The 56,145-nt window shown below is 71.7% G+C and carries 60 protein-coding genes (1 of these 60 only partly in view); 44 read left to right on the plus strand and 16 right to left on the minus strand.

Annotation, left to right across the window (positions count from 1 at the left end; genetic code table 11):
- Positions 1-895, minus strand: an 895-nt coding sequence (gene paaA / locus VFO26_RS13140) for a 1,2-phenylacetyl-CoA epoxidase subunit PaaA (RefSeq protein WP_325115471.1), incomplete at its 3' end; no start/stop codon positions are given.
- Positions 896-929: 34 nt separating this feature from the next.
- Between paaA and VFO26_RS13145 the strand changes: the two genes are divergently transcribed.
- Together VFO26_RS13145 and VFO26_RS13150 are read left to right on the plus strand one after the other, a co-directional pair.
- Positions 930-1,511 (plus strand): TetR/AcrR family transcriptional regulator, encoded by a 582-nt coding sequence (locus VFO26_RS13145; protein WP_325115473.1) that lies wholly within the window; start codon positions 930-932, stop codon positions 1,509-1,511.
- An 11-nt stretch (positions 1,512-1,522) separates the two neighbouring features.
- Complete coding sequence (locus tag VFO26_RS13150; protein ID WP_325115474.1) at positions 1,523-2,401, plus strand: diacylglycerol/lipid kinase family protein; 879 nt, start codon at positions 1,523-1,525, stop codon at positions 2,399-2,401.
- A 49-nt stretch (positions 2,402-2,450) separates the two neighbouring features.
- Here VFO26_RS13150 and VFO26_RS13155 read toward each other — a convergent pair whose 3' ends face one another.
- A complete protein-coding gene (locus VFO26_RS13155; protein ID WP_325115475.1) occupies positions 2,451-3,209 on the minus strand; it encodes a FadR/GntR family transcriptional regulator in 759 nt (252 codons plus the stop codon).
- Between the two features lie 129 nt (positions 3,210-3,338).
- Here VFO26_RS13155 and VFO26_RS13160 point away from each other — a divergent pair, with 129 nt between their 5' ends.
- From VFO26_RS13160 to VFO26_RS13205, 10 genes are all read left to right on the plus strand, one after another.
- Positions 3,339-4,391 carry a thiamine pyrophosphate-dependent enzyme gene (locus tag VFO26_RS13160; RefSeq protein WP_325115476.1) on the plus strand — a complete coding sequence of 351 codons (1,053 nt, stop codon included), beginning with the start codon at positions 3,339-3,341 and terminating at the stop codon, positions 4,389-4,391.
- Positions 4,388-5,383, plus strand: coding sequence for an alpha-ketoacid dehydrogenase subunit beta (locus VFO26_RS13165; RefSeq protein WP_325115477.1), 996 nt, complete (start codon positions 4,388-4,390; stop codon positions 5,381-5,383). Before VFO26_RS13160 ends, VFO26_RS13165 begins: the two co-directional genes overlap by 4 nt.
- A 54-nt stretch (positions 5,384-5,437) precedes the next feature.
- Positions 5,438-6,547, plus strand: a complete 1,110-nt coding sequence (locus VFO26_RS13170) for a dihydrolipoamide acetyltransferase family protein (protein WP_325115478.1) — start codon at positions 5,438-5,440, stop codon at positions 6,545-6,547.
- Positions 6,548-6,584: 37 nt separating this feature from the next.
- Positions 6,585-7,106 (plus strand): CHRD domain-containing protein, encoded by a 522-nt coding sequence (locus VFO26_RS13175; protein WP_325115479.1) that lies wholly within the window; start codon positions 6,585-6,587, stop codon positions 7,104-7,106.
- Between the two features lie 64 nt (positions 7,107-7,170).
- Positions 7,171-7,587 carry a hypothetical protein gene (locus VFO26_RS13180; protein WP_325115480.1) on the plus strand — a complete coding sequence of 139 codons (417 nt, stop codon included), beginning with the start codon at positions 7,171-7,173 and terminating at the stop codon, positions 7,585-7,587.
- Positions 7,584-8,930 carry an alkaline phosphatase family protein gene (locus VFO26_RS13185; RefSeq protein ID WP_325115481.1) on the plus strand — a complete coding sequence of 449 codons (1,347 nt, stop codon included), beginning with the start codon at positions 7,584-7,586 and terminating at the stop codon, positions 8,928-8,930. The genes VFO26_RS13180 and VFO26_RS13185 overlap by 4 nt, the downstream gene beginning before the upstream one ends.
- On the plus strand, positions 8,927-9,571 hold the full coding sequence (locus VFO26_RS13190; protein WP_325115482.1) for a protein-L-isoaspartate(D-aspartate) O-methyltransferase: 645 nt from the start codon (positions 8,927-8,929) through the stop codon (positions 9,569-9,571). Before VFO26_RS13185 ends, VFO26_RS13190 begins: the two co-directional genes overlap by 4 nt.
- Before the next feature lie 54 nt (positions 9,572-9,625).
- Positions 9,626-10,078, plus strand: a complete 453-nt coding sequence (locus VFO26_RS13195; RefSeq protein ID WP_325115483.1) for a GtrA family protein — start codon at positions 9,626-9,628, stop codon at positions 10,076-10,078.
- A 7-nt stretch (positions 10,079-10,085) separates the two neighbouring features.
- The gene (locus tag VFO26_RS13200) at positions 10,086-11,849 is read left to right on the plus strand and encodes a hypothetical protein (protein WP_325115484.1); all 1,764 of its coding nucleotides are present in this window, start codon (positions 10,086-10,088) and stop codon (positions 11,847-11,849) included.
- Positions 11,849-13,087 carry a glycosyltransferase 87 family protein gene (locus VFO26_RS13205; protein WP_325115485.1) on the plus strand — a complete coding sequence of 413 codons (1,239 nt, stop codon included), beginning with the start codon at positions 11,849-11,851 and terminating at the stop codon, positions 13,085-13,087. Before VFO26_RS13200 ends, VFO26_RS13205 begins: the two co-directional genes overlap by 1 nt.
- Here VFO26_RS13205 and VFO26_RS13210 read toward each other — a convergent pair.
- Positions 13,017-13,805, minus strand: coding sequence for a TIGR00282 family metallophosphoesterase (locus VFO26_RS13210; RefSeq protein WP_325115486.1), 789 nt, complete (start codon positions 13,803-13,805; stop codon positions 13,017-13,019). The two genes, VFO26_RS13205 and VFO26_RS13210, sit on opposite strands and share 71 nt — an antisense overlap.
- Positions 13,806-13,817: 12 nt before the next feature.
- Positions 13,818-14,519: a hypothetical protein gene (locus tag VFO26_RS13215; RefSeq protein ID WP_325115487.1), complete on the minus strand. Its 702-nt coding sequence runs from the start codon at positions 14,517-14,519 to the stop codon at positions 13,818-13,820.
- 158 nt (positions 14,520-14,677) lie between these two features.
- Between VFO26_RS13215 and VFO26_RS13220 the strand changes: the two genes are divergently transcribed.
- From VFO26_RS13220 to mqnC, 17 genes are all read left to right on the plus strand, one after another.
- Entirely contained in the window at positions 14,678-15,862 is a 1,185-nt protein-coding gene (locus VFO26_RS13220; RefSeq protein WP_325115488.1) for an AI-2E family transporter, read from the plus strand.
- Between the two features lie 83 nt (positions 15,863-15,945).
- Positions 15,946-16,899, plus strand: a complete 954-nt coding sequence (hemB, locus tag VFO26_RS13225) for a porphobilinogen synthase (protein ID WP_325115489.1) — start codon at positions 15,946-15,948, stop codon at positions 16,897-16,899.
- Positions 16,890-18,155, plus strand: coding sequence for a glutamate-1-semialdehyde 2,1-aminomutase (gene hemL, locus VFO26_RS13230; protein ID WP_325115490.1), 1,266 nt, complete (start codon positions 16,890-16,892; stop codon positions 18,153-18,155). Before hemB ends, hemL begins: the two co-directional genes overlap by 10 nt.
- Before the next feature lie 79 nt (positions 18,156-18,234).
- Positions 18,235-18,777 carry a hypothetical protein gene (locus VFO26_RS13235; protein ID WP_325115491.1) on the plus strand — a complete coding sequence of 181 codons (543 nt, stop codon included), beginning with the start codon at positions 18,235-18,237 and terminating at the stop codon, positions 18,775-18,777.
- Positions 18,778-18,787: 10 nt separating this feature from the next.
- Complete coding sequence (locus VFO26_RS13240) at positions 18,788-18,955, plus strand: hypothetical protein (RefSeq protein ID WP_325115492.1); 168 nt, start codon at positions 18,788-18,790, stop codon at positions 18,953-18,955.
- Between the two features lie 55 nt (positions 18,956-19,010).
- Positions 19,011-19,595, plus strand: coding sequence for a class I SAM-dependent methyltransferase (locus tag VFO26_RS13245; protein ID WP_325115493.1), 585 nt, complete (start codon positions 19,011-19,013; stop codon positions 19,593-19,595).
- A gap of 67 nt (positions 19,596-19,662) precedes the next feature.
- On the plus strand, positions 19,663-21,189 hold the full coding sequence (locus VFO26_RS13250; protein ID WP_325115494.1) for a menaquinone biosynthesis decarboxylase: 1,527 nt from the start codon (positions 19,663-19,665) through the stop codon (positions 21,187-21,189).
- Positions 21,190-21,250: 61 nt separating this feature from the next.
- Positions 21,251-22,162 carry a hypothetical protein gene (locus tag VFO26_RS13255; protein WP_325115495.1) on the plus strand — a complete coding sequence of 304 codons (912 nt, stop codon included), beginning with the start codon at positions 21,251-21,253 and terminating at the stop codon, positions 22,160-22,162.
- A 7-nt stretch (positions 22,163-22,169) separates the two neighbouring features.
- Entirely contained in the window at positions 22,170-22,955 is a 786-nt protein-coding gene (locus VFO26_RS13260) for a cytochrome b (protein ID WP_325115496.1), read from the plus strand.
- A gap of 2 nt (positions 22,956-22,957) precedes the next feature.
- Positions 22,958-23,779, plus strand: a complete 822-nt coding sequence (locus VFO26_RS13265) for a c-type cytochrome (RefSeq protein ID WP_325115497.1) — start codon at positions 22,958-22,960, stop codon at positions 23,777-23,779.
- A gap of 48 nt (positions 23,780-23,827) precedes the next feature.
- Entirely contained in the window at positions 23,828-24,415 is a 588-nt protein-coding gene (locus VFO26_RS13270) for a UbiX family flavin prenyltransferase (RefSeq protein WP_325115498.1), read from the plus strand.
- A gap of 52 nt (positions 24,416-24,467) precedes the next feature.
- The gene (ubiE, locus tag VFO26_RS13275) at positions 24,468-25,151 is read left to right on the plus strand and encodes a bifunctional demethylmenaquinone methyltransferase/2-methoxy-6-polyprenyl-1,4-benzoquinol methylase UbiE (RefSeq protein ID WP_325115500.1); all 684 of its coding nucleotides are present in this window, start codon (positions 24,468-24,470) and stop codon (positions 25,149-25,151) included.
- Positions 25,148-26,047, plus strand: coding sequence for a polyprenyl synthetase family protein (locus tag VFO26_RS13280; RefSeq protein WP_325115501.1), 900 nt, complete (start codon positions 25,148-25,150; stop codon positions 26,045-26,047). Before ubiE ends, VFO26_RS13280 begins: the two co-directional genes overlap by 4 nt.
- 2 nt (positions 26,048-26,049) lie before the next feature.
- Positions 26,050-27,156 carry an aminofutalosine synthase MqnE gene (gene mqnE, locus VFO26_RS13285; RefSeq protein ID WP_325115502.1) on the plus strand — a complete coding sequence of 369 codons (1,107 nt, stop codon included), beginning with the start codon at positions 26,050-26,052 and terminating at the stop codon, positions 27,154-27,156.
- On the plus strand, positions 27,153-27,566 hold the full coding sequence (locus VFO26_RS13290) for a VOC family protein (RefSeq protein ID WP_325115593.1): 414 nt from the start codon (positions 27,153-27,155) through the stop codon (positions 27,564-27,566). Before mqnE ends, VFO26_RS13290 begins: the two co-directional genes overlap by 4 nt.
- A complete protein-coding gene (locus VFO26_RS13295; protein WP_325115503.1) occupies positions 27,554-28,336 on the plus strand; it encodes a menaquinone biosynthesis protein in 783 nt (260 codons plus the stop codon). The genes VFO26_RS13290 and VFO26_RS13295 overlap by 13 nt, the downstream gene beginning before the upstream one ends.
- Positions 28,333-29,436, plus strand: coding sequence for a cyclic dehypoxanthinyl futalosine synthase (mqnC, locus tag VFO26_RS13300; RefSeq protein WP_325115504.1), 1,104 nt, complete (start codon positions 28,333-28,335; stop codon positions 29,434-29,436). The genes VFO26_RS13295 and mqnC overlap by 4 nt, the downstream gene beginning before the upstream one ends.
- Here mqnC and VFO26_RS13305 read toward each other — a convergent pair.
- A complete protein-coding gene (locus VFO26_RS13305) occupies positions 29,433-30,113 on the minus strand; it encodes a DUF998 domain-containing protein (protein WP_325115505.1) in 681 nt (226 codons plus the stop codon). The two genes, mqnC and VFO26_RS13305, sit on opposite strands and share 4 nt — an antisense overlap.
- Positions 30,114-30,222: 109 nt before the next feature.
- Here VFO26_RS13305 and VFO26_RS13310 point away from each other — a divergent pair, with 109 nt between their 5' ends.
- The 5 genes from VFO26_RS13310 (at position 30,223) to VFO26_RS13330 (ending at position 36,527) form a co-directional block, all read left to right on the plus strand.
- Positions 30,223-31,956 (plus strand): phosphodiester glycosidase family protein, encoded by a 1,734-nt coding sequence (locus VFO26_RS13310; protein ID WP_325115506.1) that lies wholly within the window; start codon positions 30,223-30,225, stop codon positions 31,954-31,956.
- A 29-nt stretch (positions 31,957-31,985) separates the two neighbouring features.
- Complete coding sequence (locus VFO26_RS13315; RefSeq protein WP_325115507.1) at positions 31,986-32,681, plus strand: DedA family protein; 696 nt, start codon at positions 31,986-31,988, stop codon at positions 32,679-32,681.
- 88 nt (positions 32,682-32,769) lie between these two features.
- Positions 32,770-33,846 (plus strand): DegT/DnrJ/EryC1/StrS family aminotransferase, encoded by a 1,077-nt coding sequence (locus VFO26_RS13320; RefSeq protein WP_325115508.1) that lies wholly within the window; start codon positions 32,770-32,772, stop codon positions 33,844-33,846.
- Between the two features lie 69 nt (positions 33,847-33,915).
- A complete protein-coding gene (locus tag VFO26_RS13325) occupies positions 33,916-35,742 on the plus strand; it encodes a nucleoside-diphosphate sugar epimerase/dehydratase (RefSeq protein ID WP_325115509.1) in 1,827 nt (608 codons plus the stop codon).
- A gap of 14 nt (positions 35,743-35,756) precedes the next feature.
- Positions 35,757-36,527 (plus strand): metallophosphoesterase, encoded by a 771-nt coding sequence (locus VFO26_RS13330; protein WP_325115510.1) that lies wholly within the window; start codon positions 35,757-35,759, stop codon positions 36,525-36,527.
- A 137-nt stretch (positions 36,528-36,664) separates the two neighbouring features.
- On the opposite strand, the gene VFO26_RS13335 is transcribed toward VFO26_RS13330, so the two are convergent.
- Positions 36,665-37,678: a DUF354 domain-containing protein gene (locus VFO26_RS13335; RefSeq protein ID WP_325115511.1), complete on the minus strand. Its 1,014-nt coding sequence runs from the start codon at positions 37,676-37,678 to the stop codon at positions 36,665-36,667.
- 110 nt (positions 37,679-37,788) lie between these two features.
- Between VFO26_RS13335 and VFO26_RS13340 the strand changes: the two genes are divergently transcribed.
- Positions 37,789-38,733, plus strand: a complete 945-nt coding sequence (locus VFO26_RS13340) for a LysR family transcriptional regulator (protein ID WP_325115512.1) — start codon at positions 37,789-37,791, stop codon at positions 38,731-38,733.
- Between the two features lie 23 nt (positions 38,734-38,756).
- On the plus strand, positions 38,757-39,770 hold the full coding sequence (locus tag VFO26_RS13345) for an iron-containing alcohol dehydrogenase (protein WP_325115513.1): 1,014 nt from the start codon (positions 38,757-38,759) through the stop codon (positions 39,768-39,770).
- Here VFO26_RS13345 and VFO26_RS13350 read toward each other — a convergent pair whose 3' ends face one another.
- The 7 genes from VFO26_RS13350 to VFO26_RS13380 form a co-directional block, all read right to left on the minus strand.
- Complete coding sequence (locus VFO26_RS13350; protein WP_325115514.1) at positions 39,771-40,502, minus strand: ABC transporter permease; 732 nt, start codon at positions 40,500-40,502, stop codon at positions 39,771-39,773. It lies immediately after the preceding gene.
- A complete protein-coding gene (locus VFO26_RS13355; RefSeq protein ID WP_325115515.1) occupies positions 40,499-41,986 on the minus strand; it encodes an ATP-binding cassette domain-containing protein in 1,488 nt (495 codons plus the stop codon). Before VFO26_RS13355 ends, VFO26_RS13350 begins: the two co-directional genes overlap by 4 nt.
- A complete protein-coding gene (locus VFO26_RS13360) occupies positions 41,987-42,850 on the minus strand; it encodes a SagB/ThcOx family dehydrogenase (RefSeq protein WP_325115516.1) in 864 nt (287 codons plus the stop codon).
- Positions 42,847-44,184: a YcaO-like family protein gene (locus tag VFO26_RS13365; protein WP_325115518.1), complete on the minus strand. Its 1,338-nt coding sequence runs from the start codon at positions 44,182-44,184 to the stop codon at positions 42,847-42,849. The genes VFO26_RS13360 and VFO26_RS13365 overlap by 4 nt, the downstream gene beginning before the upstream one ends.
- A complete protein-coding gene (locus tag VFO26_RS13370) occupies positions 44,181-45,068 on the minus strand; it encodes a TOMM precursor leader peptide-binding protein (RefSeq protein WP_325115519.1) in 888 nt (295 codons plus the stop codon). Before VFO26_RS13370 ends, VFO26_RS13365 begins: the two co-directional genes overlap by 4 nt.
- Before the next feature lie 83 nt (positions 45,069-45,151).
- Positions 45,152-45,310, minus strand: a complete 159-nt coding sequence (locus VFO26_RS13375) for a hypothetical protein (RefSeq protein WP_325115520.1) — start codon at positions 45,308-45,310, stop codon at positions 45,152-45,154.
- A 399-nt stretch (positions 45,311-45,709) separates the two neighbouring features.
- Positions 45,710-46,099 carry a CBS domain-containing protein gene (locus VFO26_RS13380; protein WP_325115521.1) on the minus strand — a complete coding sequence of 130 codons (390 nt, stop codon included), beginning with the start codon at positions 46,097-46,099 and terminating at the stop codon, positions 45,710-45,712.
- Between the two features lie 84 nt (positions 46,100-46,183).
- Between VFO26_RS13380 and VFO26_RS13385 the strand changes: the two genes are divergently transcribed.
- The 5 genes from VFO26_RS13385 to VFO26_RS13405 all read left to right on the plus strand — a co-directional run bounded on the left by VFO26_RS13385 (position 46,184) and on the right by VFO26_RS13405 (position 50,811).
- On the plus strand, positions 46,184-47,389 hold the full coding sequence (locus VFO26_RS13385; RefSeq protein WP_325115522.1) for an FAD-dependent oxidoreductase: 1,206 nt from the start codon (positions 46,184-46,186) through the stop codon (positions 47,387-47,389).
- Positions 47,386-48,285, plus strand: a complete 900-nt coding sequence (locus VFO26_RS13390) for a fumarate hydratase (RefSeq protein WP_325115523.1) — start codon at positions 47,386-47,388, stop codon at positions 48,283-48,285. The genes VFO26_RS13385 and VFO26_RS13390 overlap by 4 nt, the downstream gene beginning before the upstream one ends.
- Before the next feature lie 219 nt (positions 48,286-48,504).
- Entirely contained in the window at positions 48,505-49,095 is a 591-nt protein-coding gene (locus VFO26_RS13395) for a FumA C-terminus/TtdB family hydratase beta subunit (RefSeq protein ID WP_325115524.1), read from the plus strand.
- Positions 49,079-49,885, plus strand: coding sequence for a phosphosulfolactate synthase (locus VFO26_RS13400; RefSeq protein ID WP_325115525.1), 807 nt, complete (start codon positions 49,079-49,081; stop codon positions 49,883-49,885). Before VFO26_RS13395 ends, VFO26_RS13400 begins: the two co-directional genes overlap by 17 nt.
- A gap of 26 nt (positions 49,886-49,911) precedes the next feature.
- The gene (locus VFO26_RS13405; RefSeq protein ID WP_325115526.1) at positions 49,912-50,811 is read left to right on the plus strand and encodes a sulfite exporter TauE/SafE family protein; all 900 of its coding nucleotides are present in this window, start codon (positions 49,912-49,914) and stop codon (positions 50,809-50,811) included.
- Here VFO26_RS13405 and VFO26_RS13410 read toward each other — a convergent pair.
- Together VFO26_RS13410 and VFO26_RS13415 are read right to left on the minus strand one after the other, a co-directional pair.
- Positions 50,808-51,305 carry a GNAT family N-acetyltransferase gene (locus VFO26_RS13410; protein ID WP_325115527.1) on the minus strand — a complete coding sequence of 166 codons (498 nt, stop codon included), beginning with the start codon at positions 51,303-51,305 and terminating at the stop codon, positions 50,808-50,810. The genes VFO26_RS13405 and VFO26_RS13410 overlap by 4 nt on opposite strands.
- Before the next feature lie 33 nt (positions 51,306-51,338).
- Positions 51,339-51,836: a DUF4395 family protein gene (locus VFO26_RS13415; RefSeq protein ID WP_325115528.1), complete on the minus strand. Its 498-nt coding sequence runs from the start codon at positions 51,834-51,836 to the stop codon at positions 51,339-51,341.
- Between the two features lie 34 nt (positions 51,837-51,870).
- Here VFO26_RS13415 and VFO26_RS13420 point away from each other — a divergent pair, with 34 nt between their 5' ends.
- Positions 51,871-52,830 carry a sulfotransferase gene (locus VFO26_RS13420; protein WP_325115529.1) on the plus strand — a complete coding sequence of 320 codons (960 nt, stop codon included), beginning with the start codon at positions 51,871-51,873 and terminating at the stop codon, positions 52,828-52,830.
- Positions 52,831-53,019: 189 nt separating this feature from the next.
- Here VFO26_RS13420 and VFO26_RS13425 read toward each other — a convergent pair whose 3' ends face one another.
- Complete coding sequence (locus VFO26_RS13425; protein ID WP_325115530.1) at positions 53,020-54,303, minus strand: PQQ-binding-like beta-propeller repeat protein; 1,284 nt, start codon at positions 54,301-54,303, stop codon at positions 53,020-53,022.
- A 166-nt stretch (positions 54,304-54,469) separates the two neighbouring features.
- Here VFO26_RS13425 and VFO26_RS13430 point away from each other — a divergent pair, with 166 nt between their 5' ends.
- Positions 54,470-55,408, plus strand: coding sequence for a FlgD immunoglobulin-like domain containing protein (locus VFO26_RS13430; RefSeq protein WP_325115531.1), 939 nt, complete (start codon positions 54,470-54,472; stop codon positions 55,406-55,408).
- A protein-coding gene (locus tag VFO26_RS13435; RefSeq protein WP_325115532.1) for an O-antigen ligase family protein crosses the window boundary here: on the plus strand, positions 55,405-56,145 show its start. It continues 774 nt past the right edge of the window; only the first 741 of its 1,515 coding nucleotides appear in the window; its start codon is at positions 55,405-55,407; its stop codon lies off the right edge, out of view. The genes VFO26_RS13430 and VFO26_RS13435 overlap by 4 nt, the downstream gene beginning before the upstream one ends.

Here is a 56,145-nt window from a genome sequence, read left to right on the forward strand (position 1 = left end):
TCATCGCGAGCACGACGTCGCGCACCCAGGCGGTCTCGTCGCGCGACATGCGCCGGAACTCGAGCCGCTCGGCCGTTTTCGGCCCGTGGCCGGTGACCACGTGCTTGAGCTCGTCCCAGTCCGGCTCCGTGTAGGCCCAGACGCCGGTCTCCTCGTCCTTCCCCAGCTTCGGGTCGGGCACCGTCAGCCCGAGCTCCCAGATCTGCGGGACGTAGCCGTCGAGGAACTGCTGCCGCGCCTCCTCGTTGCCCTGCGACTTGATCCGCCAGACCAGCATCGGGTCGTCCTCAGCCGGGATCGGGTTCCCGTGGAAGTGCATGAGCGGCCCCCACCAGCGGTCGAGCGCCTCCTGCACGAGCTCGCGCTGCTCGTCGGTGCCGTTCATCATCGTCAGGACGACGTCGCGCCCGTGGAGGATGTGAAACGACTCCTCCCAGCAGATCTTCTTCATGATCCGCGCGTACGGAGCGTACGAGCACTTGAGGAGCGCCTTCTGCGAGATGATCGCGGCTGCGTCCACGAGCCACGCGATCACGCCGACGTCGCCCCAGGTCTTCGTCGTGTAGTGGAAGACGTTGTGGAACTTGGCGCGACCGGCGACAAGGTCCTCGAGGCACTGCTCGCGCGGCTTCCCGAGGTCCTCGACGACGCGGTAGATGAGCTGCGCGTGGCCGACCTCGTCCTGCACCTTCGCGGTGAGGGCGAGCTTCCGCTGCAGCGTCGGCGCGCGCAGGATCCAGTCCCGCTCCGGAAGGACGCCCATCAGCTCCGAGTTCGCGTGCATCTCGACGAACTTCGTCAGGCGCTTGCGGTACTCGTCCGGCATCCAGTCGCCGGTCTCCACGAGGCCGCCGGAGGAGACGTGCGCCAGGAACTGCTCGGTGCGGGCGTCCACACCCACGATGCTACCGAACGGTAGCATCGTCCGAATGGCCACCAGGCGCGAGGAGCTGGTCTCCGTCGCCGCGCGGCTGTTCGCGGAGCGCGGCTATCACGGCACGTCCATGGCCGACCTGGCCGAGGCGATGGGCGTCCAGAAAGGCTCGCTCTACTCGCTCACCGGCTCCAAGCAGGAGCTCCTCGTCCTCGTCACGCGGGAAGGAGCGGTGGCCTTCCACGGGGCGCTCGACGCGGTTCCCGAGGACGACGAGGCACCCCTCGAGCGGATCCGCCGGGCGCTGCGCGGGCACCTGGCGGTCGTCGCGGCCCAGGTCGACGCGGCGACCGTGTTCACCCGCGAGTGGCGGTTCCTCGAGGAGCCCGAGCGGACGGCGTTCCGTGCCGAGCGCCGTCGCTACGAGGAGCGCTGGGGCGACCTCCTGCGCGAAGCCGCCGAGCGCGGCGCGCTGCGCTCCGACCTCGACGTGCCGGCGGCTGTCCTGCTCGTCCTCTCCGCGGCGAACTGGGCGTACACCTGGATCCGCCCCGGGGCCGACACGGACGCGCTCGCCGACCGCTTCTTCGTGATCCTGCTCGACGGCGTGCGGGGGTACGCGACGCGCCCCGCATAGGCTGTCGGCTCGTGGGCGCGCTGCTCATCGTCAACCCACAGGCCAGCGGAGTCTCGGAGGAGCTCGTGGCGCGGGTCGTCGGGGAGCTGCCCGACGACCTCGAGGTCGTCCGCACGGGCGGGCCGGGCGAGGCGACCACGATCGCGCGCGAGCGCGAGCCGTCGGTCGAGGCGATCTACGTGCTCTCCGGCGACGGGACGTACAACGAGGTGCTGAACGGAGTGGCGGGCACGATCCCGCTCGGGTTCCTGCCCGGAGGAGGGACGAGCGTGCTGCCGCGCGCCCTCGGGCTCGGGCGCGATCCCGTCGTCGCGGCGCGCGTGGCGGCGCGAGGTGCCACCCGCCGGATCGGGCTCGGGCGCGTGAACGGTCGCCGCTTCTCGTTCAACGCCGGCATCGGATTCGACGCCGAGCTCGTTCGCCGCATCGACGCGAAGGGCCGACGTGCCGACGGGCGCCGCCCGGGAGACCTCGCCTTCGTACGGACGGCAATCGGCCTCGTCACGGCGCGGCGCGGGTCCTTCCCGGACGCACTCGAGATCGAAGGCGCCGGCCGGGCCGCGTTCGCGCTCGTCGCGAACTGCGACCCCTACACGTACGCGGGCCGGGTCCCGGTGCGGGTCGCCAGCGGAGCGTCGTTCGACCTCGGGCTCGACCTCGTGGCTCCCACCTCGCTGCGGGCGCGGAACCTGCCTCGGCTCCTCCTGGAGATGTCCCGCGGCGCCCGGCCACGACCCGGTCTGACCGTTCTCCACGACGTCGAGCGGATCGTCATCCGCTGCGACGCGCCGATGCCACTCCAGGTCGACGGCGAGGACCTGGGTGACGTGGAGCATGCGGCGTTCGAGACCGAGCCCCACGCGGTCACGGCTCTGGTTCCCGGTCGGTAGCGACCAGCATCCGGGCCCTCGCGCAGCCCGACATGCGGCGACTGCGTCGTCAGGTGTTGCGGCGGGCCCGAGGGCCGAAGAGGTCCGACCAGCGTCTGCCGATCCCCTTCGCGAACTGTGTCTCGAGCATGCGGAAGTGCTCGTCGAGCACCTTCTCCAGCGCATCCTCGTCACGCTGCCGCATGGCGGCGATCTGGCGGCGGTGCACGTCGAGCGTCTGGCGGTCGTAGGCCACGCCTCCGGAATAGGCGTCCCTGATCGGGGCCAGCCCGCGGCCGACCCCGCGCATCGCGGCCCGGATCGTCTCGTTGCGGCAGCTCCTGACGAGCGCGCGGTGGAACATAGCGTCGGCCCGCATCACGCTCGGCCGCTCGCCGAGATGGCGCTCGAGCAGATCGACCGTCCGCTCGAGCTCGACGAGGTCGGCGGCGGACGCGGCGCGCATCGCCTCGTGGACGACCGCCCGCTCGAGCACGCGGCGCGCCCGCAGGACGTCGACCGCCGCGGCCTCCTCGAGCTTCACGGCGGTGAAGATCGCGACGGAGGGGACGAGGTCTGTCGCGACGAAGATGCCGCCGGACTTCCCCCGGCGCACCTGGACGAGCCCTGACAGCTCGAGCACCCGCAACGCCTGACGCAGGGTCGGCTTCGAGATGCCGAGCTGCTCGGCGAGCGTGCCCTCGTTCGGTAGGCGGTCGCCCGTGCGCAATCCGGCCCGCTCGATCGCCTCGGTGAGATGCTCGATCGCGGCCTCGAACGTCCGCGTCGCGCGGACCGGCTCCACGTCGAAGGGGCTCGGAGGCGGCATGGGCGGCAGTCTCGCAGGGTTCGCGTGGATGCGGGTGGTGGGCGCCGCCGGAATCTGACGCCGCCCGACGCCCCGCCCGCGCCGCGGCGGATTTGCGCCAAAAGGGAAACGTTGTTTCACTTCCGGGTGATGAGTGTCGTGGAGCAGGGCCTGCGGCGGGTGATCGGAGTGGACGGCGAGCCCGATCGAAGGCTTCACGCGCTCGACGACGACGCCCTGCTCGCGCTCCACCGCTCGCTCGTCCTGCTCCGCACGTACGACGAGCGCTCGGTCGTCTACCACAGCCAGGGCAGGATCGGCACGTACGCCATCTTCCGGGGGCACGAGGCGATCCAGGCGGGTCTCGTCCACGCGCTCGAGCGGCGCGACTGGATCTTCCCAAGCTACCGCGACTCGGCGATCGGCCTCCTTCGCGGCCTCCCGGCCGCGACCATCCTGCAGTGGTGGCGCGGCCACCCGTCGGGGTGGTGGAACCCGGCGGACGTGAACGTCGCCTCCATCTGCGTCCCGATCGCCACGCAGGTCCCTCACGCCGCGGGTCTCGCCTGGGGTCTCGCGCTCAAGGGGTCGGACGCGGTGGCCGCGGTCCTCTTCGGCGACGGGGCGACCTCCGAGGGCGCGTTCCACGAAGGGGCGAACCTGGCAGGGGTCGTACGCGCGCCGCTCGTCCTCGTCTGCAACAACAACCAGTGGGCGATCTCGACGCCGCTGAGCGCGCAGACCGCGGCCGCGCGGCTCGCGGACAAGGCGATCGGCTACGGGATGCCGGGGACCCGCGTGGACGGGCACGACGTCCTCGCCGTCTTCGAGGCGGTGCGAGAAGGGGTCGCGCGGGCCCGTGCGGGTGACGGCCCCACCTTCGTCGAGGCGGTGACCTACCGGTCGGCGCCGCACGCCACGGCCGACGACCCGAGCATCTACATCGATCCGGATCGCGTCGCCGCCGAGCAGGAGCGGGACTGCATCACGCTCTTCGAGGCCTACCTGACCCGTCTGGGACTGCTCGACGAGGAACGGGCCGGTGCGGTCCGCGCAGAGGCGCTCGCGACGATGCGCGCCGGGATCCAGCAGGCCGAGGACGAGCCGGCGGGCGACCCGGAGCTCATCTTCTCCCACGCCTTCGCCGAACCGCCGCCCTCCCACGCGCGGGACCTCGACGAGCTCCGGCGGGTACACGGGTGAGTGCCACTGCCGTGGCCACGCGCGAGCTCCTCCTGGTCGAGGCGGTCAACGACGCCCTCCACGTCGAGCTGGCCCGGGACGACTCGGTGCTCGTGCTGGGCGAGGACGTGGGCCGCCTCGGCGGCGTGTTCCGGGCGACCGCCGGCCTGCGCGACCGCTTCGGCCCCGACCGCTGCATCGACACGCCGCTCTCCGAGGCGGGCATCCTCGGCGCCGCCGTGGGCCTCTGCATGGCAGGCTGGCGACCGGTCGTGGAGATGCAGTACGACGCCTTCTCGTACCCGTGCCTCGACCAGCTGATCACGCACGTCGGGCGCTACCGCTGGCGGACCGGGGGGAAGATGGGATTCCCGATCGTCGTCCGCATGCCCTACGGCGGCGGCGTGCGGGCGCCCGAGCTGCACGACGACTCGCCCGAGACGTACTACGTGCACACCCCCGGCGTGAAGGTGGCCGTGCCGTCCACCCCGGCCGACGCGAAGGGCCTCCTCGCGGCCGCGATCCGCGACCCGGACCCGGTCGTCGTGCTCGAGCCCAAGCTCGTCTACCGCACCGCCCGCGGCGCGGTGCCGCAGGGGGAGCACCTCTCCCAGCTCGGTCGGGCGCGCGTGGCGCGCGCAGGCACCGACGTGACGCTCGTCGCCTGGGGCGCGATGGTCCCTGTCTGCGAGCGGGCCGCCGAGGCGCTCGCCGGCGCGGTCTCGGCCGAGGTGCTGGACCTCCGCACCCTCAAGCCGCTGGACGAGGAGTCGTTGCTCGCGTCGGTGCGCCGAACGGGGCGCTGCGTCGTGGTCCAGGAGGCTCCCCGCACCTGCGGCTTCGCCTCCGAGGTCGCGGCGTTGCTCGCCGAGCAGGCGATCCTCGACCTCCACGGCCCCGTGCTCCGGGTCACCGGCTACGACGTGCCGTACCCGTACTGGCAGCTCGAGGACTGGTACATGCCGTCGGTCGAGCGCGTCACGGACGCAGTGCGCCGCGTGCTGGCATTCTGACGAGTCGGGCCGCCCGGCGGCCGCCGCCGGCAGGGCTGAGTATCCTGCGCCGCCGTGGCCTACGAGTTCAAGCTGCCCGACCTGGGCGAGGGCCTCACCGAGGCGGAGATCGCGCGCTGGCTGGTCTCCGAGGGTGACCACGTCGACGAGGATCAGCCGTTCGTCGAGGTGCAGACGGACAAGACGACCGTCGAGATCCCGTCGCCCCGCGCCGGGACGGTGCTGAAGATCCTCGTCGAGGAGGGCGAGATCGCGCCGGTCGGGGCGGTGCTCGTGGTGATCGGCGACGCGGGCGAGCAGCTGCTGCGTGCCGTCGAGCCGGGCGAGCGGCGCGCGGGGAGCGAAGGCGGCGCAGAGCCGCTCGTCGCAGTGGTTCCCACCGACCCCACGGCTGCTGTGAGGGCCACGCCCGCCGTCCGTCAGCTCGCCAAGCAGCTCGGCGTCGAGCTGGTCGGGCTGCCGGGCAGCGGCCCCGGGGGCCGGATCGTGGAGGCGGACGTTCGCGCGGCGGCCGGCGAGTCGGCCGGCCGGCGTGTGCCGGTGCGCGGCATCCGTCGCGCGATCGTGGAGCAGGTCACGCGCACGCACCGGGAGGTTCCCGCCGTCACGTTCGTCGAGGAGTGCGACTTCTCGGGTGTCGACCTCGCGCGCCTCGTTCCGCTCGCGATCCACGCGGCCGCAGGCGCGCTCGCCCGGTTCCCCGAGCTCAACGCACGGCTGGAAGGTGACGAGATCGTGCTCCTGGAACGCGTCGACGTGGGCGTCGCGGTCCAGACGGAGGACGGCCTCGTCGTCCCGGTCGTCCGCTCCTGCGAGCGTCTCACCGTGGACGAGATCGCCTCGGAGGCGGCACGCCTCGCCGACGGCGCGCGCGCAGGGACGCTCGCCGCCCACGAGCTCCGCGACTCGACGTTTACCGTCACCAGCGCCGGGAAGCTGGGCGGGCTCTTCGTGACGCCGCTCGTCAACCATCCAGAGGTCGCCATCCTCGGGCTGCACCGCGTCTCCGAGCGCCCGGTCGTCCGCGACGGTCAGGTTGTCGTCCGGACCGTCGGCAACGTCTCGGTGAGCTTCGACCACAGGGTCGTGGACGGCGTACGCGCGGCCGCATTCTGCCTCGACGTGATCGACAAGCTGCAATCCGCAGGCCGCGTCGGCGCGTAGTACCGGACGAATCCGTCGTCTCACGAAGGGGAGAACGATGAGAGGGAGGCTGCTCCTCGGTCTGTTCGTGCTCGGCCTCGTCGGCGTGACCGTCGCCGCCGCGGGCATCAACCGGAACTGGAGCGTGCACGCGAACGGATCACAGGAGGTTCCTGCACGCGACACGCAAGGCCAGGGCCAGGCGATCTTCCACCTCTCGAAGGACGGAAGCTCGCTCGACTACAAGCTGATCGCGTCGAACATCGAGAACGTGTTCATGGCGCACATCCACCAGCAGGCCCCGGGCGTGAACGGCCCGATCGTGGTCTGGCTGTACCCGTCGACCGCCGTTGCGCCAGGCCCGTTCGGCGCGGGCCGCACAGACGGCGTCCTCGCCACCGGGACGATCACGGCGGCCAACCTCGTCGGGCCGCTGGCCGGGCATCCGCTGTCCGACCTGGTCGAGGCGATGAGCACCGGCAACGCCTACGTCAACCTCCACACGAACGACGGTGTCGATGGCGTCGACACGGGCGCAGGGGACTTCCCGGGCGGAGAGATCCGGGCGGACATCAGGTAGCACGGGCTGAAGGGGCCCCTCGGCGGAGTACGGGGCGGCTACCGCCGCCCCGTACAATCCGGCCGTGGGCGACTGGTACGAGATCGGGATCACGGTCGGGCTGGGCGTCGCCGCCGGCCTGCTCCTCGCCGGCCTGCTCGCCGGCTGGCGGTACGGGCTCCTCACCTCGGTCGCAGGGGCGCTCGCCGTGGGCGTGCTGGCGGGGCTCCTCGTCAAGGGCTGGATCGGGCTCCCGGGCGCGCTCGTCGGTGCGCTCGTGGGCGCCGTCTCCGCGTCGGTGATCGCCCGCGGGGCGCTTCGCCGCGGCGCGACGCCCGGCGGCACGGCCTTCCTCGTGGGGAGCGCCTCGATCGCGGTGGCGCTGCTCGCGTTGATCCCCCTCGTCGGCTACGTGCTCGCCGTGGCCCTGCCCGTCCTCGCGGCCCGCCGGGCGCGGCAAGAGCCGGACCGGCACGCCGGGCTCCGCACGCTCGCCAAGTGACGCCGCGCAAGCTCGTCCTCGTCGTCATCGACGGCCTCACGCCGACCATGCTCGAGGGCTCGCTCGGCGACTCCTCGACCCCGACCCTGACCGCCCTCGCCGACCGGGGGACGCTCGGCCGCGCGACCACGACGTTCCCGTCCCTCACGCCGGTCTGCCTCTCCTCGATCGCCACCGGAGCCCACCCCGACGTCCACGAGATCCCCCACCTCGTGTGGTGGCACCGCGGCGAGCGCCGGCTCGTCGAGTACGGCTCGTCGTTCGGGGCGGCGCGAGCCGCCGGGTTGGGACGGACCCTCCGTGACACGCTCGTCGGCATGAACTCCGAGCACCTCGGGAAGGATGCCGTGACGGTGTTCGAGGCGCTCGCGGACGCGGGCGTGCGCACGGCGGCGGTCAACTTCACCGCGTACAGGGGGAGGACCCGGCACCGGCCGACCGTTCCGTTCCTCGTCCCGGTGCTCGGCCCGGAGCGATTCTTCTTCTACAACCTCTTCCAGAGCGAGCGCACGGGCGCGCCGCTCTCGTTCCGCAACCGCGCGGCGGGATCGATCGACGCATACGCGGCCGCGGTCGGGCGCTGGCTCGTGACGCGCGACGGATTCGACTTCCTCCTCTTCTACCTCTCCGACTACGACTACGCCTCGCACGCCGAGGGCCCGGACGCCTCCTCGGCGGTGCTCGCGCGCTGCGACGCCGCCGTCGGAGACCTCGTGCGGGCAGCGGGAGGGCTCGACGCGTTCCTCGAGCGCTACGCGGTGATCGTGCTCTCGGACCATGGCCAGACCCTGGTCACGGAGATCGCACGGCTCGGCGACCGCTTCCGGCACGAGCCGGAGACCCTCGTCGCGGCGTCGAACCGCGCCGCGCACGTCTACCGGCTCGGCCCGAGCGCGCCGAGGGCGCGGGCGCTGGCCGAGCGCCTGGACGGCGAGCCGTCGGCGGGCGTGGTGCTGTTCCGCGAGGAGGGTGCGACCGTAGCTCGCCGGGAAGGCGTCGAGCTCCGCCTCGAGGACGCGTCCGCGGGCACGCGTTCGAGCGGCGACGCTGCGATCCTCGACCAGCCGGACGCGATCACACGCGCCACTGCGGCGCTCCGCTGCCCGAACGCGGGAGACGTCGTCGTCTCGGCCTCCGAGGGCTGGGAGTTCGAGGATCTCGGTGGGCGACACCACCTCGGCGGGGGCTCGCACGGCTCGCTCGTCGCGGGCGACTCGCTCGTTCCCGTGATGACCGTCGGCTTGCAGGGCGCCGTGCTCGGCAGCGTCGTCGACGTCGCCCCCGCCGTGCTCGCGCACTTCGGTGTCCAGGCTCCCACGTACGCGGTACGAACCGCTGCATGAGCGGGATCCCGGTCGGCGAGCTGGAGCGGCGCCGGGCCCGGATGGTCGAGCACCAGCTCCGCCGGCGCGGGATCTCCGACGAGGGCGTGCTCGCGGCGATGGGCCGCGTCCCACGCGAGGAGTTCGTCCCCCCGGAGCTCGCCGACGTCGCGTACGAGGACGCGGCTCTGCCCATCGGCGAGAGCCAGACGATTTCCCAGCCGTTCATCGTGGCAGCGATGTGCGAGCTGCTCGAGCTCGACGGCACCGAGCACGTCCTCGACGTGGGCACCGGGTCGGGGTACGCCGCAGCCGTGCTCGACGAGCTGGCCCGGAGCGTCCTCTCGCTGGAGCGTATCCCGGTGCTCGCCGAGCGCGCCCGGCTCGCTCTCGACCGCACGGGTCACGACGGGGTCGAGGTGCGCATCGCCGACGGGAGCCTCGGCGCACCCGACCGGGCACCGTTCGACGCGATCTCTGTGGCGGCCGCGACCGATCACGTCCCGCCGGCCCTCTACGAGCAGCTCACGGAGGGCGGGCGGATGGTGCTGCCCCGGGGCGGGCGCGGCGGCCAGCGGCTCGTGCGGGTCGTGCGGACCCCGGAGGGGCCGGAGGAGACTGCCTCGCTCGCCTGCCGCTTCGTCCCGCTCGTCGAGGGCTGAGAGGCCGCTCGGGGGCCTTCCGCGCCGGAGCGACCGCTACGCTCGCCCGGCGTGATGGACGACGGAACGGTCACGACGGGGCGCGACCTGCCTCGCGGGAGGGTCGATGCCGCCCTCCGACGCAGGGCGAACTGGGAGCAGCTCGTCAAGTTCTGCGTCGTCGGGGCGACCGGCTACGTCGTCAACCTCGCGGTCTACACCCTCCTCCTCGAGATCGTCGGCCTCCACTACGTGCCCGCCGCCGTCGGCTCGTTCCTCGTCGCCGTCACGAACAACTACACGTGGAACCGCGTCTGGACATTCCGAGGTCAGCGCGGGCACGTCGTCTTCCAGGGGCTCCGGTTCCTCGTCGTCTCGACGAGCGCGCTCGCCGCGAACCTCCTCGTGCTCTACCTGCTCGTCCAGGCCGGGCTCGGCGAGGTCGTGGCGCAGGCGCTCGCGATCATGCTCGTCACGCCGGTCAACTTCATCGGCAACAAGCTGTGGTCGTTCCGCCACCGCGGCTGAGCCGCCGGTGCCGGGCCCGACACGAGCTCCGATTCGCGCCGCTGCGCTCGCCGCGACCCTGGTCGCTCTCGTCGCCGGCGGGACGGCGGTGGCTCGGGCGGCGAGCACGCCCGACGGCGCCCGGCCGATCGAGACCCCGCTCGCGCCGGACGACGCGAGACCCGGGCTGACCGAGAAGGGAGCGGTGGGCGCCGTCCTCGCGTATCCGAAGGTCGCGCGCTGGCTCGAGCGCTACCCGGCCGATCCGGTGACCGACGGGTCGTTCGACCGAAAGACGCGGACGTGGACGGTGCACGTCTGGTCGGGCGAGGCGGGCGAGGTGGCGAGGGGAGTCGTTGCAGACGCCGACGGCAGGGTCACCGAGGCATGGACGGGGCCTCAGGTCGCCTGGAGGATGGCCCGCGGCCGTCCTGGAGCATTCGGCGGGAAGCTCCTCACGTCATGGGAGGTCTGGCTCGCGCTCTCCGCGGTGTTCCTGGTCGGGCTGATCGACCTGCGTCGGCCGCTGACCGTGCGCACGCTCGACCTGCTGGCGCTGCTCTCGTTCGGCGTCTCGCTCGTCTTCTTCAACCGCGGCGAGGTGTTCCAGAGCGCCGCGCTCGCAGTCCCCCCGCTCGTGTACCTGCTCGCGCGAACGGCGTGGATCGGCTTCCGGCCCGGCGCCAGGCCCGTGCCGCTGCGCTCCCGCTGGCCCGTGTGGGTCCTCGCTGCCGTGACCCTCTTCCTCGTCGGCTTCCGCGTGGGCTTGAACATCGACCACGGCAGGACCGTGATCGACGTCGGCTACGCCGGGGTGATCGGCGCCGACCGGGTCCTCGACGGCCGCGCGCCCTACGGGGCGATGCCCGTCACGGACGGCCTCACCGTCTGCGGGCCTGCGGGAGCGGACGGGGAGGCCCGGGAGCGGATCCAGTCGAACGGTCGCTGCGAGTCGGCGAACCCGCGCGGCGACACGTACGGCCCGGTCGCCTATCTCGCCTACGTGCCGGCCGTGCTCGCGCTCGGCTGGAGCGGCCGCTGGGACGAGCTTCCGGCCGCCCACGCGACCTCGATCGCGTTCGACCTGCTGGCGCTCGCGGCGCTCGCGCTGATCGGCCGGCGTCTCGGCGGCCCGCGTCTCGCGGCGACCCTGGCCTTCGGCTGGGCGGCCTACCCGTTCACCGCCTATGCCCTCATGTCGAACACGAACGACGCGATCATGCCCGCGCTGCTCCTCCTGGGCTTCTGGCTCGCATCCTCCCCGGTCGCCCGCGGAGCCGCCACCGCGCTGGCGTCCTTCACGAAGTTCGCGTCACTGATCCTCGCGCCGCTGTGGCTGACCTACCGCACCGGCCTGCGTCCCGGGCAGCTGGCGCGCTACGCCGCCGGATTCGGTGTCGCGACGCTCGCGGCGTTCTCGGTGCTCCTGCTCGAGCCGTCCCTCGTCGATGCCGTCCGCACCTTCTGGGACCGGACGCTGGGCTTCCAGCTCGGGCGCGACTCGCCCTTCTCGATCTGGGGCTGGGGCCAGTACCACGCGCGCGGGATCCCGGACCTGGCCTCGCTCCAGACGGTCGTCCAGGTCTGCGTGATCGCGCTCGCGGGGGTCGCGTCCGTGCTGCCCCGGGTGAAAGGGCCGGTCGAGCTCGCCGCTCTCACAGCCGCGCTCCTGCTCGCCTTCGAGCTCTCGCTCACGCACTGGTCGTACCTCTACCTTCCGTGGGTGCTCCCGTTCGTGCTCCTCGCCCTGACGCTGCCGCGCGCCCGGCCGGCCGAGGCCCCGGCCCCGTAGTGACGCTCCGGCCCCCGCGGGACGCTCTTCTCGCGAGCGCCGTCTTCGTCGCGGCGGCGGCGGCCGTCACCGTCGCCTGGCAGCTGCTCGGGCACGCGATCACCGATGTCCCGCTGTATCGAACCTACGGCGAGCGGATCGCGAGCGGGCTCGTCCCGTACCGCGACTTCGCGTTCGAATACCCCCCGGGGGCCCTGCCGGCTCTCGTCCTTCCCGCGCTCGTGACCGACTCGCTCACGGCGTATCGCGTCGCGTTCGCCGCGGAGATGGCGGTGCTGGGGGCGCTGGGCGTCCTCCTTCTCGCCGAGGGCCTGCGCGGGCTCGGACGGACGGGAACCGACCGCCGGGTCGTGCTCGCCACGGTCGCGCTCCTTCCGTTGCTGCTCGGGGGCGTGATCCTCACCCGGTTCGACCTTCTCCCCGCCGCGCTCGTGGCCCTGGCGCTGGCGCTGCTCCTCGCGGGCCGGCTGCGAGCGGGCGCGCTGATCGTCGGGCTGGGGATCGCAGTCAAGCTCTATCCCGCGCTTCTCGTCCCGCTGCTCGCAATCACCGCCTGGCGGAAGGGGGGACGTCGAGAGCTGGGGATCGTGGTCGGGCTCGCGGCCCTACCCGCGCTGCTGGCCTACCTGCCCTTCACCGTCCTCGCACCGGACGGGGTGCTCGACTCCATCGGCCGCCAGCTCGGACGTCCGCTCCAGATCGAGAGCCTCGGCTCCGGCGTGCTCCTGGCGCTCCACCATGCGTTCGGGCTCTCGCTCGGGTGGGCATCCGGGAGCGGCTCGCAGAACCTCACGGGCACCGGGCCCGACGTCGTCGCCGTCCTCCTGGCGATCGGCCAGGTCGTCGCCGTGGCGCTCGTCTGGGCCTCGTTCGCCCGCGGCCCGGCGACCCCGGAGCGCCTCGCCCGCCATGCGGCGGCCGCCGTGGTCGCGTTCGTCGCCCTCAGCAAGGTGCTGTCGCCGCAGTTCCTCGTGTGGCTCGTGCTCCTGGTCCCGCTCGTGGGCGGCCCACGGAGCCGTGCCGCGCTCTGGCTCGCGGTCCTCGCGTGCGCGCTGACCGCCGCCTGGTTCCCGGTGCGCTACTGGGAGCTCGTCCGCGAGTTCGACCCGCTCGCCTCCTGGCTCGTCCTCGCGCGCGGGATGACGCTCCTGGCGCTCCTCGCCGTCCTCACGTGGCCGGCCACGGAACGCGCACGAGCTCGATCGCGCTCGCCCGCCCCGTCGCCGGGTCGCACGTGACGACGGCGCCCTCGAGGCGCACCCCGCCGGATGCGGTCTCGAAGCGGACGGGCATGCCGGTCCGCATCCGGCGGATCGCGAGCTTCGTCTCGACGCCGATCACCGAGTCGTGCGGGCCGGTCATCCCGACGTCCGTCAGGGCCGCGGTTCCGCCCGGGAGGACGCGGGCGTCGGCGGTCTGGACGTGGGTGTGGGTCCCCAGCACCGCCGTCACACGCCCGTCGAGCCAGGACGCGAGGGCGACCTTCTCGCTCGTCGCCTCGGCGTGGACGTCGACGACGATCACCGGGGTCACGGCGCGGGCCTCGTCGACGAGGTCGTCGACCACCTCCCACATGCTGTGGGCGGGATCGAGGAACAGCGACCCGAGCAGGTTGAGCACCGCGACGGGGGCGCCGTCCCGCGCCTCGACGAACGCCAGGCCTCTCCCGGGAGCGGCGGACTGGAAGTTGGCCGGGCGGACGACGGCCGCCGACGAGGCCAGGTAGGGGCCGATCTCCTCGCGCCGCCACGCGTGGTTTCCGAGCGTGATCGCGTCGGCGCCAGCCGCCATCAGGCGCTCGGCGAGGCGTGGAGTGATCCCGACGCCGTTCGCCACGTTTTCGCCGTTGACGACGCAGGCGTCGATGTCCAGACGATCCTTCAGCGCGGGGAGCAGCCCCTCCACCGCGTCGCGGCCGGGGCGCCCGACGACGTCGCCGACGAAGAGGATCCGCAAGGTGACGGCCGCCTAGGGGAGGGAGCCGGGTGAGGGGTAGACGGAGACCGAGACGTTGTTGCCTTCGTCGGAGGCGTGCGCCGCGAGCGCCTGCTCCTCCACCGCCGCGACGTCGACGGCGGTGCCGAGCTTCGACGACGCGGCGAGCACCGGTGTCCCGACCGCGATGGACGGGTCGGGGCGGACGTTCATCACCGAGACCATCACGGAAGGAGACTCCGACGGTCGCAGGTCGACCCGGCTGCCGACGCGCTTCCCGCCCACGACGAGGTCGCTGACGGCGATCACCGAGCCCTTCACGGGCGCGTAGACGTCCGTGCCCGGCGGTGTCCCCACGTCGAGCACGTTCGTGCCGGCCGGCCCGCCCTCGAGCTGGTACCAGCGCGGGGACTCGCGGCTCGAGCCGGCGATCCGCCGCCAGAGGCGCTCCAGCAGGCCGGCATTGGCCTGGCGCCCGACGGGCTGGAGCGAGAGCGAGCCGTCGTTCGCGCCGTGGAAGCCGATCGCAGTGAGCGACGCGGCCGCGACCGGGAGCTGGAGGCGGAGGTTCCCGATCACCGCGAGCACCTGCGGCCTCGGCCGCACCGCCGCGGCGTCCGCCGAGGCGACCGGCTCGACTGCGAGCGGCGTCGGCGTGCCCGACGAGCCGCTCGAGCCGAAGGCCGTGACGAGGAGCGTCACGACCCCGAGGACACCGAGGACCGAGATCAGCACGACGCGGCGCGCGCGCCGTTGTGCGCGCCGCCTGCGTTCACGGAGACGAGCCGCTTGCCGGGAGCGCGGCGAGGCCATCGCCGCCACGGTAGCGCACGGGGAAGCCGAGTTCGCGTCCCGGTGTCGGCGCCTGTCGGCGGCAGGGCTACGATCGCTGCGTGACGGAGCCTGCGACGATCCGGATCCCCCGCTGGATCCAGCTCGTCGGCCTGCCAGTGCTGCTCCTCCTCGCGTTTCTTCTCGCGCGGACGCTCGGTCACGTCCTGTTCCTGTTCCTGACCGCCGCGGTGATCGCCTTCACGCTCAACCCGCTCGTCCGCGACCTCACGCGGTTGCGTCTCCCGCGCGGGCTCGCAGTGGCGGTCGTCTCGGTCGTCTTCGCCACGGCGTTCGTCGCCCTTCTCGTCGCGCTCGGCACCGTCGTGTTCTCCGAGACGCGCTCCGCCGCGGACCGGATCGACGTCTATCTCACCGAGGACAGCCCAGCCACCGGTCAGACCGGCGCGGAGGTCGACGTCGACCGGCTCCAGCGCTGGCTCGACGACCACGGCCTGGAAGGGATCAAGATCGAGGAGCAGCTCAACGACCTCACCGACTCGATCGGCGCCGGCGACATCTCCGGGTACGCCCAGGACGCGATCTCGTTCGCCCAGGACGCCGCGCTCTCGGTCATCCTCCTGCTCTTCTCGGTCGTGCTCGTCGTGGTGATCTCGATCTACATGCTCCTCGACATGCCGCGGCTCGAGTCGTCGATCGACCGCCGCTTCCCGCCGCACGGGGGCCTGCCGCTCACGCAACGGATCGAGCGGGCGCTCTGGGGCTACGTGAAGGGTCAGGCGATCCTCTCGGTCGTGATCGGCACGAGCGCGGGGGTCGGGATGTGGATCCTCGGCACGACCGGGCTCGTGGAGGGAGCCGAGCGGTACGCCCTCCTGTTCGGGCTCTGGACCGCGTTCATCGAGGTGATCCCGTACATCGGCCCGTGGCTCTCCGCGGTTCCGCCCGCGATCTACGCGCTCGTCGTCGACCCGGTCGGCTTCCTCTGGGTCGCGGCCCTGTTCGTCTTCATCTACCAGGTGGAGGGTCACGTCGTGGTGCCGAACGTCATGGCCAGCGCTCTCCGGCTCCACCCGTTGCTGGTGATCTTCGGGCTGCTCGCCGGCGGTGCGCTCTACGGCATTCCCGGCGTGCTCGTGTCGCTGCCGACGATGGCGGCGGGTCGCGCGATCTGGGAGTTCTTCGGTGAGCGCATCGACCTCGAGTCGTGGGAGGATGCGGCGGAGGGCCCGATTGCCGTCGACGTCGAGCTCGAGCCGCCGAGGCAGGCTTCGGGCTCGCCGTGAGGCCGGTGGTGCCAGGCACGAAGCCATGGCCAAACGGGACGTGTCTTCGTGCCTGGCACGATCGCTGACGTACGCTTCGCGCCGTGAGCTTTCCCACCACGCGCCTTCGCCGGCTGCGGCGCACCGACACGCTCCGCGCGCTGGTGCGCGAGACCTCGCTCTCGCTCGACGACGTCGTGATGCCGCTCTTCGCGTGCCCGGGCGAGGGGGTCGTGCGTCCCGTGGAGGGGCTTCCGGGAATCGCACAGCGGTCGGTCGACGAGCTCGTGCGCGAGGCCGGCGAGCTGGCCCGGGCCGGAGTGCTCGCCGTGCTGCTCTTCGGCATCCCCGAGGTCAAGGACGCCGACGGGTCCGGCGCGTGGGACGACGACGGGATCGTCCAGCGCGCCCTGCGTGCCCTGCGTGCGGAGGTTCCGGGGCTGACGCTGCTGACCGACGTGTGCCTCTGCGAGTACACGGAGCACGGCCACTGCGGCGTCCTCGAGGGGGACACGGTGGCGAACGACGAGACGCTGGAGCTCCTCGCCCGGACGGCCGTCAGCCACGTCGAGTCGGGCGCGGACGCTGTCTGCCCCAGCGATATGATGGACGGCCGCGTCGGCGCGATCCGCGCGGCCCTGCCCGAGACGCCGATCGTCTCGTACGCCGCCAAGTACGCCTCGGCGTTCTACGGCCCGTTCCGCGAGGTCGCCGAGTCGGCGCCCTCGTTCGGTGACCGGCGCGGCTACCAGATGGACCCGGCGAACCGCCGGGAGGCGCTCCGCGAGTGCACGCTCGACCTGGAGGAAGGCGCCGATGTCCTGATGGTCAAGCCGGCGCTGCCGTACCTCGACGTGATCCGCGCAGTGCGCGAGCGGTTCGACTGCCCGGTATGGGCCTACCAGGTGTCGGGCGAGTACGCGATGGTGCGCGCCGCCGCCGACGCCGGCCACCTCGAGGAGCGCCGAGCCGCGCTCGAGGCGCTGACCGCGATCAAGCGCGCGGGCGCCGGGACGATCGTCACGTACTGGGCGAAGGACCTCGGTTCGTGGCTCTGACCCAGCGCACCGACCTCTGGCGGCGCGCGACCGGCCTGCTTCCGGGCGGCGTCGACTCGCCGGTGCGCGCGATGCGAGGCGTCGGGCTTGCGGAGCCGGTCTTCATGCGTCGCGGAGAGGGCGCCTACATCGAGGACGTCGAGGGCAACCGCTACGTGGACTGGGTGCAGTCGTGGGGCCCACTGCTGTTCGGGCACGCGGACCCCGAGACGCTCGCCGTCGTCCACGAGGCCGCCGACCGTGGCACCACGTTCGGCGCGCCCACCGAGGCGGAGGTGGAGCTCGCGGCGGAGATCGTCGACGCCGTCCCCTCCATCGAGATGGTGAGGCTCGTCAGCTCCGGCACGGAGGCCTCGATGAGCGCGCTCCGGCTGGCCCGAGCGGCGGTGCGGCGCGACCGCGTGATCAAGTTCGCCGGCTGCTACCACGGCCACGTGGACGCGCTTCTCGCCGCCGCAGGGTCGGGGATGATGACTCTCGGCATTCCTTCCACGCCGGGCGTCACGACCGGGGTCACCGCCGACACGATCGTGTGCGAGTTCAACGACGTGGACGGCGTGGCCGCCGCCTGCGAGCGCCACGGCGAGGGCCTCGCGGCCATCCTGGTCGAGCCCGTCGCCGGCAACATGGGCTGTGTCCCGCCGGCACCCGGGTTCCTGGAGGCGCTCCGCTCCCTCGCGGATGCCACCGGGGCCCTGCTCGTCTTCGACGAGGTGATGACCGGCTTCCGGGTCGCGCGCGGAGGCGCGCAGGAGCGGTACGGCGTCACGCCCGATCTCACGATCCTGGGGAAGATCGTCGGCGGCGGGCTTCCCGCCGCGGCCTTCGGCGGTCGCGCCGAGGTGATGGAGCGGCTCGCCCCTGTCGGCGACGTCTACCAGGCGGGCACGCTGTCGGGAAACCCGCTCGCAACGGCAGCCGGTATCTCGGTCCTGCGCCGTCTCCGCGACGGTCGTGTCTACGAAGAGATCGAACGCATCGGTGCCCGGCTGGAGGAAGGCCTCGCTCCGTTCGGCGCGGTGCAGCGCGTCGGCGGGATGCTGACGCTCTTCTGCGCGGCGGGCCCTGTCCGGAGCTACGCCGATGCGGCAGCCTGCGACACAGAGCGCTTCGGCGCGCTCTTCCGCCATCTCCTCGCGTCGGGGGTCTACCTGCCCCCGTCGCAGTTCGAATGCCTGTTCCCGTCGCTCGCCCACTCGGACGAGGACGTCGACCGGACGGTCGAGGCGGTCCGGGACTTCAGCTCCCGTTCGTAGCGGGCCCGCTCGGCCGGGCCCCGGAGCTCGACCGCCTTCCGCCCGCCTCCAGGCCTCTCAACTCGTACGCTTGGCATGAATGCGCTCCGCCGTCGCCGACGAGCTGTTCCACACGATCGCTGAGGGGGCGACCCGCGAGAGCCCGTTGTGGGCAGCCGCGCTGCTCCCCCCGGCGAGGCGCGAGGCCGAGCCCGTGTTCTCCACGCTCGTTGCAGACGCCGGGTTCGCGCTCGGCGTCGAGACGATCTACGAGGGGTACCTCCTGCACTACGGCCGCCCCCGGCTCTTCGCCCCGCCCGACGACGACGTCACGCTGCTGCTCGGCGACGCACTCCTCGCCCACGGGCTCGTCCGGATCGCCGCCACCGGGTCGGTCGCAGCCGTCGGCGACCTCGCCGAGCTGCTCTCGCTCTGCGCCCAGGCCAGGGCCGACGGGCTCGACGGCGACGGCGCCGCCTGGGCCGCGACGTCGGCTCTGCTCGGTCAGGGGGGGCTCGACGAGGCGCGCGCGAGCCTGCGCGAGCGCCGCGATGCGGGCCCTCTCGAGCAGGTCGCACGGCGCGCGGCGGGGCACGGGCTGGTCGACGAGGCCCTCGCGGCGCACGTCGCGCGGCTCGTATAGCATCGCCTCGATGCTGGCCGCGCTCTGGTTCGTGGCGGACGCCGCCGAGGAGGGACGGAACGTCGTCCTCTCGATGCTGGTCGTCGGGCTCGTGTTCCTCGCGGCGATCGGGCTCGGCGAGCTGACGCACTACCTCGGCGCGAAGCGCCGGCGTGCGAAGCTCCAGCGGCCGCTCTAAGGGGGCTGGGCGCGTGGTCCGGCCACGCTCCCTCGCTCGCGCCCTCAGGCGACGCGTGACCGGACCGCGACCGCCGTCCGGCGCCGTGCCGCTCCGGCCGCTGAAGCCGCCGCGGGTCGACGAGGTGAACCACCCCGAGGCTCTTGCCCTACGGCCGTACTGTGTGGGAAGGGGCGTGGACGTCGGTTGCGGTCACCGCAAGGTGGCGCCGCACTGCATCGGCGTCGACATCCTGGCCTCGGGGGACGAGGGTGAGTACGGAGTGGTTCGTGGGCAGGTCTCCGTTGCGGATATCCAGGCATCCGGTGATGACCTGCACATGTTCGCGGACGGCGAGCTCGATTACGTCGTGTCACGACACAACCTCGAGCACTACATCGATGTCGTGAAGACGCTGAAGGAGTGGGCGCGTGTCACGCGTCCCGGGGGGGTCGTCGCGATGATCGTGCCCGACGAGCGAGCGGGCGACACGATCTTCCTGGATCCCACCCACAAGCATGTCTTCACGCCGGAGAGTCTCGAGCGGCTCGTGGGCGTCGTCGGCGGCCTCCGCGTTGTCAAGTCGGAGGTCGTGACGCCGGAGTGGTCGTTCCTCACGGTCGCACAGAAGGTGGCGCCGGAGCCCGAGGGACTCTCCTAGCCCACGCGAACAGCGCCGTGACGGGCTCGACGGTGAGGCCGCTGCTCTCGCCCCTAGACTGCCGTCGATGACGAGGCCCGCCGCTGACCTGCGCGAGTGGATCTCGCTCCTCGAGCGCGAGGGCGAGCTCGCCCGCGTGAAGGCCGAGGTCGACCCCGACCTCGAGATCACCGAGATCACGGACCGGGTCGTCAAGTCGGGCGGGCCGGCACTCCTGTTCGAGAGCGTCAAGGGCTCCAGGGTGCCGCTCCTGATCAACCAGTTCGGCTCCGAGCGGAGAATGTGCCTCGCCTTCGGCGTCGAGCGGCTCGACGACGTGGCCGGGAAGCTCGAGGCGGTGCTCGAGCTGACACCACCCCAGGGGCTGATGGACAAGGTTCGCAAGCTCGGGACGCTCAAGTCGATCGCGGACTCCGCGCCGAAGTCGGTATCGAAGGGCGCCTGCCAGGAGATCGTCCTGCTCGGCGACGACGTCGACCTCGACGCGCTGCCGATCATGCGCTGCTGGCCGCTCGACCCCGCGCCGTTCATCACCCTCCCGGCCGTGATCACCCAGGACCGCCAGACCGGCGTGCGCAACGTGGGCATGTACCGCATGCAGAAGGTGGATCGGCGGTCGACCTTCATGCACTGGCAGATCCACAAGGACGGCCGCGCCGACCTGCTCGCGTCACCCGACGGCAGGATCCCGGTCGCGGTGGCCCTCGGCCTCGATCCGGTCACGGCGTACTCGGCGAGCGCGCCCCTCCCGAAGCACGTCGGGGAGCTGATGGTCGCCGGCTTCCTCAAGGGCTCCGCCGTGGAGCTCGTCAGGTGCAAGACCGTCGACCTCGAGGTGCCGGCGAACGCGGAGATCGTCCTCGAGGGATGGGTCGACGTGGCCGACAGCGGGGTCGAGGGGCCGTTCGGCGACCACACCGGCTTCTACACGCCGCCGGAGGAGTTCCCGCTCTTCCGGATCTCGGCGATCACGATGCGCCGCGACGCGATCTACCCCTCGATCGTCGTCGGCAAGCCGCCCGCCGAGGACGAATGGCTGGCGAAGGCGACCGAGCGGATCTTCCTTCCCGCGATCCGGATGAGCGTCCCCGAGATCGTCGACTACGACCTGCCGACCGCCGGGGCGTTCCACAACTGCGTGATCGTCTCCATCCGGAAGCGCTTTCCCGGGCACGCGCGCAAGGTGATGCATGCGGTCTGGGGGCTCGGCCTGCTCTCGCTCTCCAAGGCGGTGGTGGTCGTCGACGAGCACGTCGACGTCCACGACTACGAGGAGGTTTTCTTCCGCGTCTGCGCCAACGTCGACCCCAAGCGCGACGTCGTCCTGGCCGACGGCCCGATCGACCAGCTCGACCACGCCGCGGTGCTGCCGTCCTTCGGCGGGAAGATCGGCTTCGACGCCACGGCGAAGGGCCCGGACGAGGGCGCGCGGGAGTGGCCGCCCGAGATCGAGATGACGGCGGAGGTGCGCGCGCGCGTCGACGCCCGCTGGGGCGAGCTCGGGTTGCCCGAGCATCCCGACCGCGGAACCGTGCAGAATGGGCGCCGGATCGGATGGGGAAGGCGCAGGTCGACGCAGTCGGTCGAGCGTTGACACGCAGCAGGGCAGGGCGGTTGAATCAAGGACCGGAGCACGGGACGCACGGAGCCACCGAGTGAGCGAAGAAGAGCGCGACACCCAGCACCTCCCGGCCCCCAGCCTCTGGCCGATCGGGTTCGCGATCGGCGTCGCGTGCATCCTCGTCGGTCTCGTCGTCAGCGTGCCCGCGCTGATCGTCGGGGCGGTGATCGCGCTGATCTTCGGCTTCCTCTGGGTGCGAGACCTGTTCACCGAGCACCCGGTGACCTCCGCGGCCGCCGGCGTGCCCGACGTGGCGCCGGCAGCCACCGAGGGGGACCTCGGGACGAACGTCGACCGCGCGACCTTCCTCTCCCTCTCGACCGTCGGCATCGGCGCGCTGATCGGCGCCGGCGTGACGCTGCCCGTGCTCGGCTTCGGGGTGCTGCCCTCCTTCATGGGCGAAGGGGTCGAGACGAGCGACGTCGACCTGGGGCCGATCTCGAACTTCCCGGAGGGCGAGTTCGTGATCGCGACGTACCTCGAGAACCCCGACCAGGGAGAGGTCTCGCGCCGGACCGCCTTCATCCGCAACAACGGGCGCACCGAGGACGGGACGCCGAGCTTCACGACGATCTTCAGCCGCTGCGTCCACCTCGGCTGCCCGGTGCAACCGAACGGCCCGATCGACGAGGAGGCGACGAAGGAGGTGAACGGGGTCGAGCTCCGACCCGTCCTCGCGGCGAGCTTCGGCTGCCCGTGCCACGGCGGGCTCTACGACTCCGAAGGGAACCGCAGTGCCGGCCCGCCGGTCCGCTCGCTCGACCGGTTCGAGTTCTCGATCAGGAACGGCAACCTGGTCCTCGGACGCGTCTTCAGCGTCGGCAACGTCGAGGGGACCGGCGCGAACGCGCGGATCACGAAGTACTACCGGGCCTACCCGGGCGTCCACGTCGACGGGATCGAGAAGTGGCTCTACCCGATCCCGACTCCGGGATCGACGGGGTGATGCGGTAGTGGCGAAGACCGAGCGCCGCCGCCAGCTCGAGGCCGTCGCCCTGTACCCGCTCGACTGGGTCGAGGAGCGCTCGGGCCTCGTCGGGTACACGAAGTGGTTCCTGTTCCGGAAGGTGCCGCACGACATCAGCTGGGCGCAGACGCTCGGCGCCGCCTCGCTGACGGCGTTCATCGTCCAGTTGCTGACCGGCGTGTTCCTGGCGATGTACTACAAGCCCGATCCGAACTCGGCCTACGCCTCGGTGCAGAACATCACCGAGGAGGTCACGCTCGGTTGGCTCGTGCGCGGGATGCACAAGTGGGGCGCGAGCGTCTTCATCATCCTGCTGTTCTTCCACATGGCCCGCACCTTCCTGTTCGGCGCCTACAAGTACCCGCGCGAGCTGAACTGGGTGATCGGCGTGCTGATCCTCGTGCTGGGCATGCTCGAGGGCTTCACCGGCTACCTCTTGCCGTGGGACAACACGGCGTACTGGGCGACGGTGGTCGGGATCAACCTGAACGCGACGGCCCCGTTCGCCGGGCCGTTCCTGGCGCAATTCCTCCAGGGCGGGCTCAGCATCGGGCCGGACACGCTCGCGAAGTTCTACGCGCTCCACATGCTCCTCGTCCCCGGCGCGCTCCTGGCGCTGATCGGTCTCCACCTGTACCTCGTCGTGCGGCTGGGCGTGACGTCGCCGCCGTGGTCTGCGACGGCCGCCGGCCGGGAGCGGCCCGAGGTGAGCGGCCCGCGCTCTGGCCTCATCCGCGACCCGGAGCCTGCTTCGGAGGGGGGTGAGTCGTAGCGATGGGAACCCCGCTCAAGGACCGCAACCGGGCCGAGCACAAGCGCTACAAGGAGGACGTCGAGCGCGAGGGGAAGAGCTTCTTCCCGTACGCGGTCCTCCACGACTCGGTCATCTCGCTCCTCGTCGTGGCCGTGATCATCGCGCTGGCCTGCATCTGGTACTACACGGCGGACGGCACGGACGCCGGGATCCTCGGGCCGTGGTACACGGACGAGGCGGACCCGGGCACGATCGAGTTCGTCCCGCGCCCGGACTGGTTCTTCTACTTCCTCTTCTATCTCCTGCGGATCTTCAAGTGGCCGGAGTCCGTGGTGCTCGGCACCGTGGGCATCCCGACGATCCTGCTGATCCTGCTGATCGCGCTGCCGTTCTACGACCGCCGCCCCGAGCGGCGCCTCAGCCGCCGCCCCGTGGCGCTCGTCGCCGCGATCCTCGTGGTGATCTCGATGGGCGTGCTGACCTGGAAGGGCGCGACCGCGAAGGAGGCGCTCGGCTCGGAGCTGATCGCGGCCGGCACGATCGACGAGTGGGCCGAGAGGCAGGGTTTCACGGGCAACGAGGCCGCGATGGCCGGAGCCACCCTGTTCGCCCAGTCCGGCTGCCTCAACTGCCACACGTACCTGGGAGAGGGCAACGGGAACCTCGGTGCGCCCGACCTGAGCGAGACGGGAGCCTCCGACCGCGGGATCGAGTTCTTCAAGTCGTACGTCTCGAACCCGGCGCAGTACGGGAACAACGTGATGATCTCGTACGCCTACCTCGGCGACGAGAACCTGACGAACCTCGCGACCTTCCTCGACGCCTCCAGGGGCGGCGAGTAGCCGCTCGCTCGCGCATTCCGCGCAGCGGAAAGCGCGTACGCTCACGGCGTGAGGGTCTTCCTCGGGATCACCGGTGCGTCCGGGGCGCCCTACGCGAAGGGCATCCTCGACGGGCTCGTCGGCTCCGGCGCCGAGGTGGGGATCTGCGCGTCCTCCGCGGGGATCGAGGTGGTGGCGACCGAGCTCTACGGGGATGCCGCGCTGCCGCGCGAGGAGGTGCTCTCGCGGTTCGTCGGCTCCGCGGGCGAGGCGGTGACGGTGTACGACGTGCAGGACTGGAAGAGCCCCTACGCGAGCGGCTCGGCGAGGGTCGACGCGTACGTCGTGTGCCCCTGCTCGATGTCGACGGTCGGAACGCTTGCCTCGGGGGCCATGACGAACCTCATCCACCGTGCAGCCTCGGTGGCGCTGAAGGAGCGCCGCAAGCTCGTCCTCGTCCCTCGCGAGACACCTCTCTCGTCGATCCACCTCCGCGGCCTCGCGACGCTCGACGAGGCGGGCGCCGTGATCCTCTTCGCCGCGCCCGGCTTCTACCACGGCGCGACGTCCCTCCAGGACCTCGTCGACTTCGTGGTCGCGCGCTGCCTCGACCAGCTCGGGATCGACACGTCGCTCGTCCGGCGGTGGGGCGAGTGAGGGTTTGTGACACAGTGTCACAAGGACCGGTCCACGGGGTGGGAGGCGCTGAGTGACGCACGAGTCGGGGACGCTGCAGCCGGACGCCGTTCGCGGCATGTTCGACCGGATCGCGCCCGTCTACGACCTGATGAACCGGGTCATGACCGCGGGCCTCGACCGCTCGTGGCGTCGACTGACGGTCGAGGCGATCGTCCAGCCCGGAGACCGTGTGCTCGACGCATGCTGCGGCACCGGCGACCTCGCCGTCGCCGCCGAGCGCGAGGGCGGCATCGTCACGGGGCTCGACTTCTCGACGGCGATGCTGGAGCGCGCGCGGCGGAAGTCGGACACCGTCGACTGGGTCGAGGGCGACCTGCTGGCGCTGCCGTTCGAGGACGGCTCGTTCGACGCAGCCACCGTCGGCTTCGGCGTTCGCAACGTCGGGAGCCTCGAGGCCGGGCTACGCGAGCTCCGACGAGTGCTCCGGCCCGGGGGTCGGCTCGCGATCCTCGAGATCACGCGTCCGCGGGGGTTCCTGCGGCCCTTCTTCTCCCTCTGGTTCGACCGCGTCGTCCCGCTGCTCGGCAAGGTGCTGCCCGGCGGGAAGGCGTACACCTACCTGCCCGCGAGCGTGCGGCGGTTTCCCGGTGCGGAGGATCTCGTGACGCTTCTCCGGGAGGAGGGCTTCGAGCAGGTGCGGTTCCGCCTGCTCGGCGGGTCGATCGTCGCGCTGCACGTCGGGGTGCGCACGTGAGCGCGCTCGCCACGGTGCGGGCCGCCGAGGGCCTCTCCGACTACCTCGAGGCGGTCGAGGAGCGGCTCGGGGCGGTGGTTCGCGCCCACCCGGGCGTCGTGGCCTCCGTGAGCTCGGACGCGCTCGCGGCCGGCGGCAAGCGGCTCCGGCCCACCCTGACCTTCCTCTCGTCGGCGGGAGGAGAGCCACCCGTCGTCGAGGGAGCGGCGGTCGAGCTCGTGCACATGGCGACGCTCGTCCACGACGACATCGTCGACGGCGCGCATCTGCGACGTGGCCGCGCAGCCGCGTGGACCGCGCACGGCGCAGAGGCGGCGAAGGCTGCAGGGGATCACCTCTTCGCCGCGGCGTTCGCGACGCTCGCCGCGGCGGGGTCGCACGAGCGGGTCTCGGTCCTGGCCGACGCCTCGCTCGAGCTCGCGCGAGGCGAGGCGCTCCAGCGTCTCCAGCGACACGACCCCGACACCAGCGTCGAGGCCTACCTCGAGCGGTGCACGCTCAAGACGGGCTCGCTGTTCGCGGCCGCGTGCGTGCTCGGCGGCGGCCGTCCCGAGTTCGGCCGTCTGCTCGGGGTCGCCTTCCAGATCGTCGACGACGTCCTCGACTGCTCGGGGGAGACGGTCGAGACGGGGAAGATCCCGGGCACGGACCTGCGCGACGGGACGCCGACGCTCCCGCTCCTCCTCGCGGCGCGCGAGGACGACACGGTGCGGCGCGCTCTCGCGGGAGGGTCGCTCGAGGGCGCGCTCGTCAGGGTGGCCGCCACGGGCGCTCTCGAGCGCTCCCGGGAGATGGCCCTCGACTACGCTAGGCGGGCGCGGGAGAGCCTGAACGGGACCGTTCGCCGGGAGGAGCTCGAAGCGCTCGCCGACGCAGTCGTCGACCGGAATCGCTGACCATGGCACTTCTCGAACAGGCATCCACGCTCGGCCCGCTGCGGGAGAAGATCGAGGCGGGAGAGCGCCTCGACCTCGAGGACGGGCTCGCGATCCTCGAGTCCGACGACCTGCTCTCGCTGGGCGAGCTCGCCGACCTCGCGCGCCGCGTGCGCGGCGGGACCGACGAGGTCTACTTCGTCCAGAACCTCTACCTGAACCAGACGAACGTCTGCCGGGTGAAGTGCAAGTTCTGCGCGTTCGCGGCGACGCGCAAGCAGGAGCACGCCTACACGATCACACCGGAGGAGCTCGTCCGCGACGCGGTCGAGCAGTGCGCCGCTACCGGCTTCACCGAGATCCACATGGTCAACGGCGAGAACCCGCACATCGGGTTCGACTTCTACGTGGACACGATCCGCTCGCTCGCGCAGGCGCTCCCCGACGTGCACCTCAAGTGCTACACGGCCTCCGAGATCCACCACATGACGACGCTGTCCGGGCTCACGCACGAAGAGGTGCTGCGTGAGCTCAAGGACGCCGGGCTCGGCTCCCTCCCGGGTGGCGGCGCGGAGATCTTCGCCGACCGCGTCCGGGCCCTGATCGCGCCGGGCAAGGAACATCCAGAGATCTGGTTCCACGTGCACGACACGGCCCACCGCATGGGGATCCCGACCCACTGCACGATGCTCTACGGGCACGTCGAGACGTACGAGGAGCGGGTCGACCACATCCTCCGGCTCCGCGAGCAGCAGGACCGCACGGGGGGCTTCCTCGCCTTCATCCCGCTGGCCTTCCATCCCGAGAACACCGTGTTCGAGCGGCGCGGCTGGCGTCACACGACCGGTGCCGACGACCTGAAGATGCTGGCCTTCTCGCGCCTGATGCTCGACAACGTGCCGAACATCAAGGCGTACTGGATCATGATGGGGATGCCGATGGCGCAGGTCGCGCTGCACTTCGGCGCGAACGACGTTCAGGGCACGGTCATGCGGGAGACGATCTTCCATGCCGCGGGTGCGCGCACGGGCACCGAGCAGCAGATCGGAGAGCTCGTCCGGTTCGTCCGCGAGGCAGGCCGGATCCCCGTCCAGCGGGACACGCTCTACAACGAGCTCCGCCGATGGTGAGCCTCACGCAGGCCATCCCGGCGCTTCCCGTCCGGGACGCCGCCGCCGCCGTCGCCTTCTACCGCGACAGGCTCGGCTTCGAGGTGCTCCACCACGACGGCGGCTTCGCGGTGCTGTGCCGCGACGAGGCCGTGCTGCACCTCTGGGAGTCTGGCGACGAGACCTGGCGCGAGCGTGCCGATTTCACGGAGAAGCCCGTCTGCACGGGAGCGGAGTCGTTCATCGCCGGGACCGCAAGCTGCCGGATCATGGCCGCGGGCGTCGACGAGCTCTACGACGAGCTCCGCGCCCAGGACGTGCTGCACCCGGTGTCGCGCGACGGGGTCGAGGACACCGACTTCGGGACGCGCGAGTTCGCGACCCTCGACCTCGACGGCAACCTCGTGACGTTCTTCCGGTGGGTGTCGTGATCAGGCTCGGGCGGATCTCGTACGTCAACATGGCACCGGTCTTCCACCGGCTCATGCACGAGGTGGAGGAGATCAGCGGTGTCCCGACGGAGCTGAACAGGATGCTCCTGGCCGGGGAGATCGACATCGCGCCGATCTCGTCGATCGAGTACGCCCGCAACGCGACCCGGCTGCGGCTGCTCCCGAGACTCTGCGTCTCGTCGGAGGGTGCGGTCGACTCGATCCAGCTCGTGACGCGGATGCCGCTCGGGCGGGTGCGCTCGGTCGCGGTGACGCCCGAGAGCGCCACCTCCGTCGTCCTCACGCGAGTGCTGATCCCCCGGGCCGAGCTCCTTCCGCTCGAGGCCGCGGCGGACGCCGACGCCAAGCTGCTGATCGGCGACGCGGCGCTGAAGAGCGCGTTCGAGGACCCGACTCCGCACTACGACCTCGGCCGGCTCTGGCTCGAGCGGACAGGGCTGCCGATGGTGTTCGCGGTATGGGCCGCCCCCGAGCCGGTCGTCGACGGCCTGCTCCAGCTCCAGGAGGCCCTCGTCGCATCCGTGCGCCTCGCGCGCTCCGAGCCCGAGCGCCTCGCCTACGAGGCGAGCGAGCGCTACGGCTATCCCCCCGGCTTCCTCGCCCGGTACTTCGAGAAGCTGCGCTACAGCTTCGGCCCACGGGAGCGCGCGGGCTTCTACACCTTCCTCGAGATGGCCCGCGACGTCGGCGAGCTCGCCCAGGTTCCCGAGCTGCGATTCCTCCAGGACGAGGAAGTACCGGTCGCATGACTACGGTCGCCGGCCCACCGACCGTGGCCGAGGCGCTCGCGAAGGCGCTCGACGGAGAGCGCATCTCGGACGACGATGCGATCGCGCTCCTCCGCTCGCGCGACCTGGTCTCGGTCGGACGTGTCGCGAACGAGGTCCGGAACCGCAAGAACGACCCGTCGCGGATCACGTTCATCGTCGACCGGAACCTGAACTACACGAACGTCTGCGTGACCGACTGCGACTTCTGCGCCTTCTACCGGTCACCGGGAGACACGCGCGAGGCCTACGTCCTGCCGAAGCCCGTCATCTTCAGGAAGATCGAGGAGACGCTCGCGATCGGCGGGACCGGGCTCCTGATGCAGGGTGGCCACCACCCGGATCTCGCAATCGACTACTACGAGGATCTGTTCCGCTCGATCAAGGCGCGCTACCCGATCCACCTGCACGCCCTCTCGCCGCCGGAGGTGCAGCACATCGCGCGTCGCTCGAAGCTGACGATCCCGGAGACGCTCTCACGGCTGCGGGACGCGGGGCTGGACTCGCTGCCGGGCGGCGGGGGCGAGATCCTCGTCGATCGCGTGCGACACATCATCGCGCCGAAGAAGACGACCTCGGACGAGTGGCTGGGCGTGATGCGCGACGCGCACCGGCTCGGGATGTCGACGACCGCGACGATGATGTACGGCCATGTCGAGACGCTCGAGGAGCGCGTCGAGCACATGCGAAGGGTCCGCGAGCTGCAGGACGAGACCGGCGGCTTCCGGGCGTTCATCTCGTGGACGTTCCAGGACGACGGCAACCGTCTCGGCCCCCTCGTCCCGCGCGAGACGATGCCGACGAGCTTCGACTACCTGCTCACCCAGGCCGTCTCGAGGATCTACCTCGACAACATGCCGCACATCCAGTCGTCCTGGGTGACCCAGGGGATGAAGATCGGCCAGGTCGCCCTCGGGTTCGGCGCCGACGACATGGGGTCGGTGATGATGGAGGAGAACGTGGTCTCCGCCGCGGGCACGACGCACCGCACGTCGATCGACGAGCTCGTCCACCTCATCCGGGCGCTCGGGAAGACCCCGGTGCAGCGCGACACCCTCTACCGCGAGGTCAGGGTCTTCTAGCGCGGATACCGCGAGGTCGGGGGCTTCTCGACCAGCTCGCCCGGCGCGGCAGCGCCGCGTGGCTCGCTCGAGACGCGCAGGAGGCGGAAGGCGACGAGGGCGAGCCAGAGAAACCAGACGACGCTCGCCGCCCGGGCAGACGCGCCGCTCCCCACGGTGCTGAGCACGGCGCCGGCGGCGATCACGGCCGGCGTCGTGAGGAGCGTCGGGAGCCAGATGCGCCGCCACTCGGGGAGGCGTCGAAACGCGAGCGCGAGCACCAGGGGCGTGAGGATGAGCGCCGTGGAGGTGAACCCGCCTTCGATCCTGTGCGCCGTGGAGTGCCACGACGTGTTCTCGCACGCGCCGTCGATGCCCTGACAGTCGAGTCGAAAGAGCCCGTCGAGGAAGAGCCCCACGCCGACCACGAGCAGCCCGAGGACGCCCAGTCGCGACAGGAGCCCCTCCCCGAGGGCGCCCCAGATCCCGAGGGCGAGGACGACGACGAGCAGGCCCGTGAGGTTCGCGGCGACCTGGTTGTAGAGCCAGGGGCTCGAGGCCGTCAGCGCACCGAGGTCGCTGATGTCGTCGTTCGCCGGGCTGAACGCGTCGGGTTGGGCAACGTCGCCGAGGAGGACGCCGCCCACGAACGTCACCGACGCGGCGAGGCCACAGATCGCGGAGGCGCGCCACGGCACCGCGCGAGTGTGTCAGAGCAGTGGGCCGACAAGCCCGGCTGGGGTTCGTACGGAATCCGTGAGGATCTCGCGGGGCGGCTGGGGGCTGCACTACCCTCGGGCCGGGTCGATGCGCCGCCTGCTCGCCACCGCCGCCGTGCTCTCGCTCGCCGTCGTCCTCGGCGCGCCCGCCGGGGCGGCTCCCCGCGTCCTGTGGCCCGGAGTCACCTATGAGCTCGGAGTGCAGTTCACTCCACGCGGGCCTGTTGCGATCCACGTTCTCCGCGGCCCACGCCCGGGCGGCCTCACCACGCTCGAACCGGTGCTGTCGAACGACACGGTCGTCGAGCGCGAGACGCTGACGTCGATGCAACGCCGCCTCGCGAGTCAGGCGACCGCGGCGGGCGTCAACGGCGACTACTTCACCTTCGCGACCGGCCGTCCCTCGGGCGTCCTGATGCGCGAGGGTGGGCTCGTCACGCCTCCGAACGCCGAACGAGCGAGTGCCGGGATCACGACCGACGGCCGACTTGAAGTCCGGCGGGCGTCGTTCGTGGGCAGCTGGCGCGGCCTCGGCGGGAACCGCGTGGTGAGGAGCCTGAACGCCCCGCCGACAGCCGACGGCTCGGCCCTCTACACCGATCGGTACGGGCCCGCCACACCGCCGCTTCCCGGGAGCGTCGCCCTCGTCCTCTTCCCCTTCCCGGCCCCGACGCCGGAGGTCGACCTCGTCGCCCCCGCTGTCGAGCTGCGCGCCGGGGGCGGCGCCGTGCCGATACCCGCGGGCGGGGCCGTTCTGCTCGCGCGCGGGCAGTCCGCGGCTGCCCTGACGGCGGAGACCGCGGTCGGGGCGACGGTGACCGTGCGGCTCTCGCTGCGTCCGACCTGGCCCGGGGTGCTGTCCGCGTTCGGCGGTGGCCCCCAGCTCGTGCGGGACGGCGTCCCGCTCTACCGCTCGGGAGAGAAGTTCACGACGCGCCAGCTCGGGCCGCGCGCGCCCCGCAGCGCCGTCGGACAGCTTGCCGACGGACGGGTCGTGCTCGTCGCCGTCGACGGCCGCCAGCCCGGCTACAGCGTCGGGCTGACGAGCTTCGAGCTGGCGCAGGCGCTCGTGCGCCTCGGCGCGGTCACGGGCATCGGGCTCGACAGCGGCGGCTCGACGACGATGGCATTCGACGGGAGACTTCTGAACCGCCCTTCCGACGGTCGCGAGCGGTCGATCTCGACCGGTGTCATGCTCCTGTACCGCGGTGTGTTCGCGCCGGAGCCCCCAGCGCTCGTCTCACCGAACGGCGACGGCGTCGCGGAGTCGCCGGGGCTCGGCTACCGGATCGTGCGCCCCTCCTCGGTCACGATCACCATGCGCGCACCGGGCAGCGCTGCGCCGTTGACGTCGACGGCATCGCAGCTGCCGGGTACCTATCCGGTCCCCTTCCCTCCCACGGGAGGCGCCCCGGGACCCGGCAAGTGGAGCCTCGAGGTGAGCGCAGTCGACGACGTCGGCCAGGCGTCTGCGATCACGAGGACGTTCGTCGTCGACGACACGCTGGGCTTCCTCCGCGTGCCGCGTCTCCGCGCGGTGCCGCCGCAAGGCCGCGAGATCTCGCTCACGTGGCGTCTGTCCCGTGCTGCGCGCGCCTCCGTGACGGTGCTCGACGAGACCGGCAAGCTGGTGCGTCGCCTGCTCGGCGGTGCGCGGCTCCCGGCGGGCGAGCAGCGAGTCGTCTGGGACGGGCTCGGCGCGAATCGCCGCCGTCTCGCGGGCCGGTACACGGTCCGGGTCGTCGTGGCGAGCGAGGTCGCTCGGTCGGAGCTGACCGCGCCGATCGTGTTGCGTCGAGCGGCTGAACCGGGCAAGCGCTAGCACGCCGGGCCCACGGCTAGCCTTCCGCGATGCTCGTCGCCAACGTCCTCAGCGACTTCCTCCACGAGATCACCGATGTCGTCACCGACGCGATCGGGAACTACGGCCTCTATGCGGTGTTCGGGCTGATGCTGATCGACGCGGTGCTCCCCGCCGCCAGCGAGGTCGTGATGGTCTACGCCGGGGCAGTCGCCGCGGGCGCTTTCGCCGACCAGTCGGTGACGCTGTTCGGCTACGAGTTCGAGAGCGGCTTCCCGGCCTACGTGGCGATGGCGACCGCCGGCACGATCGGGTACCTCGTCGGCTCGATCGGAGGCTGGGCGCTGGGCGACTACCTCGGCCGCCCGTGGCTCGAACGTCACGGCCGCTGGCTGCACCTGAGCACGGAGAAGCTCGATCGTGCCGAGCGCTGGTTCGACCGCTGGGAGGAATGGGCGGTGTTCATCGGACGGATCACTCCCGTCGCGAGGTCGTTCATCTCCATCCCGGCAGGTGTCTTCCGTGCCCGTTTCGGTCCCTACGTGTGGCTGACGTTGCTCGGGTCGGCGATCTGGTGCTTCGCCTTCGCCGGGGCGGGGTGGGCCGCCGGGGCGAACTGGGAGCACTTCCACGACGCGTTCCGGTACGTGGACTACCTGATCCTCGCCGCCGTGGTCGCGGCCGGCGGGTGGCTCGCCTGGCGCTACGTGAGGCGTCGCAGGCAGCCGGCCGACGAGCCTGCCTAGGACACGTCGGCCCGGCGTCGAATTCCCTGCTCAGGAGCCGCTCCGACCGGGGATGGCCCGGAACGGAGGCGGGTACACTCGTGCGGTCGTGATCCCCCTCGTCGACGTCAAGGCCCAGTACGAGCCGTTCATCCCGGAGCTCAAGGAGCGGTTCGCGGAGGTGCTCGAGTCCGGGCGCTTCATCTTCGGGCCGGAGGTCGAGGCGTTCGAGCGCGAGGCGGCCGCCTATCTCGGCGTGCCGCAAGCGATCGGCGTGGCGAACGGGACCGACGCGCTCGTGCTGGCTCTCGAGGCGATGGGAGTGAGGCGGGGCGACGAGGTGATCTGCCCCGCGTTCACGTTCTACGCGACGGCCGAGGCCATCGCACGGGCGGGCGCAACCCCGGTCTTCGCCGACATCGACCCCGTCACGCTCAACCTCGACCCGGTCGCCGTCGCGGCGTCGATCACGGAGCGGACGAGGGCGGTCGTCCCGGTCCACCTCTTCGGCCGGCCGGCCCCGCTCACGGAGCTCGCCGCGCTCGGAGTGCCGCTGCTCGAGGATGCCGCGCAGGCGTTCGGCGCCCGCGGGATCGCGACCACGGGCGTCTGCTCGACGTTCAGCTTCTTCCCGACGAAGAACCTCTTCGCGCTGGGGGACGGCGGGCTCGTCGCGTGCACCGAGGACGCGATCGCCGACATCGTCCGCAAGCTCCGCTTCCACGGCTCCCGGGACAAGCAGACCTTCGAGCTCATCGGGACGAACTCGCGGCTCGACGCGATCCAGGCCGCTGCGCTGCGCGTCCTGCTGCCGCACCTCGCGGGCTGGAACCGGGCGCGGCGGGAGGCGGCCGGGCGCTATGCGGAGCTCGGGCTGGGCGAAGCCGTCGAGCTCCCCACGGACGACGGCGCCCACGTCTACCACATGTACGTCGTCCGGACCCCGGAGCGGGAGCGGATCGCCGAGGCTCTGGACGAAGTCGGAATCGCATCGGCCTCGTACTACGTCACGCCTCTCCATCTCCAGCCGGCCATGGCCTACCTCGGCTATCGCCCGGGCTCTCTTCCCGAGACGGAGCGGGCCGCGGCGGAGAACCTCGCGCTGCCGATGTGGGGCGGGATCGGCCTCGACCAGCAGGAGCGGGTGGTCGCCACGGTCAGGTCGGCCGTCGGCGTCGCCGTGTAGGGGGCGAGGGCCCTGCGCAGCCCCGTCAGCCGTCATTCCGTCTGGCAGGTCGGAGTCGACGCGCTGCTCGTGGCGGGTGCCTGGTGGCTCGCCTGGAACCTGCGCTTCGACCAGGTCCGCCCCGTCTACTACGACCGCTATCTCGAGTGGCCGATCGTCCTGCTCGTCGTCGGCATCAAGCTGCCGGTGTTCGGGCTGTGCGGCTTCTACAACCGCTGGTGGCGCTACGTGTCGACGCGGGACATGTGGGGCGCCTTCCGCGGAGTCGTGCTCGCGTCCGTCGCCCTGTTCCTCGTCTTCACACTCTTCGACATCCATCGGGCAGCAGTGCCGCGCGGCGTCTGGTTCATCGACCTCCTGCTCTGCCTGGCGTTCGTCGCGGGCGCCCGCTTGCTGGCGCGGACGATCATCGAGCGCCCGATGCCGGGGCGGATCGTGGCCAGGGGCAAGGAGGCCGTCATCGTCGGCGCCGGAGACGCGGGTCAGCTCGTGGTCAAGGAGATGCAGCGGACGCCGGGGCTCGGCTACACACCGATCGGGCTGCTGGACGACGATCCCCGAAAGCGCAACCTGCGTCTCCACGGGGTTCGCGTGCTCGGCACGACGGACGACCTCGCGCACGTCATCCGCGACCGGCGTCCGGACGAGGTGCTGATCGCGATCCCGTCCGCCTCGGGCGAGCTCCGGGCGCGGATCGTCGACACCGCTCGCACGCTCGAGGTGCCCGTCAAGACGCTGCCGAGCCTCTCGGATCTCGTCTCGGGCGACGTCGACCTCGCCCGGCAGCTACGGCCCGTCGAGGTCGAGGACGTCCTCGGCCGGGAGCCGGTCGAGGTCGACTTCGGCTCCATCTCGGACTACCTCACGGGCGAGGTCGTGCTCGTCACGGGGGCCGGCGGCTCGATCGGCTCAGAGCTCTGCCGCCAGATCTCCCGCGTCTCCCCTGCAAAGCTCGTGCTCCTCGACAACGCCGAGCCGGCGCTGTTCGAGATCGAGCGGGAGCTCGTCCGCGAGCGCGGCTTCCGCGCCGCCGCCGCGGTCGTGGGCGACGTCCGCGACCAGGTCAAGCTGCGGCAGGTGTTCGACAAGTACCGGCCGGGCGTCGTGTTCCACGCCGCCGCGTACAAGCACGTGGCGATGATGGAGGCGAACCCCCTCGAGGCGGTGCGCAACAACACGCTGGGGACACGCGTCGTCGCGGACGTCGCGGCCGAGCACGGGACGAAGCGGTTCGTGCTCGTCTCCACGGACAAGGCTGCCAACCCGAAGACGGTGATGGGGCAGTCCAAGGCCCTCGCAGAGTGGATCGTCGAGACCTGGGGCCACCGTGCCAACGTCACGACACGGTTCGTGGCGGTCCGCTTCGGGAACGTGCTCGGATCCTCGGGCTCGGTGGTGCCGATCTTCCGGCGCCAGATCGCCCGCGGCGGGCCGGTCACCGTCACGCACCCCGAGATGACCCGGTTCTTCATGACGATCCCCGAGGCGGTGCAGCTCGTCGTCCAGGCCGGCGCGATCGGCGGCCGGGGGCAGGTGTACGTCCTCGACATGGGTGAGCCCGTCCGGATCGTCGACCTCGCCGACAAGATGATCCGCCTCTCGGGCAAGGAGCCGGGACGCGAGATCGCGATCGAGTTCATCGGCCCCGCGCCCGGGGAGAAGCTCCACGAGGAGCTGGTCGGCGACGGCGAGACCGTATCGCCGAGCCGACACCCGAAGATCGACCTGATCACACGTTCGCCGGTCGACTCCGAGTGGCTGGAGGCCGAGCTCGGCCTGCTCGAGCGGCTCGTCGAGGAGGGGGAGACGCTCGAGCTCGTGGGCGCGCTCCGCCGGCTCGTGAACGAGCCGAGGCGCGAGGGCGCCGTCACGGTCGAGCCGAGGCCGGTCTCATAGGCCCCACCACCCCCGTGTTCGTCGTGGGCGACGTCCACGGCCATCGCGACGTGCTCGTGGAGCTCCTCCGCTCGGCGGGCCTCGTCGACGGCGACGAGCGCTGGAGCGGCGCCGACGCGCAGTTGTGGCTGGTGGGCGACCTCGTCGACCGGGGCCCGGACGGGATCGGGGCGGTCGACCTCGTCAGGCGCCTCGAGGACGAGAGCGGCGGCGCGGTCCGCTGCCTCCTTGGGAACCACGAGGCGCTGCTGCTCGCCGTGCACCGCTTCGGCGCCGAGAGCACCAGTGTCCCGGGCGAGTCGTTCCACGACCTCTGGAAGCTCAACGGCGGCGTCGACTCCGACCTCAGCGCGCTGACGCCCGACCACGTGGAGTGGATCGCGGCGCTGCCACCGATCGCACGCGCCGGAGACTGGCTCCTCGTGCACGCGGACACGCCCGCCTACCTCGCGCTGGGTGAGTCGCCGGACGCGGTGGTCGGGGCCGTGGGGTCGATCCTGTCCGACGGCGATGTCGACGCGGTGGACGACCTCCTGGCCATCGTCTCGGATCGGATGCGGCTCACCGACCCTGCGACCGTCGATGCCTTGCTCGACGCGTTCGGCGGGACGAGGCTCGTCCACGGCCACACGCCGATCGCCTCCGTCCGAGGCGTCGACCCGCGCACGGTCACCGCCCCGCTCGTCTACGGCGAGGGCAGGGTCATGAACGTGGACCACTGCCTGTTCGCCGGCGGCCCGGGCTTCGTCACGCGCCTGGAGAGCGGGTCGGAGCAGGAGACCTGAGCCGCTCTGCGTGTCGATCGGGCGCCCGGGACGACCACGGGGGCCGCCCCCTGAGCGGGCCGCGCCAGAGCCGACCCGTCGTCGCGTGGGGCGAGGTGTCGCTCGCGAAATGCGGGTCGCGCCGCCGGGATACTGGGCTATCCCTCCAGGGCGGTCAGCAAGCAGTCGAGGAGCCCGTCGGGCGCACGTGTCGGTAGCGGCGTCCCACGCTCCTTCCGGACGAGGACGAGTGCGTCGGCGGCGGTCAGCGACCGCAGCCGGCCCTCCCGCAGAAGCTGGTCGTCGACCGCCCCGAGCCTGCCCGTGAACGTCGTGTAGACCGGGGTGCCGAGCGCGACCGCCTCCCGGTTCATCGTCCCCCCGGCCGAGACGACGAGATCGGCCAGGGCGACCAGGCTGAGAGCGTCGACCGCGTGGTCCGGGACGACGAGCGAGGGCAGCCCTCGACTCGCGATCGCCCCGCGCTGTTCCGCCGTCCTTGGCAGGACGACCGCCTGGACCGCGGGGTCGCGCCCCAGCCGCTCGAGCACGTCGACGAACAGCGGGTTTGCGTGGCGATGGTAGAGCGAGACCTCGGGCGGCGTCCGCACGACCACGAGAACGCGGGAAGGGTCGACACCGAGACCCGCGGGCACCGTCGGGTCGGGCGTGAAGCCGTGGAGGTAGTACTCCTCCTTCAGGCCCGGGTACCGGCGCACCTTGCGCGCACGTGCCCCGATCGGATCGAGCCGCTCCTGAGGGATCCCCTCCGGGACGACGACGCGGGTCGCCGCGCGGCAGCCGAGCCCGTGCTGGGCCAGCGCGAACTCGTAGTCGAACGCGTACGACGACGGGATGCCCAGTGATCGCGCGACCAGCGGCAGCTCGTGAGAGGCGTGTGAGAGCGCCACGTCGAACGCTTGGTCACGCGCGAAGCCACGCAGCGCGCGCAGGCGCGAGGCCATCGCGCGCACCTTTCCGGCGCGTGAGGCACCACCGTGCGGTGGGCCGACGACCGTGTGCACGAGCCCCGAGGCCTCGAGCAGCTCGACGGTCTGGGCGAAGTCCCGGGCGCTGATCGTCACCTCGTGGCCGCGGGCGGTGAGCAGGCCGACGAGCGGCCGGAACAGCACGACGTGAGGCGAGTTGGTGACGTCGATCCAGATGCGCATCACGTCTCCTCGGCGGCGCCTCGGCGGTCGTCGACGTCGCGATCGGCCCGGCATTATGCATTTCCGCATCACGCAGGCACGGGGAGAGGTCGCTGCTATAAGTTCTACTTATGGACACGCGTCAGCTCGCAGCGTTCTGCGCGGTCGTCGAGCGACGCTCCTTCTCCCAGGCTGCCGACCAGCTCGGTGTCACGCAGCCCGCGGTCTCGCTCCAGGTACGCGCGCTCGAGAAGCGCCTCGGGACGCAGCTCCTCGACCGCTCCGGCCGTCGTGTCGAGCCGACCGAGGCGGGCCTGCGCCTCTACCGGGGGGCGCAGCGGCTGCTCGCGCTGGAGGAGCAGGTGCTGGACGAGGTGATCTCGGAGGGCGTCGGCGAGCTCGCGGGGACGCTCGCGATCGGCGCCTCGACAGGCCCCGCGGCGGTTGTGGTGCCGCAGCTCCTCTGCGAGTTCCAGCAGGCTCACGGCGAGGTGCGCGTCGGACTGGAGGTACACGACACGAAGACGGTCGTCGAGCTCGTGGCCGAGCGCCGGCTGGAGCTGGGCATCGTCGGCGCCGCCCCGCGGCACCGCGGCGTTCGCTTCGAGCCGTTCGCGTACGACGAGGTCGTCCTGGTCTGTCCTCCCGGCCATCGCTTCGCGGGGCGCGTGCTCGACGTCCACGAGCTGGCCTCCGAAAACCTCGTCGTGATGCAGGAGGGCGCCGGGGTGCGTCGGATCGTCGACGACGAGCTCCGTCGCCTGGGGCTGCGCCTGCGCGACCTCGACGTGCGGCTCGAGCTCGGGTTGCAGGAGTCCGTCCGGAGCGCGGTGCTCGCCGGCTACGGCGTGACGTTCATCTCGCGCGCGGCCGTCGAGGCGGAGCTCGCCTCGGGCGCCCTCGTCGAGGCACGGATCGAGGGGATGGACGGACGCCGGGAGATCTCGATCGCGCGTGGAACGGGCCGTGTTCAGAGCCGGGTCGCCGAGGCGTTCGCGGAGTTCGCGAGGGAACGCACGGCCACGCTCGGTCGTGGGCTCGGGCTCGCGCCGTCGACACCGGACCCGCCCGCTTGAACGAGTCGCCGCCGAGGCGGATCGTGCGCTTCGGGGCGGGATCGCTCGCGGAGCTGCGGGACGTCTGCGCGGAGGCCGGGATCTCGCGGCCGCTCCTCGTCGCGTCGCGCCGCGGCGTGGGCTCGGTGGGAGACCTACCCGTGGTCGAGACGTACGGCGGCGTCCGCCCTCACGTCCCGGCCGAGACGGTCCGGGAGGCCGCCGGCCTCGTTCGGCAGAGCGGTGCGGACGGCCTCGTGGGCCTCGGCGGCGGAGCCGCGATCGACACCTGCAAGGCGGTCGTTGCCGAGCTGGCGGGCCACGGACACGAGCCGCTTCCCCGCATCGTCGCGATCCCGACGACGTACGCGGGCGCCGAGTGGACGCCGTACTTCGGGATGCTGCTCGCGCCGGGACGGAAAGGCGGAGGCATGGACGAGCGCGCGACGCCGGTCGCGGCGATCTACGACCCGGAGCTGACGCTCGACCTGCCGCTCGAGGCGACGGTCGGGACCTCGATGAACGCGCTCGCACACTGTGCCGAGGCGTACTACCACCCGTCGCGAACGCCCCGCGCGGAACGGAACGCCGACACCGGTGCGACCGCGATCGGATACGCACTACCGCTCGTCGTGAAGCGCCTCGACGTGATCTACGGCCGCACGCGGCTCCTCGAAGGGGCGTTTCGCGCCGCACTCGCGCTCGCCGACTCGGGCCTCTGCCTCGCACACGCGATGGCGCAGGCGCTCGGTGGGCGCTACGGCCTGCCCCAGGGCACGATGAACGCCCTCTGCCTGCCCGTGGCACTTCGCTTCAACGCAGTGGCCGTGCCGAGCGCGGTCGAGCGGTTCGGGACGGCTCTCGGGACGAGGGATCCGGCGTCACGGGTCGAGGAGCTCGCCCGGCTCGGAGGGTTCGAGCGCCTGCGGGACTTCGGCGTCCCGGAGGCGGACCTCGACGAGGTCGCAGACGCCGTCGTCGCTCGCCCCGGCGCCAGGGCGAACCCGCGGAGGGCGAGCGCCGGGGACGTCGCAGGGCTGCTGCGGTCGATCTGGTAGCTACCGGAAGCGCTCCCCCTCGTCTCGGCGGTAGCCCCACCACGCGAGGGCGCCGAACGCGAGCGCCCAGCCGATGAGCGCCGCGGCGTGGTGGAGCGGCAGCGGGCTGTCCCCCGTCGCGATCGAGTCCAGCACCTCGATCCAGCTGCGCGTCGGCAGGACCTGCGAGGCGAGGTCGGCTCCGTGGGGGATGTCGCCCGGGCGTGCCCAGAGGGCGCCGGCGATTGCCAGGGGGAGGAAGATGAGGTTGGCGATCGGAAGCGCAGCTCGGGGTGGCAGCCAGTAGCCGAACGCGATCCCGAGCAGGGCGAAGGGCGCGCTGCCGAGCAGCAGCGCGAACACGAGCGCCGCGAACCGCCACGGGGCCATCCCGGCGCCGTACACGGTGGTGCCGACGACGACCACGACGGCGACGGTGGCGGCGGCGAACACCAGGGCGGACAGGACGCGCCCCGCGAGCCGGGTCGCCGCCCCGGCCGGAAGGGTGCGCAGGTAGGTCTCCCAGGGAGTCGTGCGAGCCGTTGCGATCCCGACGCCGAACTGGAAGAACGTCACCGTCAGGAGCGCGGTGGCGGCGAATCCTGCGAGGAGGCGCTCGGGCTCGCCTCGCGAGAGCGGGGAACCCACGATCAGCATCAGGATCGCGGGGAACGCGAGCGTGGGCAGCGAGTAGGCCGGATAGCGGGCGAACTGCAACGTCTCCGCACGCGCGTGAGCGAGGGCGAGCCTCACGCCGGGTTCTCCCTGGTCAGCGTCACGAACGCGTCCTCGAGGCTGACCGGGGTCACCTCGAGCTCGCGGAACGGGACGCCGGAGCGAACCAGCTCGGTGACGAAGACGTCCGCATCCTCGACGTAGACCACGTGGTGGTCGAGGTGCGAGTCGATGCTCGCGATCCCGTCGAGCCGGGGAACGCGCTTCGCCCGCAGCGTGACCCTGGTCGTGCCCGCGCGCGCCCGCACCTCGGCGACGCTCCCCTCCAGGATCACACGACCGCGTGCGAGCACGACGACGCGCGTGGCGATCTCCTCGGCCTCGCCGAGCTGCTGCGTCGTCAGCAGCACCGAGCCCCCGCCCGCTGCGAAGCGGGCGAGGTCTCGGAGGAGCCCGCGTCGCGCCGCCGCGTCCATTCCGGCGGTCGGCTCGTCGAGAAAGAGCACGTCGGGCCTCCCGGCGAGCGCCAACGCGACGGCGAGCCGCCGTCGTTGTCCCCCCGAGAGGCTCATTCCCTGGCGGTCCGCCAGGGACCCGAGTCCGAGACGGTCGAGGGCCTCGCCGGTCGAGCGCGCGGTGGGGAAATGCGCCCGAACGAGGTCGGTCGTCTCGCGCACACGGAGCGTCGGCGGGAAGCCGACCTCCTGCAGCACGGCGCCGACGCCGCGCCGCGCAGCCGGGTCGCGCGGATCGCGGCCGTCGAGCCAGGCACGACCGGCATCGGGTCGGCGCAGCCCGAGCATGATCGCGACGGCCGTCGACTTGCCCGCTCCGTTCGGCCCGAGCAGGGCCAACACCTCGCCGGCACGCAGCTCGAGATCGACCCCGTCCAGCGCCCGCACGTCGCCGAAGGACTTGACGACGCCCTCGAGGCGCGCCGCTGGCTCTGCGGATGCTGGCGCCATCGAGTGGTCTGCGTGCTTCGGCGGCGGGTCGGCGGGCGGTCGCGGTGATGCTACGACCGTGCGCGCGGTCCCGCCAGTGTCCAATAGGGACATGTCCCGTTCGGCCAAGGAGGCGGCGCCCACGAGGACGTTGTAGCCTCCATGGGCAACGATTGCCGTGTGCAGGCGGCCGGTCGCGAGGTAGGTGAGGCCGAACACGGAGCCGGTGGCCAGGTGCACGGCGGCGGTGCGTCCTTGGCGTGGCGCGTGACTTGCCGCGAAGAGAACGGTGCTGACCGCCAGCGCAAGCGGGCGTCCGAGGGGCGCGACGAGGAGGCCGAGCACCAGCCCGCGCCAGATCGCCTCCTCCTCCGTCGACTTGGCCGTGAGGACGACGCTCCGCGCGAGGAGGCGCCGCCGCGGCGCCGCCGCCAGCGCCGCCGCGGGGATGCCGCGTCGCGCGAGGACGAGGAACAGCCCGAGGGCGGCGATCGACCCCACGAGGAAAGCCTCGCCCGGCGCGTGGGGCGTGAGGTCGGCCGGGGCGATCGGCGGGGCGACGAGCATCACACCGACGGCGATCGCAACCCAGGCGGCGACCTGCGCGCATCCGCGCATCTACCCGCCCCCGGACGCGACGGGAAGGAGATACAGCGAGGCTTCGTGCAGCCCGTCCGCGCCCACGAGGTCGTCCACGCGGCGGTCGTAGAACCCGCCCACGGGCTGCGCGGTCAATCCGAGCGCGGCAGCGGCGAGGAGCAGGTTCTGGGCCGCGTGGCCCGCCTCCAGCAAGGTGAAGCGGTACGCGCGCTGGCCGTACTTGAACCGGGAGCGCCAGAAGACGGCGGTGAGCACGATCACTGCCGCGCTCGGCACGACGAGCTCCTCGTAGGGCGTCAGCTCCGCCAACACCCCCGCGGAGACCGGCTGCCGTAGCCGTTCCAGCACATGCCGGATCGGGTCGTAGTGGTAGAGCCCCGTCTCGATCTCCTCGATGCGTTGGCACACGACGTAGAGCTCGAGGGGGTAGAGGGCGCCACCCGAGGGGGCGCTGCGCAGAGACTGGTGCGGTCCGGCCGGTCGTGTGACCCCGTAGGCGGTGTGCAGCAGCGTCGCGAGCTCCAGGACGGCGAGCGGCCGGGCTCCGTAGTCGCGCCGCGAGCGTCGACCCGCGATGGCCGTCGCGAGCGCCGCGTCGCCCAGGCTGGGCGGTGGAAGCCGGACGGCAGGCAGATGGGCGTAGCGCTTGACCGACCGACTGGCCGTGACGCGCATCTCGGCGCTCCGCTCGAGCCTGGCTGCCCCCAGCACGTAGGGGTCGGTGACGCCGGGATACATGCGCGACGCCTCGTGGTAATCCTCGGTCGGATCCGGCGAGCGGAGCTCGTCCACACCGAGCACCTGGGTGAGCCTGACGGTGGCCACCAGCTCGGCCGCGGTCGTGACGCCGTCGTCGGCGGGCGAATGAGCCCCCGTCGTCACGGGAACGGGTGCGGATGCGGGTTGACGTCCGCTGGCTCCAGCGGAGCCGTCGCAAGGCCGACGTCGCATGCGGCCGTGTACAACCGCGGACAGCCCAGGAAACGCGCTTCGTGCCAGACGTCGAGCTGGCACAGCTCTGGCGCGATAACGCGGGCGACGTGGAGCCCGAGCGACGCGACGTCCGGGGTCGTGACGTCCACGGCGTATGCCGAGATGCCGTGGCGGGCGAGGCGCCGGAGGACTGCCTCGATCTGCTCGCGAGGAGTGGAGCCCTCGAGTGGGCGGACGTCCCGGAGCGCCGTCCGGGTCGAGGAGGCATCGAGGAACGAAGCGAGGCGCGCCCGCTCCTCGTCCGCGTAGTACAGCATGTGCTGGTCGAAGGTCTTCACCTCGGCCGCCGACGGGAGCGGCGCCTCGGGGGAGCTTGCGAGCTCCATCCCGAGCCAGCGATAGACCCCGAAGCTCTCGGAGAGGGCCTTCAGCCACGCACGTTGGACGGTCGACGCGCAGCCGGCGCCCAGCGCGAGCGCGGCGCGCGACCCGGGCGGCCCATGAAGGACCGAGATCGCCACCGGGACGCCCAGGAAGGCGCATCCGTCGAGGACGCTGTACCGCAGGCCCGTGGGCTCGAAGTAGTCGCGCTCCAGGTCGACGGCTCCCGGGTCGTCGGACCACTCGAGCAACGGGAGGGAGAGCCGGTTGTTCCAGGCCAGCATGACCGCGTCGCGCTCGACCAGCTCGAGCAGCGCGGCCAGGCAAGCCTCGTCGCGGGTGGGGCCGCACGCGAGTCCACTCGTGGTCGAGTACGCGATCGGCCGAGGCCCGGGTGCGACGCGCCCGAGGTAGACGACGTCGGCCGGGAGCTGCACCGACGACCCGTCCTCGAGCGACTCGCCCTCCACGAACGTCGTTCGGGTGTCCAGCGTGAACGGGGCGAACGGGAAGCCGGGCCGTGCGACCTGGTCGTCGCGGAACAGGCCGAAGCGTGCGGGATCGACGGCGGCGTCGCCGAGCGCGCGGGCGGTCGCGACGCGGACGCGCTCCGGGGGGACGTACATACCGCAATAGCGCTCGAGCGCCTCGCCGATCGCGGCGGCCCGTGCGCCCGACTCGTCGCGATCGGCGCCGCTCCCGTACTCGACCGCCGTCACCCCGAGCGTCCGGCGCGCGGATGCGAGGTCACAGGCGCTGTTGGGCAGGCGGGTCTCGTCGGGAGCGTGCATGGTGCGCATGGTCTGCCGGACGATTCCCACGAGCGGGGAGGCTGCGTCCTCGAGGCGTTCGAGGGCAACGCTCAACGGCGTGAACGCCGGCCCGGCCACGGCGACGGTCATCTTCTCTCCGGATACCAGGGCAACGGCACTGCGCGGCCGGCAGCTGGCCCGCATGCTGCGCAGCGCGGGACGCGGAGGGCGAGATGGTGGGTGAGACGCACGACGGGTCCCGGCTCGAGTGCGTAGAAGCGTCCCGGAAGCGACGGGTCGTCCACGGTCAGCCACCTCAGGACGAGGAGGGCCGCGAGCCCTGCCGCGACGACGGCCAGGGAGGGTGGCGCCGGCGCGCGAGTCGGCTCGTCCTCGATCAGGTCGAAGTCCTCCTCGTACCCCGAGCAGGCCGCTCGTCGGAGGCGATAGCAGGCACGACAGGCGGACGAGTGCGGGAGGAACAGTGGCCCCACGACGAGATGCCTGCCGTCGTAGGGCAGCACCTGGAGCCACGCCTGCCGGCGCTCGAGCTGTAGCCGGTTGAGGGTGTCGAGACGGCCGATCTCCTGCCGACCGGGGACGGCTATCGGAAGGGCTCCGGCGCCGGGATCGGCATCCAGCGGCAAGGCATCCACCCCGCTGACTCCCATCTCCTCGAGCTGGCGTGCGACCTCCGCGGCAGTGGGGCCCGAGCCGAGCACGGCCGCGCGCGCGGCGAGCAGTCTCTCCCGGGCGGTCTGCGGCGTGACCCTGCGGGTGACCGCGGCGGCGAAGGTCGCCGCCGCGGCCAGGGGATCTCCGCCGTCCGCATGTTGCGGGCCGTCCAGAAGCAGCTGGTTCTGTGCGAGGAGCCCGAGCGCCCGCCGCACGGCGGGCGCGACGGGCCGCCCCATCGCCTCCTCGAGCTCGTCGACCGTGCGGCTTCCGTCCAGCAGCGGCACCAGCTCGGGGAGGAGCGTCGCGGCTCCCCCGCCTTCGAACGTGACGACCGTCCCGCCGTGCTCGACGAGCATGCGGCGGCGATCGGAGGCCAGCCGGCACCACGGCGGCAACGCCGGACGCTCCGGGATCGCGGGCCCGGTTGTCCGAGACTCGCTCAAAAGCAGAGCACGGAGCAGGAGCAACAGAGCACCACCGAGCAACAGAGACCGCAGCTTCCACAGCTACCGTCATCGACGATCGCGTAGACGGCGGCGCCGTAGCCGCGAACGGTGGCGGAGAGGTCGAGCATCTCCTCCGTCAATACCTCGAACATGAACGGCTCCTTTCGCGTGTCGGGCTTCTGTTGCCAGACTCGCAAATGGAAGGCCCGCGCGCGAGGTGTCCTTTGTCGCAGGACAGCACCGATCTCTCCACAGGCAGGACGGCCGTCCACCACACGCCGGGAGCGACCGATCATCGAACGATGGCCGAGTACGCGCTCGCGACCACCGTTCCGGCCGCGCAGGCCCGGTCGACCATGGCCGGCCCCCCTTCGACCGGGTCGCGCTCCGCTACCTGTACGCCGAGGGCTGGATCGGAGGCCGCACCAACCAGGCGGACTGTGTCTTCGCGAGCCCCACGCTGTGGCGGATGACGGCGACGGTCGCGCGGGTCGCGTTACGCGCTCACGCGCTGGACCGCCGCCGCCTCGAGCCGAACCTGGTCCGCGTCCTCAGGCGCGGTCGGCAGCCGCCTGCGTGGCCGCGACGACACGGCGCAGGCTGGCGATCCCGGCCACGCGGCCGTTCTCGTCCACGATCGGAAGGTGGCGGAAGCCGTTGTCCAGCATGATCCTGGCCGCCTCCTCGAGGCCGGTGTCGACGCCGGCCGTGATCGGATCCTCCGTCATCCACTGGCGCACGCGGGCCTCGCTCGTGTGGACGCGGGCGGCCATCGCCTTGAGCATGTCCCGCTCTGTGAGGATGCCGATCAGGCGTCCGTAGTCCTTGACGACGACCGCGCCGACGTTCGCCTCGCTCATGCGCTCGGCGACCTCGCCCAGCGTGTCCTCGGGGGCGACCTCGATCGGTTCCCGGCGCATGATCTCGGAGAGGCGAAGCATGAGCGGAGTCTACCCGCGCCGTCGGCGGATAAGCAGCCCTAATGGAGCGCATTAGAATTGCCACGATTGCGGTAGGATGCGGCCGTGGCGCGGGTCGCCCCTACAGACGTGCTCGTCGTCGGCAGCGGGGCAGCTGGGCTCGCCGCCGCCGTGTCCGCCGCGCGCGAGGGCGTTCGAGTGGCGGTGGCCACGAAGACGACGCTCCAGGCGAACAATTCCTCGAAGGCGCAGGGCGGGATCCAGGCGCCGCTCGGGGAGGACGACTCACCGGAGATCCATGCGGAGGACGTGGTGCGGTCGTCGCACGACACGGCCGACCCCGATCTCGTGGAAGTGCTCACCTCGGAGGCCCCGGCCGCGATCGCCTGGCTCGAGGAGCTCGGCTGTGCGTTCACGCGGGAGAACGGCGGTTACCGCCTTGCCCGCTGCGGCGGAGCCTCTCGGCGGCGCCTGCTCCAGGTGGGAGACCGAACCGGCCATGCGATCACCAAGGCGCTGCGCGAGGGGTTCGAGGGAGGGGACGGCGCCACGCTCGCCCACCACCGTCTGGACGCGCTCGAGCCGACCGCGAGCGGCTGGCGCGCGTCCTTCACGACCCCTGACGGCCCCGACGAGGTGGAGGCGGCGACCGTCGTGCTCGCATCCGGAGGGCGCTGCTTCGCCGAGGCCGCGACGCGCCGCGAGCTCTCCACCAACCATCCCAACGCCACCGGCGAGACGACCAGGATCGCGCTCGACGCCGGCGCCGCCGCGCGTGACCTCGACGCGCTCCAGTACCACCCGAACGGCGGCGCCTGGCCGGCGACCATGCAGGGGTACTCCATTCCCGAGACCACCCGCGCGTACGGGGCGGTGCTCCTGAACGCCGACGGCGAGGAGTTCACGGACTCGCTGGGGCCGCGCGACGAGGTGTCGCAGGCGATCTTCGACGAGGTCGAGTCCGGGCGGGGCGTCGTCACGGAGGACGGCCGGCCGGCGGTGTGGCTCGATACGACCAGGATCTCCCCGGAGGACGCCGAGGTCTCGCTTCCCTACATGCTGCGCCGGTACCGGGGCGGCGGCATCGACCCGCTCTCCGAGCCGATCCTCACCTACCCCGTGCTCCACTACCAGAACGGCGGGCTCGTCATCGACACCCGGGCCGAGACGACCCTCGAGGGCGCCTTCGCGTGCGGCGAGATCGCCGGCGGCACGCACGGGCGAAACCGCATGATGGGCAACTCTCTCCTCGAGTGCGTCGTGTTCGGCCGCCGGGCCGGGGCGAACGCCGCGACGAAAGCGAAGGCATGACAACGATCACGTCGACGGATCTGGCCCAGGCCGTGGAGGACGCCGCGGCGCACCTCTACGTGTGGGCGCTGAAGGACATCCCGCAGGACCTCCGCGACGCCCTGAAGGCGGCACTGGGGCGGGAGACCTCGGTCACGGGGATCCGGGTCCTGGAGACGATCCACCGGAACGTGGAGATCGCGGACGAGCAGAAGAACCTCGTCTGCCAGGACACGGGCATCGCCGTCTACTACTGCCGCGTCGGCGAGCACTTCCCGCTGCACCCCGCGCGCATCTACGCGTCCCTGAAGGCGGGGACGGAGCGGGCGACGGTCGAGCATCCGCTGCGCTCGAACACGGTGCACACGCTGACACGCGAGAACACCGGCCCCAACGTCGGCTACCGCGTCCCGATCGTCCACTGGGACTTCCTGCCGGACTGGGACGGGCTCGACGTGAAGTGCGTGCCCAAGGGGTCGGGCTCGGAGAACATGACGTTCCTCAAGATGCTCGTGCCCGCCGACGGCGTGAACGGGATCAAGAAGTTCGTGCTCGAGTCGATCGTCGGTGCCGGCGGCAAGCCGTGTCCACCCGGGATCGTCGGGATCGGGATCGGCGGCTCGGCGGACTACGCGATGCACCTGGCGAAGGAGGCGATCGCGCGTCCGGTGGGAACGCGGAACGAGGATCCTCTCGTCGCACAGCTCGAGGACGAGCTGTACGACCTCCTGAACGAGACGGGAATCGGCCCGATGGGGCTCGGGGGTGACGTGACGGTGCTCCAGTGCCACATCGAGCACGCGGACACGCACATGACGCTCAACCCGGTTGCGGTCAACTACCAGTGCTGGGCAGCGCGGCGCGCGTCGGCCCACATCGCCGCGGACGGCACCGTCGACTTCGACCGGGAGGCGTGAGGTGGCCGCACCGGATCGAATCCAGCGCGCTGTGGAGAAACCGGCTCGAAGCCGGGACGACTCCGCGGCCGGCCGCGACGTAGAATCGGCAGTGAGGGTGGCGGGAGGCCTCCCCACCCTGGGTGGGGGTTTGCGCTCGCGTACTCGCGCTCTGCGACACGCCGGCCTGCGGGCGGTCGCGCCGCCCGCTCCGCCGGTCGTCCCGGGCCGGGTGGTCTGATGGCCCAGCACGAGGTCACGTTCCCGATCACGGACACGGCGGAGATCCTGAAGCTGCGCGCGGGCGACGAGGTGATCGTCCAGGGGCACATCATCGGCATCCGCGACCGGACGCAGATCCGGATCTTCGACCAGGGGATCGAGCCCCCGATGGACCTGACCGGGGCATTTCTCCTGCACACGGCGCCGAACGTGCGCAAGGTCGGCCCCGGCCGCTACGAGAAGATCTGCATCGGCACGACCACGAGCGCCCGGATGGTGCGGTTCACCGAGGGGCTCGGCGCGCAGTACGGCGTGCGCGCGATCTGCGGCAAGGGTGGCTTCCCGGACGAGGCGATCGAGCCGATGGAGCGGCTCGGGATGGTCTACTTCGCCATCGTCGGCGGCGCGGCTGCGCTCGAGACGACACAGATCGAGGAGATCGAGGAGGTCGCCTGGGAAGAGCTGATGCCCGAGTGCCTCTGGAAGTTCCGCGTCAAGGACTTCGGGCCGCTGATCGTGGGCATCGACGCACACGGCGGATCGCTGTACCGCGAGGTTCAGGACCGCGCGAAGACGAAGCTGGAGGAGCTCTATGCCCGACTTCAATGACGGCTTCCTCGGCGTCCCGTCGCGCCCCGGGAAGCCTCGCGACGTCGGCGTCACCCACGTGATCGACAAGGGTCTCAACCTCCGCGACATCGAAGGGCTGTTCGACACCGCGGGGCAGTTCGTGGACATCGTCAAGTTCGGCTGGGGGACGAGCTACGTCACCAACAACCTCGAGAAGAAGATCGCGCTCTACCGGTCGTTCGCAACACCTGTCGTCTGCGGCGGAACCCTGTTCGAGGCGGTGTACGGCCGTGGCCGGATCGACGAGTTCAAGACCTGGCTCGTCGAGCACCGCTTCTCGCACGTCGAGATCTCGGACGGCACCGTCGAGATCCCTCGCGAACGGAAGCTCGAGCTGATCACCGACTTCGCCCGGGACTTCACCGTGCTCTCGGAGGTCGGCTCCAAGGACTCGGACGTCGTCTTTGCGCCCTACCAGTGGGTCGAGTGGATCAACGAGGAGCTCGCCGCCGGTGCCTGGAAGGTGATCACGGAAGGACGGGAGGGCGGGACGGCCGGGATCTTCCGCGCCGACGGGGACATGCGGACGGGACTGCTCGACGAGATCGCGCACGGGGTGCCGATCGAGAACGTGCTCTTCGAAGCGCCCACGAAGTCCTCGCAGGCCTGGTTCGTGAAGCACTTCGGGCCGAACGTCAACCTCGGCAACATCCCACCGGACGAGGTGATCCCGCTGGAGACGCTGAGGCTCGGGCTCCGCGGCGACACGCTCAAGGAAGTGCTCCTGGCCTCGGCGCCCGTGCCCGATGATCCGGCGCCCCTCGCCTGATCGCCGGCCCGCCATGGGGCGCTGACGTGGACTGGAAGCTCTCCCTCGCCGGGCTCCTGGTCGGGTTGCTCGTCGGCGTCACCGGGATGGGCGGCGGCTCGCTGATGACCCCGCTGCTCGTGCTGTTCTTCGGCTTCAAGCCGTCGATCGCGATCGGCACGGACATCGTCCACGGGGCGATCTTCAAGTCGTTCGGGGCGGTACAGCATCGTCGCCTGGGGCATGTCCACGCGCGCCTGACCGCCTGGATGCTGCTCGGCTCCGCGCCGTTCTCGATCCTCGGCGTGACGCTCGCGTGGTGGCTCAAGCGCGAGTACGGGGACGGCTACGAGGACACGGCCAAGGCGATCCTCGGCGTTGCGCTCGTCGTCTGCGGGATCGCCTTCCTCGTCAAGGCGTACCTCCACTCGAGCCCGGAGGACAAGCCGTTCCTGCTCACGAACCGCGACCGCGCGATCGCATTCTCGACCGGCGTCGTCGGCGGCTTCGTCGTCGGCCTCACGTCGGTCGGCAGCGGCACGCTCTTCGGCCTCGTGATGCTGATCGCGTTCCCGCTGACCGCCGCGAAGATCGTCGGCACGGACATCTTCCATGCGGCGATCCTTCTCGCCGTCGCGGGCGCGGGACATCTCGTCGCCGGTCACGTCGACCTCGCGGCCACGGGCTGGCTGTTGATCGGCTCCGTGCCCGGCGTCCTGATCGGCGGGCACTTCACGGTCAGGCTTCCCGACCGAGCGCTCAGGATCGCGCTGGCCGCGACGCTGACCCTCGCCGGCGTGAAGCTGGTCGACCCGCCTGGAGCGGACATGATCGTGCTGGCGGGCGCGATCGCGGCCGCGATCGCAGCGCTCGTCGTGTTGGGGCGCTGGCTGGCGACTCGCAGCGTCGCCCCGACCGCCGCCCCCGGCGAGGACCCGGCCCGCTAGAGCGTCTTCCGGAAGACGATCGACCGTCGACCGTAGCCCATGCGCTCCCAGAACGGCACCGACACTGGGCTCTCCGCCCAGGTATCGAGCAGCACGACGCTCGCGCCCTGCTCGCGTCCCCAGGCCTCGGCTTTCTCGACGAGCAACGTCGCGACGCCGCGGCGGCGGTGGGCCTCCGCCGTCAGCACCGCGTTGACGAAAAGCCGCCGCTCGCGGAAGTCGCGCGCGCCGAAGAACCGTCGCCATTCCTCCGGCTCCTGGATCACAGCCTCGAGGTAGCCGGCGACGTCGCCGGCGAGCTCCGCGACGAGCGCGAGCGTTCTCGGCCCGTCGTCCCACTCCACGGCGATCCACTCGGCGAAACCGTCCAGGTCGCCCTCCGCGAACAGCTCGGGCGCGAGCCTCGCGTAGTACGCGCTGCTCTCGTTGCTCAACGCGGCCAGGGCGGGCGCGTCCTCCCGCGTCGCTCGCCGGACCACGATCTCCCCGGGCACGGGCCGAGTGTAGGTCGGCACGGGCGCCGCGTTCTACGTCGAGCGGTCGCCGGCGAGCGGCGGGGGGAGCGGGCACGAGACGAACCGCTGGCCCGTCAGCCGGTAGCCGAGCTTGTAGGCCGTGCAGCCGGCGCAGAAGCCGGTGGTCGCAGCGAGGAGCGCCAGGGCAGCCACGAGGAGCCCCAGCACTGTGCCGAGGCCGGAGAGACCGGTTGCATAGGCGGTCGATGCCGCCGCGAGAACGCCGAGCCCGACCATGTTCGCGAAGCGCGGCGGGCGGGCGTCCTCCAGGCGCCCCTCGCCGAGACGCGGCTGCACGAGCTCGAAGTACGCGACGCACGGGAGGCACCAGCGGCGGCCGAGCGTCAACCCGAGCGCAAGCTGCAAGGCGAGAAGGGCGAGGAGCCACCACCAGCCCATCGCAACGCCGAGCAGCGAGACGAGACCCACGACGACCTGGTTGAAGCGTGGCGCTCGCTCGTCGATCAGCTGCGTGTCGCGGTAGGGGTCTGCGCGTCGCTCTCGCTTCACTTCGGGAAGTAATACCAGTCCGTACAGTGCCCGCGTGACCGAACCGGGCCTGCCGCTGATCGTCCTCGGCGTCCGCCGGTCGGGCACGACGCTGCTTCGCGTGATGCTCGATCGGAACCCGGCGCTCGCCGTACCGGACGAGTCGTACTTCGTCCCGCAGCTCGCGCGCCGTCACCGCCGGGCGGTCCAGCCGAGGGCCTTTCTGGACGACCTCCGGCGGCTGCCGACGCTCGTGGAGTGGGGCCTCTCACCGGACGTGGTCGCACCACGTCTTCGTCCCGGGATGGCCACGGGTGCCGCGATCGCGGCGGTGTTCGAGGCCTACGCCGCCGAGCGCGGCAAGCCGCGCTGGGGTGACAAGACGCCGCTGTACATGCAGCACCTGCCGCTGCTCGAGCGGCTCTTCCCTGACGCGCTCTTCGTCCACCTGGTCCGAGACGGGCGGGACGCCGCGCTGTCGTTCCTCTCGGTGCCCACCGGGATCATGACCAAGGGATGGGGACACCCGCGTGACGCTGCGGGCTTCGCATGCCAATGGGCGACCGAGGTTCGTGCGGCGCGGGCGCTCGGGGCGCGTGTCGGCGCTGCCCGCTACCTCGAGATCCGTTACGAGGCTCTCGTTGCCGACCCATCCGCCGGGCTGCGGCGCGTGTGCGACTTTGCCGGGCTCGTGTTCGACGAGGACATGCTCGCCTACGTCGGGCAGACCGATTCGGCGCGCAAGGAGCACCAGCAGCGGCTGGGCGAGCCTCCGCGGACCGGCGTGCGCGACTGGCGCACCGAGATGACCGCGAAGGAAGGCGCGGCGTTCGAGCACGTCGCGGGCGACCTGCTCCACGCACTCGGCTACGAGGTCTCCGGCCGTGGGCACGACCGCGCGCAGCTCGCCGCCTACCGCGCCAAGACCTCTGCCTGGCGTGCCGTCGGTGCGGCCACGCAGCGCTCGCCGCTCTGGCGCCGGCGTCACGCGGTTCTCCAGAAGCCCGGTGTCTGACACTTTCGGCCCTACGCCCACCGGGGCGGACGAGGCAGCCCGCGTCGATTGTCCACACCGCGCCCCGAACCGCGCAGCGGCACGGGCCCGGCGCCTGTGGACGAATCGAGACCGAATCGGCACGGCTTGCTCTTGACAGCGAACGGTGTCTGACACCGCTCCGCGTCAAGGCGTCCCGTGGGGACGGTGCTACACCGGCCCGTCCTTGCCGCGGAAGGCGACCAGGATGCCGTTCAGCGTGAAGTAGTACGCGCGCTCGGTGGCGATACCTGGGGAGTACTTGCCGATCGGGAAGTGCCACACGACCTTGCCATCGGAGACCCGCGCCGCATACGTCTCGGTCTCGAGCGTCGAGAAGAACACGAGGTCGCCGACGATCACGGCACCGCCGAGGATCCTGCCCCCGACGTGTGTCCGCCACAGCAGCCTCCCGTCCGTCTTGCGGTAGGCGCGCAGGCCGCCGTTGAAGTCGCCGACGAAGATCCGGTCGCTGCCGACCGCCGGGGTCGAGTAGCCGAGTGAGTTGACGTTGTCGGTCCAGATCACCCGTCCGCTCGACGCGTCCAGCGTGACGATCCGCCCGGAGCGCGCGATCGTATAGAGGCGCTCGCCGTCGGTCGAGGCGCTCGCGTAGAAGCTCTCGTACCGGAAGGCGTCCCGCCGCACGTACGTGCTCCAGAGCTTCCTGCCGTCGCGCTGGCGGACGCAGAAGATCGATCCCGCGTACGTCGTGATGCACACGCGACCCCGGGCGAGAGACGGGCTCGAGTTGATCCGCCCGCCCGTGTCGTAGGCCCAGCGCACCCGTCCCGTGTCGGCATCGACCGCGAACAGCCGGCCGTCGGTGGCGCCGAAGTACGCGACCCCGTCCACGACGGCAGGCGACGACTCGACGATCGCGTTCGTGCGCAGCTGCCAGACGACCTTCCCGGTCTTCCGCGTCAGCGCGGTGACCGTCCCGTCCTTCGCGCTGACGATCAAATTGTCCCCCGAGATCGCCGGTGTCGAGGGCTTGTGCGCGTCCGTCACCCTGCGCCAGGCGACCTTGCCGGTGGTCGCGTCGATCGCCCACGTGTCGCCCTTGAAGGTGTTCACGTAGAGCATCCCGTCGCAGTAGCTGGGCGGGTACTCGACGTAGGACTTGAGACCGCGCGCCCAGAGCCGCTTGCCGGGGACGCCGAGGTCGATCGAGAGCCGTGCCAGGTCGCGCTTCGGACCCCCGCCGAACATCGTCCAGCAGCGACGGTCGACCACCCGTGGCGGCTCCGGCTCCGGCTTCGGCTTCGGCGAGGGCGGCTTCGGCTTCGGCGGCGTCGTCGGCGGGGGCGGCGGAGCCGGGGCCACCACGGTCACGTCCGTGACGTCGGTTTCCAGGCTCCCGGAGGGGAGCGACCGGGTGGTCAGCAGCGCGACCCCGGCCCCGAAGGCCACTGCGAGCACGGCTGCAAGGACGAAGAGGAGTCGGCGGCGCATTGGGCGGGGTCGGCTCCGGTGTGCCGAGCAACCAGTGTGCCTTGCGCGTCGGGTGCCGCCGACCCGTCCTTACAATCGCCGTTCAGGTGGCCGGGAGCTGCTCTCACGACGAGGGGCCCCGCCCGGGTCGGACGCGGCGCGGCTCGGCGACCGTGCAGGGCGGGCGATGAGCGCCCGGCTCGCACCCGTGGCGCTCGTGACGGCGCTGCTCGTCGCCACCTCTGCCGCGTTCGTCGTGACCGAGAAGCTGAAGCTGACGCGCAACCCGATCGTGGGCCCGACGGTCGACAAGACCTTCTCGCCCGTCTGTGATTGCGAGACCGCTTCCGCCGCGATCCGCTTCCGGCTGCGGAACGCCGATCGGGTCAGCGTCGAGATCGTCGACGGCTCCGGCGACGTCGTGCGCGAGCTCGCACGGAACCGGCCCCAGGGCCGCACGTTCGTCTCGTACGTCTGGGACGGCCGCGACGGTGAGGGTCGCGTCGCCGACGAGGGCACGTATCGCCCCCGGATCCACCTCGACCAGGAGCGTCGGACGATCGTGATGCCGAACCGCATCCGCGTCGACACGACCCCACCGCGGGTCGAGAGCTTCACGGCGCGCCCCCTCGTGATCTCACCCGACGGCGACGGACGCTTCGACCGGGCAAAGCTCCGCTATCGCGTCAGCGAGCGGGCCTCCGTGGAGCTCTTCGTCGGCGGGACGCGGGCGCTGCGCAGGCTGGGCACCCGGACGACGGGGACGATGGACTGGTTCGGCGTCGCGGGCGGAGAGCGGCTTCCCGAGGGGCCACACGAGCTCCGGCTCGTCGCACGCGACCTCGCAGGCAACCTCGGCCCGCGCTCGGGGTCCCGCACGGTCCGGATCGCCTTCCTGGCGCTCGGCCGAGACCGTGTCGTAACGAGGCCCGGCGGACGCTTCGCGATCCTCGCGATCTCGCAGGCACGGACCCTGCGCTGGGCGCTGGGCGGCCGCTCGGGCGCGGCCCGCCCGGGCACGCTCCGCCTCCGCGCGCCGGACGAGCCGGGACGCTACACCCTGGAGGTCGAGGCAAACGGCCACGTCGAGCGGGCCGCCGTCGTTGTCCGCGAGGCCCCCTCGTGACCGCCGCCGCACAGGCTGCCGGCGTCATCGGCTCCGCCGGGCTCGCGGCGCTGTACCTCGGGACCACCCGGTCTGCCCGCCTCGCGGGCCTCGTCGCGTGGGCGGCCGCGCTCGGGGTGCTGGGCGTCTATCTCCTGCCCGACCTCAGCCGCTCCCGGGTGGCCGCAGCGGCCGTCGGCGGGGTCGTCGTCTCCGTCGGAGTCGCGGTACTGCTCCGGCGGTGGCCGTACCTGCTCGCGTTCGCGACGCTGGCCTGCATCCCCCTGCGGCTGCCCGTCGACATCGGGAGCGACGAGGTCAACCTCCTCCTGCCCCTCTACGCGGTGATCGGAGGGCTCGCGCTCGCGCTCGGGTGGTCGCTCCTCCGCGGTGACGACCGCTCGCGCGAGCTCGGCCCGGTCGCGCTCCCGCTCGCGGCGTTCGTGGGATGGACCGGGCTCTCGCTCGTCTGGGCGGTCGACGTCCGCCGGGGGGCGATCCTCCTCGGTGCGTTCCTCCTGCCCTTCGGGCTGCTGGCGCTCGGCTTCGCGCGGCTGCCCTGGCGTGGACGGTGGCTGACCTGGCTCTGGAGCGGGCTGGTCGCGACGGCGCTCGCCTACGCCCTGGTCGGGGGGTACCAGTGGCTCACCCGCGACGTCTTCTGGAACCCGAGCGTGAAGGTGTTCAACGCGTACGCACCCTTCTTCCGGGTCAACTCCGTCTTCTGGGACCCCTCGGTGTACGGGCGCTACCTCACG

The organism is Gaiella sp. (assembly GCF_035710885.1).
Taxonomy (GTDB): Bacteria; Actinomycetota; Thermoleophilia; order Gaiellales; family Gaiellaceae; genus Gaiella.

Bases quoted from the DNA above. Each gene is read 5' to 3' on its own strand.
- VFO26_RS13175 (WP_325115479.1), top strand. From the start codon at position 6,585: ATGAGAGGGAGGCTGCTCCTCGGTCTGTTCGTGCTCGGCCTCGTCGGC.
- VFO26_RS13250 (WP_325115494.1), top strand. From the start codon at position 19,663: ATGACGAGGCCCGCCGCTGACCTGCGCGAGTGGATCTCGCTCCTCGAG.
- VFO26_RS13160 (WP_325115476.1), top strand. From the start codon at position 3,339: ATGAGTGTCGTGGAGCAGGGCCTGCGGCGGGTGATCGGAGTGGACGGC.
- VFO26_RS13375 (WP_325115520.1), bottom strand. From the start codon at position 45,310: ATGTTCGAGGTATTGACGGAGGAGATGCTCGACCTCTCCGCCACCGTT.
- VFO26_RS13155 (WP_325115475.1), bottom strand. From the start codon at position 3,209: ATGCCGCCTCCGAGCCCCTTCGACGTGGAGCCGGTCCGCGCGACGCGG.
- VFO26_RS13190 (WP_325115482.1), top strand. From the start codon at position 8,927: ATGAGCGGGATCCCGGTCGGCGAGCTGGAGCGGCGCCGGGCCCGGATG.
- VFO26_RS13400 (WP_325115525.1), top strand. From the start codon at position 49,079: ATGCCCGACTTCAATGACGGCTTCCTCGGCGTCCCGTCGCGCCCCGGG.
- VFO26_RS13355 (WP_325115515.1), bottom strand. From the start codon at position 41,986: ATGCGCGGATGCGCGCAGGTCGCCGCCTGGGTTGCGATCGCCGTCGGT.
- VFO26_RS13315 (WP_325115507.1), top strand. From the start codon at position 31,986: ATGCTCGTCGCCAACGTCCTCAGCGACTTCCTCCACGAGATCACCGAT.
- VFO26_RS13425 (WP_325115530.1), bottom strand. From the start codon at position 54,303: ATGCGCCGCCGACTCCTCTTCGTCCTTGCAGCCGTGCTCGCAGTGGCC.
- VFO26_RS13265 (WP_325115497.1), top strand. From the start codon at position 22,958: ATGGGAACCCCGCTCAAGGACCGCAACCGGGCCGAGCACAAGCGCTAC.
- VFO26_RS13430 (WP_325115531.1), top strand. From the start codon at position 54,470: ATGAGCGCCCGGCTCGCACCCGTGGCGCTCGTGACGGCGCTGCTCGTC.
- VFO26_RS13370 (WP_325115519.1), bottom strand. From the start codon at position 45,068: ATGCTCGTCGAGCACGGCGGGACGGTCGTCACGTTCGAAGGCGGGGGA.
- VFO26_RS13365 (WP_325115518.1), bottom strand. From the start codon at position 44,184: ATGACCGTCGCCGTGGCCGGGCCGGCGTTCACGCCGTTGAGCGTTGCC.
- VFO26_RS13340 (WP_325115512.1), top strand. From the start codon at position 37,789: ATGGACACGCGTCAGCTCGCAGCGTTCTGCGCGGTCGTCGAGCGACGC.
- mqnE (WP_325115502.1), top strand. From the start codon at position 26,050: ATGGCACTTCTCGAACAGGCATCCACGCTCGGCCCGCTGCGGGAGAAG.
- VFO26_RS13240 (WP_325115492.1), top strand. From the start codon at position 18,788: ATGCTGGCCGCGCTCTGGTTCGTGGCGGACGCCGCCGAGGAGGGACGG.
- VFO26_RS13310 (WP_325115506.1), top strand. From the start codon at position 30,223: ATGCGCCGCCTGCTCGCCACCGCCGCCGTGCTCTCGCTCGCCGTCGTC.
- VFO26_RS13395 (WP_325115524.1), top strand. From the start codon at position 48,505: ATGGCCCAGCACGAGGTCACGTTCCCGATCACGGACACGGCGGAGATC.
- VFO26_RS13195 (WP_325115483.1), top strand. From the start codon at position 9,626: ATGGACGACGGAACGGTCACGACGGGGCGCGACCTGCCTCGCGGGAGG.
- VFO26_RS13145 (WP_325115473.1), top strand. From the start codon at position 930: ATGGCCACCAGGCGCGAGGAGCTGGTCTCCGTCGCCGCGCGGCTGTTC.
- VFO26_RS13335 (WP_325115511.1), bottom strand. From the start codon at position 37,678: ATGCGCATCTGGATCGACGTCACCAACTCGCCTCACGTCGTGCTGTTC.
- VFO26_RS13390 (WP_325115523.1), top strand. From the start codon at position 47,386: ATGACAACGATCACGTCGACGGATCTGGCCCAGGCCGTGGAGGACGCC.
- VFO26_RS13380 (WP_325115521.1), bottom strand. From the start codon at position 46,099: ATGCTTCGCCTCTCCGAGATCATGCGCCGGGAACCGATCGAGGTCGCC.
- mqnC (WP_325115504.1), top strand. From the start codon at position 28,333: ATGACTACGGTCGCCGGCCCACCGACCGTGGCCGAGGCGCTCGCGAAG.
- VFO26_RS13235 (WP_325115491.1), top strand. From the start codon at position 18,235: ATGCGCTCCGCCGTCGCCGACGAGCTGTTCCACACGATCGCTGAGGGG.